At 58.6% G+C, this 42,356-nt stretch carries 43 protein-coding genes, 1 tRNA gene and 2 pseudogenes (1 of these 46 cut by a window edge); 20 read left to right on the top strand and 26 right to left on the bottom strand.

Annotated elements, in window-relative coordinates:
* From BSG20_RS05120 to BSG20_RS05130, 3 genes are all read left to right on the top strand, one after another.
* Positions 1 to 1,752 carry the 3' portion of a glucan ABC transporter ATP-binding protein/ permease gene (locus BSG20_RS05120; protein WP_072369734.1) on the top strand. 12 nt of this gene lie to the left of the window's left edge, so only the last 1,752 of its 1,764 coding nucleotides appear in the window; the start codon falls outside the window, past its left edge; the stop codon is at positions 1,750 to 1,752.
* 112 nt (positions 1,753 to 1,864) lie between these two features.
* Complete coding sequence (locus BSG20_RS05125; protein WP_072369737.1) at positions 1,865 to 2,218, top strand: VOC family protein; 354 nt, start codon at positions 1,865 to 1,867, stop codon at positions 2,216 to 2,218.
* Positions 2,219 to 2,440: 222 nt separating this feature from the next.
* The gene (locus BSG20_RS05130; protein ID WP_072369740.1) at positions 2,441 to 4,327 is read left to right on the top strand and encodes an MFS transporter; all 1,887 of its coding nucleotides are present in this window, start codon (positions 2,441 to 2,443) and stop codon (positions 4,325 to 4,327) included.
* Positions 4,328 to 4,399: 72 nt separating this feature from the next.
* Here BSG20_RS05130 and BSG20_RS05135 read toward each other — a convergent pair whose 3' ends face one another.
* Positions 4,400 to 5,158: a phosphatase PAP2 family protein gene (locus BSG20_RS05135; protein WP_072369743.1), complete on the bottom strand. Its 759-nt coding sequence runs from the start codon at positions 5,156 to 5,158 to the stop codon at positions 4,400 to 4,402.
* Positions 5,159 to 5,276: 118 nt separating this feature from the next.
* Entirely contained in the window at positions 5,277 to 6,389 is a 1,113-nt protein-coding gene (gene leuB / locus BSG20_RS05140) for a 3-isopropylmalate dehydrogenase (protein ID WP_072369746.1), read from the bottom strand.
* Positions 6,390 to 6,569: 180 nt separating this feature from the next.
* Between leuB and BSG20_RS05145 the strand changes: the two genes are divergently transcribed.
* The gene (locus BSG20_RS05145) at positions 6,570 to 7,502 is read left to right on the top strand and encodes a pyridoxal-phosphate dependent enzyme (protein ID WP_072369749.1); all 933 of its coding nucleotides are present in this window, start codon (positions 6,570 to 6,572) and stop codon (positions 7,500 to 7,502) included.
* 57 nt (positions 7,503 to 7,559) lie between these two features.
* Here the strand turns inward: BSG20_RS05145 and leuD are convergent, their stop codons facing one another.
* The 3 genes from leuD to BSG20_RS05160 all read right to left on the bottom strand — a co-directional run bounded on the left by leuD (position 7,560) and on the right by BSG20_RS05160 (position 9,093).
* Positions 7,560 to 8,168 (bottom strand): 3-isopropylmalate dehydratase small subunit, encoded by a 609-nt coding sequence (gene leuD, locus BSG20_RS05150; protein WP_037116583.1) that lies wholly within the window; start codon positions 8,166 to 8,168, stop codon positions 7,560 to 7,562.
* Positions 8,169 to 8,306: 138 nt separating this feature from the next.
* Positions 8,307 to 8,735, bottom strand: coding sequence for a VOC family protein (locus BSG20_RS05155; protein WP_072369752.1), 429 nt, complete (start codon positions 8,733 to 8,735; stop codon positions 8,307 to 8,309).
* A 115-nt stretch (positions 8,736 to 8,850) separates the two neighbouring features.
* Entirely contained in the window at positions 8,851 to 9,093 is a 243-nt protein-coding gene (locus tag BSG20_RS05160; RefSeq protein WP_072369755.1) for a hypothetical protein, read from the bottom strand.
* 113 nt (positions 9,094 to 9,206) lie between these two features.
* Between BSG20_RS05160 and BSG20_RS05165 the strand changes: the two genes are divergently transcribed.
* A complete protein-coding gene (locus tag BSG20_RS05165; RefSeq protein ID WP_072369758.1) occupies positions 9,207 to 10,115 on the top strand; it encodes an HpcH/HpaI aldolase/citrate lyase family protein in 909 nt (302 codons plus the stop codon).
* Between the two features lie 12 nt (positions 10,116 to 10,127).
* Positions 10,128 to 10,334, top strand: a complete 207-nt coding sequence (locus BSG20_RS05170; protein WP_018855932.1) for a DUF1737 domain-containing protein — start codon at positions 10,128 to 10,130, stop codon at positions 10,332 to 10,334.
* Positions 10,335 to 10,349: 15 nt separating this feature from the next.
* Here the strand turns inward: BSG20_RS05170 and BSG20_RS05175 are convergent, their stop codons facing one another.
* Positions 10,350 to 10,787, bottom strand: coding sequence for a metallopeptidase family protein (locus tag BSG20_RS05175; RefSeq protein WP_018855933.1), 438 nt, complete (start codon positions 10,785 to 10,787; stop codon positions 10,350 to 10,352).
* A gap of 161 nt (positions 10,788 to 10,948) precedes the next feature.
* Here BSG20_RS05175 and BSG20_RS37220 point away from each other — a divergent pair, with 161 nt between their 5' ends.
* From BSG20_RS37220 to bfr, 5 genes are all read left to right on the top strand, one after another.
* Complete coding sequence (locus tag BSG20_RS37220) at positions 10,949 to 11,896, top strand: ImuA family protein (RefSeq protein ID WP_244541249.1); 948 nt, start codon at positions 10,949 to 10,951, stop codon at positions 11,894 to 11,896.
* Between the two features lie 10 nt (positions 11,897 to 11,906).
* Complete coding sequence (locus tag BSG20_RS05180) at positions 11,907 to 13,352, top strand: Y-family DNA polymerase (RefSeq protein ID WP_280142164.1); 1,446 nt, start codon at positions 11,907 to 11,909, stop codon at positions 13,350 to 13,352.
* A complete protein-coding gene (locus tag BSG20_RS05185) occupies positions 13,352 to 16,780 on the top strand; it encodes an error-prone DNA polymerase (protein ID WP_072369764.1) in 3,429 nt (1,142 codons plus the stop codon). Before BSG20_RS05180 ends, BSG20_RS05185 begins: the two co-directional genes overlap by 1 nt.
* 107 nt (positions 16,781 to 16,887) lie before the next feature.
* Entirely contained in the window at positions 16,888 to 17,262 is a 375-nt protein-coding gene (locus BSG20_RS37225; RefSeq protein WP_072369767.1) for a (2Fe-2S)-binding protein, read from the top strand.
* Positions 17,228 to 17,713 carry a bacterioferritin gene (gene bfr / locus BSG20_RS05195; RefSeq protein WP_072369770.1) on the top strand — a complete coding sequence of 162 codons (486 nt, stop codon included), beginning with the start codon at positions 17,228 to 17,230 and terminating at the stop codon, positions 17,711 to 17,713. The genes BSG20_RS37225 and bfr overlap by 35 nt, the downstream gene beginning before the upstream one ends.
* Before the next feature lie 36 nt (positions 17,714 to 17,749).
* Here the strand turns inward: bfr and BSG20_RS05200 are convergent, their stop codons facing one another.
* From BSG20_RS05200 to rsfS, 6 genes are all read right to left on the bottom strand, one after another.
* Positions 17,750 to 18,283 (bottom strand): RNA pyrophosphohydrolase, encoded by a 534-nt coding sequence (locus tag BSG20_RS05200; RefSeq protein WP_072369773.1) that lies wholly within the window; start codon positions 18,281 to 18,283, stop codon positions 17,750 to 17,752.
* Positions 18,284 to 18,296: 13 nt separating this feature from the next.
* Positions 18,297 to 19,502, bottom strand: coding sequence for a divergent polysaccharide deacetylase family protein (locus tag BSG20_RS05205; protein WP_072369776.1), 1,206 nt, complete (start codon positions 19,500 to 19,502; stop codon positions 18,297 to 18,299).
* 81 nt (positions 19,503 to 19,583) lie between these two features.
* Positions 19,584 to 20,906 carry a S41 family peptidase gene (locus tag BSG20_RS05210; protein ID WP_072369779.1) on the bottom strand — a complete coding sequence of 441 codons (1,323 nt, stop codon included), beginning with the start codon at positions 20,904 to 20,906 and terminating at the stop codon, positions 19,584 to 19,586.
* Entirely contained in the window at positions 20,896 to 22,359 is a 1,464-nt protein-coding gene (locus tag BSG20_RS05215; protein WP_072370188.1) for a murein hydrolase activator EnvC family protein, read from the bottom strand. Before BSG20_RS05215 ends, BSG20_RS05210 begins: the two co-directional genes overlap by 11 nt.
* 92 nt (positions 22,360 to 22,451) lie before the next feature.
* Positions 22,452 to 22,934, bottom strand: a complete 483-nt coding sequence (gene rlmH, locus BSG20_RS05220; RefSeq protein ID WP_072369782.1) for a 23S rRNA (pseudouridine(1915)-N(3))-methyltransferase RlmH — start codon at positions 22,932 to 22,934, stop codon at positions 22,452 to 22,454.
* 115 nt (positions 22,935 to 23,049) lie between these two features.
* Positions 23,050 to 23,493, bottom strand: a complete 444-nt coding sequence (rsfS, locus tag BSG20_RS05225; RefSeq protein WP_007791018.1) for a ribosome silencing factor — start codon at positions 23,491 to 23,493, stop codon at positions 23,050 to 23,052.
* Positions 23,494 to 23,697: 204 nt separating this feature from the next.
* Between rsfS and BSG20_RS05230 the strand changes: the two genes are divergently transcribed.
* Positions 23,698 to 24,057 carry a winged helix-turn-helix domain-containing protein gene (locus BSG20_RS05230; RefSeq protein WP_072369785.1) on the top strand — a complete coding sequence of 120 codons (360 nt, stop codon included), beginning with the start codon at positions 23,698 to 23,700 and terminating at the stop codon, positions 24,055 to 24,057.
* Here the strand turns inward: BSG20_RS05230 and modC are convergent, their stop codons facing one another.
* The 7 genes from modC to obgE all read right to left on the bottom strand — a co-directional run bounded on the left by modC (position 24,058) and on the right by obgE (position 31,315).
* Positions 24,058 to 25,125 (bottom strand): molybdenum ABC transporter ATP-binding protein, encoded by a 1,068-nt coding sequence (gene modC / locus BSG20_RS05235; protein WP_072369788.1) that lies wholly within the window; start codon positions 25,123 to 25,125, stop codon positions 24,058 to 24,060.
* Positions 25,122 to 25,823, bottom strand: a complete 702-nt coding sequence (gene modB, locus BSG20_RS05240; RefSeq protein ID WP_072369791.1) for a molybdate ABC transporter permease subunit — start codon at positions 25,821 to 25,823, stop codon at positions 25,122 to 25,124. The genes modC and modB overlap by 4 nt, the downstream gene beginning before the upstream one ends.
* A gap of 74 nt (positions 25,824 to 25,897) precedes the next feature.
* Entirely contained in the window at positions 25,898 to 26,683 is a 786-nt protein-coding gene (gene modA, locus BSG20_RS05245) for a molybdate ABC transporter substrate-binding protein (protein ID WP_072369793.1), read from the bottom strand.
* A gap of 486 nt (positions 26,684 to 27,169) precedes the next feature.
* Positions 27,170 to 27,763, bottom strand: coding sequence for a nicotinate-nucleotide adenylyltransferase (locus tag BSG20_RS05250; protein ID WP_244541250.1), 594 nt, complete (start codon positions 27,761 to 27,763; stop codon positions 27,170 to 27,172).
* A gap of 37 nt (positions 27,764 to 27,800) precedes the next feature.
* Positions 27,801 to 29,084 carry a glutamate-5-semialdehyde dehydrogenase gene (locus tag BSG20_RS05255; RefSeq protein WP_072369798.1) on the bottom strand — a complete coding sequence of 428 codons (1,284 nt, stop codon included), beginning with the start codon at positions 29,082 to 29,084 and terminating at the stop codon, positions 27,801 to 27,803.
* On the bottom strand, positions 29,077 to 30,246 hold the full coding sequence (gene proB, locus BSG20_RS05260) for a glutamate 5-kinase (protein ID WP_072369801.1): 1,170 nt from the start codon (positions 30,244 to 30,246) through the stop codon (positions 29,077 to 29,079). The genes BSG20_RS05255 and proB overlap by 8 nt, the downstream gene beginning before the upstream one ends.
* Positions 30,233 to 31,315: a GTPase ObgE gene (gene obgE, locus BSG20_RS05265; RefSeq protein ID WP_024313280.1), complete on the bottom strand. Its 1,083-nt coding sequence runs from the start codon at positions 31,313 to 31,315 to the stop codon at positions 30,233 to 30,235. The genes proB and obgE overlap by 14 nt, the downstream gene beginning before the upstream one ends.
* An 84-nt stretch (positions 31,316 to 31,399) precedes the next feature.
* Here obgE and BSG20_RS05270 point away from each other — a divergent pair, with 84 nt between their 5' ends.
* The gene (locus BSG20_RS05270; RefSeq protein ID WP_072369804.1) at positions 31,400 to 32,263 is read left to right on the top strand and encodes an endonuclease/exonuclease/phosphatase family protein; all 864 of its coding nucleotides are present in this window, start codon (positions 31,400 to 31,402) and stop codon (positions 32,261 to 32,263) included.
* A 42-nt stretch (positions 32,264 to 32,305) separates the two neighbouring features.
* On the opposite strand, the gene BSG20_RS05275 is transcribed toward BSG20_RS05270, so the two are convergent.
* From BSG20_RS05275 to rplU, 4 genes are all read right to left on the bottom strand, one after another.
* A complete protein-coding gene (locus BSG20_RS05275) occupies positions 32,306 to 32,893 on the bottom strand; it encodes a GNAT family N-acetyltransferase (RefSeq protein WP_072369807.1) in 588 nt (195 codons plus the stop codon).
* Positions 32,890 to 33,546: a GNAT family N-acetyltransferase gene (locus BSG20_RS05280; RefSeq protein WP_072369810.1), complete on the bottom strand. Its 657-nt coding sequence runs from the start codon at positions 33,544 to 33,546 to the stop codon at positions 32,890 to 32,892. Before BSG20_RS05280 ends, BSG20_RS05275 begins: the two co-directional genes overlap by 4 nt.
* A 126-nt stretch (positions 33,547 to 33,672) precedes the next feature.
* On the bottom strand, positions 33,673 to 33,942 hold the full coding sequence (rpmA, locus tag BSG20_RS05285; protein ID WP_004127267.1) for a 50S ribosomal protein L27: 270 nt from the start codon (positions 33,940 to 33,942) through the stop codon (positions 33,673 to 33,675).
* Positions 33,943 to 33,977: 35 nt separating this feature from the next.
* Complete coding sequence (gene rplU / locus BSG20_RS05290; protein WP_007790977.1) at positions 33,978 to 34,295, bottom strand: 50S ribosomal protein L21; 318 nt, start codon at positions 34,293 to 34,295, stop codon at positions 33,978 to 33,980.
* 305 nt (positions 34,296 to 34,600) lie between these two features.
* Here rplU and BSG20_RS05295 point away from each other — a divergent pair.
* Positions 34,601 to 34,690 (top strand) — tRNA-Ser (locus tag BSG20_RS05295).
* 439 nt (positions 34,691 to 35,129) lie between these two features.
* On the opposite strand, the pseudogene BSG20_RS05300 reads toward BSG20_RS05295, so the two are convergent.
* Together BSG20_RS05300 and BSG20_RS36305 are read right to left on the bottom strand one after the other, a co-directional pair.
* A pseudogene (locus BSG20_RS05300) lies at positions 35,130 to 35,408 on the bottom strand (type II toxin-antitoxin system death-on-curing family toxin); the annotation flags it as partial.
* 117 nt (positions 35,409 to 35,525) lie between these two features.
* Positions 35,526 to 35,669 (bottom strand): hypothetical protein, encoded by a 144-nt coding sequence (locus tag BSG20_RS36305; RefSeq protein WP_167371532.1) that lies wholly within the window; start codon positions 35,667 to 35,669, stop codon positions 35,526 to 35,528.
* Between the two features lie 529 nt (positions 35,670 to 36,198).
* Between BSG20_RS36305 and BSG20_RS05305 the strand changes: the two genes are divergently transcribed.
* The 6 genes and pseudogenes from BSG20_RS05305 to BSG20_RS05330 all read left to right on the top strand — a co-directional run bounded on the left by BSG20_RS05305 (position 36,199) and on the right by BSG20_RS05330 (position 41,010).
* Entirely contained in the window at positions 36,199 to 37,287 is a 1,089-nt protein-coding gene (locus BSG20_RS05305; RefSeq protein WP_072369815.1) for a Fic family protein, read from the top strand.
* 531 nt (positions 37,288 to 37,818) lie between these two features.
* Positions 37,819 to 38,658: a hypothetical protein gene (locus tag BSG20_RS05310; protein ID WP_072369818.1), complete on the top strand. Its 840-nt coding sequence runs from the start codon at positions 37,819 to 37,821 to the stop codon at positions 38,656 to 38,658.
* A gap of 464 nt (positions 38,659 to 39,122) precedes the next feature.
* Positions 39,123 to 39,725, top strand: a pseudogene (locus tag BSG20_RS39165) (tyrosine-type recombinase/integrase).
* Between the two features lie 48 nt (positions 39,726 to 39,773).
* Entirely contained in the window at positions 39,774 to 40,103 is a 330-nt protein-coding gene (locus BSG20_RS05320; protein WP_072369821.1) for an ArsR/SmtB family transcription factor, read from the top strand.
* Complete coding sequence (locus tag BSG20_RS05325; protein WP_072369824.1) at positions 40,100 to 40,579, top strand: SRPBCC family protein; 480 nt, start codon at positions 40,100 to 40,102, stop codon at positions 40,577 to 40,579. The genes BSG20_RS05320 and BSG20_RS05325 overlap by 4 nt, the downstream gene beginning before the upstream one ends.
* 17 nt (positions 40,580 to 40,596) lie before the next feature.
* Positions 40,597 to 41,010: a GFA family protein gene (locus BSG20_RS05330; RefSeq protein ID WP_072369827.1), complete on the top strand. Its 414-nt coding sequence runs from the start codon at positions 40,597 to 40,599 to the stop codon at positions 41,008 to 41,010.
* Positions 41,011 to 41,449: 439 nt separating this feature from the next.
* Here the strand turns inward: BSG20_RS05330 and BSG20_RS05340 are convergent.
* Positions 41,450 to 42,356, bottom strand: a 907-nt coding sequence (locus BSG20_RS05340; RefSeq protein WP_244551807.1) for a HEPN domain-containing protein, incomplete at its 5' end; no start/stop codon positions are given.

The raw sequence follows: 42,356 nt of genomic DNA on the forward strand, positions 1-42,356 counted from the left end.
AAGGTCTATGCAAGAGCTTTGCGCTATCTTGGCGCCTACAAGCTCCGCGTATCCCTGGTCGTTATCGCGAACATCGTGCTTGCCGCGATCACAATTGCCGAACCGATTTTGTTCGGCCGCATCATCGATGCGATCTCCGGCAAGGGCGAAGTCAAACCCATCCTTTTCATGTGGGCCGGCTTTGCCGTATTCAACACGATAGCATTTGTTCTTGTCGCTCGTGAGGCTGACCGGCTGGCGCATGGTCGCCGCGCAACGCTTCTGACTGAAGCCTTCGGCCGTATCATATCGATGCCGCTTTCCTGGCATCACCAGCGCGGCACCTCCAATGCGCTGCACACACTTCTTCGTGCATGTGAAACGTTGTTCGGCCTCTGGCTGGAATTCATGCGCAATCACTTGGCCACCGCCGTTGCGATCGTCATCCTCATCCCGACCGCGATGTCGATGGACCTTCGTCTTTCGGGCGTGCTCGTCGTGCTCGGCGTGGCCTACTGGCTGATCGGTCGTCTTGTCATGAGCCGTACCAAGGATGGCCAGGCGTCGGTCGAAAACCACTACCATTCGGTCTTTTCGCATGTCAGCGACTCGATCAGCAACGTATCGGTCCTGCATAGCTACAACCGCATCGAAGCGGAAACCAAGGCGCTGAAGTCCTTTGCAGAGCGCCTGCTGCAGGCTCAGTATCCAGTTCTCGACTGGTGGGCTCTGGCTGGCGCAATGAACCGCATGGCATCGACCATCGCCATGATGATCATTCTGGTGATCGGCACGCTGATGGTTCAGTCCGGTGAACTCCGCATCGGTGACGTCATTGCCTTCATCGGTTTTGCCAACCTGCTGATCTCGCGTCTCGACCAGATGCGCCAGTTCGCAACGCAGATTTTCGAGGCCCGCTCGAAACTCGTGGACTTCTACTCGCTCGAAGACTCGGTGCGTGAACGCGAGGAGCCGGCCGGCAATTCCGATATCGCCGACGTCAAGGGTGAAGTCGAATTCCGCAACGTGTCGTTCCGCTTCGGCAACACCGCGCAGGGCCTGCACAACGTGTCTTTCACCGCAAAGGCTGGCCAGACGGTTGCGATCGTCGGTCCGACTGGCTCGGGCAAGACCACGATGATCAACCTGCTGCAGCGTGTGTATGACCCGGACAGTGGCCAGATCTTGGTCGATGGCCACGATACGACGAAGATCACCCGCAAGTCGCTTCGCCGCTATATCGCAACCGTGTTCCAGGATGCCGGCCTGCTCAACCGCTCGATCAGCGACAACATTCGCCTCGGCCGGGAAGGGGCTTCTGATGAAGACATGCGTCGCGCCGCAGAAGCCGCTGCTGCCGCCGACTTCATCGAGACACGCGAAGAACAGTATGACACCCATGTCGGTGAGCGCGGCAACAAGCTCTCGGGCGGTGAACGCCAGCGTGTGGCGATTGCCCGCGCCATCCTCAAGGATGCGCCGATCCTGGTACTCGACGAAGCCACAAGCGCGCTCGACGTCGAAACGGAAAACCGCGTGAAGGCCGCAATCGACAATCTACGCCAGAACCGCACGACCTTCATTATCGCCCACCGTCTTTCGACGGTTCGTGAAGCGGACAAGGTCTTGTTCCTGGACGGCGGCCGGGTCGTTGAAGAAGGCAGCTTCGAAGAACTGAGCCATAGCAACGGCCGCTTCGCGGCATTGCTCCGTGCCAGCGGCATTCTCACCGACGAGGAAGTCCGCAAGGCACATACGACTGAAGCCGCCTGACCAAGGCATGCAACCCAATCGATCCAAGCCGGATGGTTCCGCCATCCGGCTTTTTTCTTGCCCGGCAAGAGCCATCTCCTAAAATATCTGAAGCCAAGACGCGGGAGGTCGCATGCAAGTCAGACGAATTGTCGTCAATCTCGAAACTCCCGATCCGGCTGCCGCAAGGGAATTCTATCAGGGTATCCTCGGACTGGAGCTCCTAATGGATCACGGCTGGATCGTGACCTATAGCTCAAGCCAGCAGATGTTGGTACAGGTAAGCTTCGCGAGCGAGGGCGGCTCGGGCACACCGGTTCCGGGCCTTTCGATCGAGGTCGATGATGTCGATGAGGTCTTCGCAGCCATGAGTGCATCGGCCTTCGAAATCGTCTACGGGCCGACCAACGAGCCTTGGGGTGTTCGACGCTTCTATGTGCGCGACCCCTTCGGAACAATCGTAAATATTCTTTCCCACAGGCCGTGAAGCCGGAATCGCCCCGACCAATCGGGCGATATTGCGAGGCCGCCGCCATCCGGCGACAATCCGAGCAGGGGCGTTAGACTAAAGTCATAATCCCAAAGCCGCTCTCTGTCTGGATGAGCTTTTCTGTCACACTCTGGTCAGGCGAACCGCGACCCCGGGGGTATGCTTTGAGGAGAGTATGGGCGCGCGCCGCGTTTCAAATCGTTCTGTGGAGGACAGAAAATGGCAAATATCGCAAGCGTGGACGGCGCCAAGGCCGGTCCGATGACGGGCGAGGAGAAGAAGGTTATCTTCGCCTCATCGCTTGGCACGGTTTTCGAATGGTATGACTTCTATCTTTACGGTTCGCTCGCCACCTATATCGGCGCGACCTACTTCACCCAGTATCCGGAAGCAACGCGAAACATCTTTACGCTTTTGGCCTTTGCCGCCGGCTTCTTGGTGCGCCCGTTTGGCGCGCTCGTCTTCGGCCGCCTCGGCGACCTCGTCGGCCGCAAGTACACGTTCCTGGTGACGATCCTCATCATGGGCCTCTCGACGTTCCTCGTCGGCATTCTTCCCGGTGCGGCGACGATTGGCATCGCAGCGCCGATCATCCTGATCGGGCTTCGCCTGCTGCAGGGTCTTGCACTCGGCGGTGAATATGGCGGTGCGGCAACCTATGTGGCCGAACACGCGCCACATGGGCGGCGCGGCTACTTCACGTCATGGATCCAAACCACTGCAACGCTCGGCCTGTTCCTGTCGCTGATCGTCATCGTCGGTGTTCAGCTCCTCATGGGCAAGGAAGCTTTTGCCGCATGGGGCTGGCGCATTCCGTTCCTGGTCTCCGTCGTGCTTCTCGGCGTCTCCGTCTGGATCCGTCTGAAGATGAACGAGTCACCTGCGTTCCAGAGAATGAAGGCGGAAGGCAAGGGCTCCAAAGCCCCGCTCACCGAAGCCTTCGGCCAGTGGAAGAACGCCAAGATCGCGCTGATCGCGCTTCTCGGCGCCACCATGGGTCAGGCAGTCGTCTGGTACGGCGGCCAGTTCTACGCGCTGTTCTTCTTGCAGAACGTGCTCAAGGTCGAGCTGCAATCGGCAAACATCATGGTGGCCATTGCCCTTATCCTCGGCACGCCCTTCTTCGTCGTCTTCGGCGGCCTCTCCGACAAGATCGGCCGCAAGCCGATCATCATGGCCGGCCTGCTGATTGCAGCGGTGACCTACAACCCGCTGTTCAAGGCCATGACCTGGACGGCCAACCCGGCGCTTGCCGAAGCCCAAGCATCGGTCCGCGCAACCGTGACGGCTGACCCGGCTGACTGCAAATTCCAGTTCAATCCGACAGGAACGTCGAAGTTCACCAGTTCCTGCGACGTGGCGACGGCCTTCCTGACCAAGAACTCGGTGCCTTACGACGTCGTCCCCGGCCCGGCTGGACAGCCGGCAACCGTCAAGATCGGTGATGAAACCATCACCAGCTTCGACGCCATCGCGGCCGGCGACAAGGCAAAGGGCCTGACGTCCGCTTTCGAAAAGAGCATCAATATCGCCCTTCATGACGGCGGCTATCCGCTGAACCGCGGCGCCGTCAAGGTTGCGGATGCCAAACTGGAAGCGTTCATTGGCGCCAATCCCGAGCTTGCGCTAAACGCAGACGCGATCCGCGCCGGCACCAAGGAAACCATGCCTGCCGACAAGCTCGTGGCCGGCAAGCTTCTGACGGCGGATGAGGCAAAGAGCGTCACCGACATGGCGGTCTACAACATTGCCAAGGGCGGCACCTTCGCCATGACGGCCGACCCGGCCCGCGTCAACTGGATCGGCACGATCGCCATTCTGTTCGTGCTCGTTCTCTACGTGACGATGGTCTACGGTCCGATCGCCGCGCTTCTGGTCGAACTCTTCCCGACCCGCATTCGCTACACCGGCATGTCACTGCCGTATCATATCGGCAACGGCTGGTTCGGTGGTCTGTTGCCCGCGACGGCCTTCGCAATGAGTGCCGCAACTGGCGATATCTACTTTGGCCTCTGGTATCCGATTGTCTTCGCAGCGATCACGCTGGTCATCGGTCTCATCTTCCTGCCGGAAACGAAGGACCGCGATATCCACGCCATGGATTGATCCGAGCAATCGAGATCTGAACAATGGCCCGGCGCTCGCATAGCGCCGGGTTTTTTCGTGCCGGGCAATGACCTAAAGAAGGCGGCTGAGCCGCGGTGTCGGCCAACCGTCACGACCGATCGAGAACACCAGTCCGAAGCGCGCGAACAGGATGGATGTTGCGAAAGCCAGCCAAGCCCCCAATGCGAGGCCGGCTGCGACGTCGCTCGGATAATGCACACCGATGATGACGCGCGTTGCGCCCAGCCAGAGGCCAATACCGATGAAACCGAGCCGGAATCGAGGAAAGAGGAGCGCCAGGGCCATGAACAACGCGCCGATATTGGAGGAATGGCCCGACGGAAAGCTCTGGTGCAGGAAGTCCATTGTGAAGGGCGAGAAGCTGAAGATGCCCTCCTGATCATAAAGCAATGGTCGAGCGCGGCCGAGGGCGAACTTCAGCAGATTGGAAATGATGCTGGCAAACAACACCGACAGACCGACATAAGCGGTCATCTGTCCAAAATAGACGAGCCGGAAGCGTCGGCGGACCCTCCATAGTCGCCGGCGGACGACATAGCCCGTAGCCAGGATCGTCGAAAGTCCCACCAGGATCCAGACGAGCCTGCCGATGTCGGTGACATCGCCGGCGATCGATACCAGCGGAGGCGAAAGACTTGTGACCGCCTGCCCCAGCGGCCGGTCGAAGACAAAGAAAGCGATGGCGACCGCGTTGACGGCGAAAAGCGTGAAGCCCTTCCAGGGAACCCGACGATGGATCGAGCGCCGCGCATCGTAGCGCTTTCGCAGATAGCTCCGGCAGTTCGGCTTGCGATCGATGACTTCGTTCATTCTGCTCCCGCTCGTTTCTCAGTGCAGAACGGAAATAGGAACGCCATCAGGCGCCTTCAAGCAAAGGCCTTCCGCAGCAATTGATGCGGAAGGCTCGAGACGTGTTTCACGTGAAATATCAGATAGAAAGCGCCTTGAACTCAGCGAGGATCGCGTCGCCCATCTCCGTCGTGCCGACCTTTTTGCAGCCTTCCGCCATGATGTCGCCGGTGCGGATGCCCTTGTCGAGCACGTTGGCGATCGCCTTTTCCAGATTGTCGGCTTCATTCACGAGGTTGAAGGAATAGCGCAGGCACATGGCGAAAGAAGCAATCATCGCGATCGGATTGGCAATGCTCTTGCCGGCGATATCGGGTGCCGACCCATGCACCGGCTCGTAGAGCGCCTTGCGCTTGCCGGTCTTGGCGTCCGGTGCCCCGAGCGAGGCCGACGGCAACATGCCGAGCGAACCGGTCAGCATGGCGGCAACGTCGGACAGCATATCGCCGAAAAGGTTATCGGTAACAATGACATCGAACTGCTTCGGCTGGCGAACGAGCTGCATGCCGCCGGCATCGGCCAGCATATGCTCAAGCTGGACGTCCGAATACTTGGCCTTGTGCGTTTCCGTCACGACCTGGTTCCAAAGCACACCCGACTTCATGACGTTGCGCTTTTCCATCGAGCAAACGCGGTTCTGGCGGGTGCGCGCCATTTCGAAGGCGACACCGGCGATCCGCTCGATCTCGTAAGTGTCGTAGACCTGTGTATCGATGCCGCGCTTCTGGCCATTGCCAAGATCGATGATCTCCTTCGGCTCGCCGAAATAGACGCCGCCGGTCAGCTCGCGGATGATGAGGATGTCGAGACCTTCAACCAGCTCCGGCTTCAGCGACGAAGCTGATGCAAGTGCCGGGTAGCAGATGGCCGGACGCAGGTTCGCAAACAGCTGCAAATCCTTGCGCAGGCGCAGCAGGCCGGCCTCCGGGCGCACCTCATAGGGAACACTATCCCACGTCGGGCCGCCGACGGCACCGAAGAGAACGGCGTCCGCTGCAAGCGCCTTCTGCATGTCGGCTTCGGAGATCGCGGCACCATGCGCGTCATAGGCGCTGCCGCCGACCAGGCCTTCGTCCGTGACGAAGCCGGCATTCATCGCCTCGTTCATATAGGCAATGATCTTGCGGACCTCACCCATGGCTTCTGGGCCGATGCCGTCACCCGGCAACAGGAAAAGATTGCGCGTTGTCATGAAACCCTCCGCGGAAAAACAAGTTGCGGCTTCTTAGACCCGCAAAAACGGCATTTCAAGCGAGCGGGAGGCCGATTCGGTACGGTTGCGGAATTACTGCCGACATCTCGCGTTGACCGATCGGCGCATGAGGGTCCACACAAGGAGGACCTGTATCGACACGCTCACCTGGAAACCATCATGCCATCTACGCCCCTGCATCTCGACACTCCGCTTTTGCGCACGTCCGCCGGCTACAGCGCCAGCAACAAGCCGCTATGGCTGAAGCTCGATGCGCTGCAGCCATCTGGAAGTTTCAAGCTCCGCGGTGTCGGCCGGCTTTGTCAGCATGAGATCGGGAACGGCGCCCGCGAGATTTTCTGCGCCTCCGGCGGCAATGCCGGGATCGCCGCCGCTTATGCCGGACGTGCACTCGGCATTCCGGTTACGATCGTCGTGCCTGAGACGACATCGCCAGAAGTGCGCCGATCGATCGAGGCGACCGGCGCGACTGTCCTCGTGCATGGATCAGTGTTCGACGAAGCCAATGCCTATGCAATCGAACGCGCGAATGCCAGGAAGGCAGCCTATGTGCACCCGTTCGACCATCCGCTTCTGTGGGAAGGGCACGGCACATTGATCGACGAGGTTGTCGCAAAGGGCGCCGACTTTGATTGCGTCATCACGAGCGTCGGTGGTGGCGGCTTGCTTGCGGGCATCGTTGCCGGTCTCAAGCGAAACGGCTTGTCGCATGTGCCCGTGATAGCCGTCGAAACCGAAGGAGCCGAGTCGCTTCATGCGAGCCTCGCGGCCAACGAACGCATCATCTTGCCGGCGATCACCTCAATCGCCAGTTCACTCGGTGCGCGCCAGGTGGCGCAGCATGTCTTCGATCTGCCGAAGCACCACGCGATCGAAAGCGTCACGGTGACGGATGCACAGGCGCTCGCCGCTTGCCTGAAGTTCGCCGATGCCTATCGCATTCTGGTTGAGCCCGCCTGCGGGGCTGCGCTGGCAGTCGCCGACGTGCACGCCGACATCCTCGCCGGATTTAACAACCCGCTGATCGAAGTCTGCGGCGGCATCGGCGTCTCGCTGGAGAAGCTGAAAGCCTGGAAAGAACGGCTGCTGTAAGCCAACCAAAGAAAAAGCCGGGCAAAAGCCCGGCTTTGATGCTTGCGTCTTTAAAACTTACGCAGCCCAAGGATGGGATGCCGCGTTCTGCGCCTCGAAGTTGTCGATCGCCTTGCCCTTCTCGAGCGTCAGGCCGATATCATCGAGGCCGTTCAGCAGGCAGTGGCGCTTGAACTCGTCGAGATCAAACTTGATCGAACCGCCGTCCGGGCCGGTGATCTCAAGATTTTCCAGGTCGATCGTCAGGATCGCGTTGGAACCGCGCGAGGCGTCGTCCATCAGCTTGTCGAGGTTTTCCTGGCTGACCATGATCGGCAAAATGCCGTTCTTGAAACAGTTGTTGTAGAAAATGTCGGCGAAGCTGGTCGAGATGACGCAACGGATGCCGAAGTCGAGAAGCGCCCACGGCGCATGCTCGCGTGAGGAGCCGCAGCCGAAATTGTCGCCGGCAACGAGGATCTTCGCATTCTGGTAGGCCGGCTTGTTCAGCACGAAATCCGGGTTCGGGGAACCGTCCTCATTGTAGCGGGCTTCGGCGAAAAGGCCCTTGCCAAGACCGGTGCGCTTGATCGTCTTCAGGTAATCCTTCGGAATGATCATGTCGGTATCGATGTTGACAACCGGCAGAGGGGCAGCGACGCCCGTCAGCTTTACGAATTTGTCCATGGCCTGGCTCCAATGTCAGCAGACGTAGTTTTGTTGATCAGCGTTTAGTCCAGATTTCGACCGAAATGAAGGAAAATTTGCATCGTAGGAGAGGCCGCGCGCGGATTCGACGCGCAGCCAGCCATGGTCATTGTGAGATCAATTTGCATTCGCTGGCGCATTCATCGCCCAGAGAACCCCGAACGGGTCGCGAAGCTGACCATATCGATCACCCCAGAACATCAATTGGACCGGCAAGATCACCTCGGCGCCGGCAGCGACCGCACGGTCCCACCAGAAATCGATGTCGTCGACGACCAACTGAAGGGTGAAGCCCTGATGCTTCTCGAAGGGATGACCATGTTCGGGATAGGCATCGCACAACATCAACGAGCTTCCGTTGATGTAAAGATGGACATGCATCGTCCGTCCGTTTTGGTCCACGGGGACCACAAACGCCTCTTCGGCGCCGAAAGCACGCTTGTAAAAATCCGCGGCCTTCAACGCACCATCGACGGTGATATATGGCAGCAAGCCATTCTTGTCCGGCGGCATCTTCATTGTGCCGGTTTCCGTTGTGCTATCCATGCTGTCCTCCATTGCTTGATTTGGTTCGGGCAGAAGCCCTGGCCTTTCAAAGACGCAGGAAGATCAGACGGGCCGACAGCGATGCCGAAAATTTTTCTGGAGAACTATCCGCCGGTCAGAGATCGATGATCGTGCCGCGGCCGTCATTCCAGATGCGCATGTTCTCGCCGGAATGAGGCTTGGTCTTGTGAGTAGCGCGGACCGGGGCAGGTTTCATCTTCAGTGAAAGCGCGCGGCCGGCCATAAGCACCGTCAGAATGCCGCCGACGGCAAGCGTCACCGAAAAGGTGAGGACTGCCAGCGCGACGAAGGCGGTGATGCCTGCGAGCAGGAGGAAGATGGAACGGATGCTTTGCATGAGCTTTAGACCTTTCTTCGGAAAGGAATGTGGTCCTTCACTTTCTTCTCTGCAAGATAAGCATGGCTTTTTGTTGTCTTGCTACTTGCCGCAAAGCTTGGCACAGATGCGTGATGAGCTCAAATTCCATGCCCCGCTCCGTCAGCCTGCGTCGTTCGGTGTTGAGTGTCCCCACCATCAATAGCCGTGCCTTGGAGAAGACCCATGGACTGGATTGCGATGCGATCATCTTCGACCTGGAGGATTCCGTCGCTCCCGAGAAAAAGGCGGAAGCGCGCGAGAAGCTGAGGGCTTTCTTTTCCGGCAAACCGCTCGCAAACAAAGAGCGGATCATCCGAATCAACACACTCTCTTCGACCTTTGGCCATGCCGACATGGAACTGGTGCGAACCTTGGAACCTGATGCCGTTCTTTTGCCGAAAGTGAACGAGCCGCAGGACGTGATGTCGGTCGGCGATCTTCTCGCTGATGCAGATGCGCCGGAGAGCCTGCGCATCTGGGCAATGATCGAAACGCCGCGCGGCATTCTGAATGCTGCCGCCATCGCCGAGGCGGGGCGCACTCAGGGTTCAAGGCTCGATTGCTTTGTCCTCGGCCTCAACGATCTTCGCAAGGAAACGGGGGTCCTGCCGCAGCCAGGCCGCACCTATCTCGTGCCCTGGCTGATGCAGGTCGTCCTTGCGGTCCGTGCCTATGGCCTCGACGCAATCGACAGTGTCTTCAATGATTTCAGGGACGCCGATGCCTTCGATGCCGAATGCGCGCATGCCCGGGCGATGGGCTTCGATGGCAAGATGCTGATCCATCCGGCCCAGATCGAAGCGGCAAATCGGCATTTTGGCCCGGACGAGTCGGCAATTGCCGAGGCGGAGGCGATCATCGCCGCCTTTGCCGACCCCGCTGCCGAAGGCCTCAACGTCATCAATGTCAATGGCCGGATGATCGAGCGACTGCATCTTGTCCAGGCGGAAGGTCTGGTTCATAAAGCCCGGCTGATTGCAGAACGCCAAACGGCGAAGTGAAAGACGACCTTAATGAAGCTTTATCGCCTTCTGACCGGCCAGGATGATGCCGCTTTCTGCCACCGCGTGACCGACGCCCTCAACAAGGGTTGGTCGTTGAACGGCTCGCCGTCGCTGACCTTCAATACCCAGACCGGCCAGGTGATGTGCGCTCAGGCGATCGTCAAGGAAGTCGAAGGCAAGGACTACCACCCGGACATGAAGCTGTCCGAACAATAAACGCCAGCGAGGAGCTTAGCGCTCTGCCGCCTCTTCGGCGCTCGCCTCAATCCGCTCCATGTCGTCGTCGCTGAGACCGAAATGGTGGCCGATCTCATGGATGAGGACATGGGTGATGATATCACCTAACGTCTCGTCGTTCTCGGCCCAATAGTCGAGGATCGGCCGCCGGTAGAGGCGGATGCGGTTCGGCAGTTCGCCGGTTTCCATTGTGAAACGCTCCGAGATGCCCCGGCCTTCAAAGAGGCCGAGAAGGTCGAACGGCGTTTCCAACGCCATGTCCTCGAACACGTCGTCGTCTGGGAAATCCTCGATCTCAATCGTCAGATTGGTGGTCAGCGAGCGGAATTCTTCCGGCAGGTGGCTATACGCCTCCATCGCCAACGACTCGAAAGTGCTGATCGTCGGCGCGTGGCGATCCCGCCAATCCTCGCTCTGGTCTATGCGGGCCATAAATATTCCTTCCTTTGCGGCCCATATAGAACCTTTGCGCACGATTTTCGAGAGCGGAATCAAAGGCAGGAATAAATTCACATCAAATGCCTGTTGACTCTTTCACCTGCCTCTGGAATCCATAAGAACATAACAGGAACATTAAAGAGTTGGAGAACGTCATGGCACAGCCGGCCGTGGCGCGCGAGCGGCTTTTTGCACTCCGCGAAACCATTGCAAAGCTTGAAGGAAAGCCTGCGCCAGCTCTGGCTGCAGCAGAAAGCCAGGCCTTGGCTGAAAGCGGTCTCGTCGCGAAAAACGAAGGTGTCTTACGTCTTCCCCTTGGAATCCCCGCACTCGACGAGGCGATTGATGGCGGCTTGCCTCTCGATGGAATTACCGAGGTTCGCTCCGACCTCTTGCGGGAGGCCGGTGCCGGCAGCGGCTTTGTATTGGCGCTTGCCGCCGCGCTGCAGCGTCAGGACGAAGAGAACCCAAATGCCTCGCTACCGATCCTCTGGATCGCCGACCCGGTGTCCACGATGGAAGCGGGAGAGCCCTACGCCGTGGGCCTGCGGGATTTTGGCCTGAAGCCGGATCTGTTCTTCTATGCCAGTCCGCGCAAGCTTGAGGACGCCCTCTGGCTTGCGGAAGCGGCAGTCGAAAGCGGCGTCTTTGTCGCGACGATTCTGGAGGTCCGGGGCAACCCGAAGTTCTTCGGCCTGACGGAGAGCCGTCGTTTGAGTTTGCGGGCAAAGACATCCAAACGCCCGCTTTTCCTGTTGCGGCAGGCTGGAGAGGAAGAAGCCAGCAGCGCTTGTTTCCGCTTCCTTGCCGTACCCGCGCCGGCACAGGCGCGCCCCTTGCCGGATGGCACGATGCTGGGCGGTAGCATCGGCAATCCGGCTTTTCGCCTCACCCTGGAGAAGAGCCGCAATCCGGCTCTCCTCTCCTTTCTACTGGAGTGGAACCCCCATGACCGCCGTTTTTTTGCCGTCTCCCAATCAGCCGACCCTCGCCTTCCAGACGAACGCGCAGCGCATTCTGGCGCTCCATTTTCCACATCTCCCGACCGACCGGATCGCAAGAAAGAAATGGGGGCTCTCCTGGCGTTCGCGCGGACGTCCTGAGGCGCCACCAATCGTCTGTTCCAGTCGCCTCAACAATACGATGCGGCTGACGGCGCTCGATGAGGCGGCAGAAGCCCTCAATCTGAGAAAGAGTATGGGCGTCGCCGAGGCCCGCGCCATCTACCCCAAGCTCGATGTGATTGAGGACGACCCGGCCGCCAACCGACGCTTTCTGGAAGCGATCGCCGACTGGTGTGATCGCTATACCCCGCTTGTCGCTCTCGACGGGTTTGACGGCCTGTTTCTCGACATCACCGGCTGTGCCCATCTGTTCAGCGGCGAGACGGCACTTCTCAAGGATATTCTCGCCAGACTTTTCCAGATGGGGATTGACGCACGCGGCGCCGCCTCTTCGTCGCCGGGATTGTCCTGGGCTATCAGCCGTTTCGGTCCAGGCGGGATCATCGAACACCGGGAAGCCGAGCAGGCTCTAGCCCCTTTGCCGGTCGCAGCCCTCCGCCTCCAAGAAGAAACCGTGGGCGCCCTGAATAAAATGGGGCTCAAATATGTGGGCGATTTGCTGGACGCACCACGCGCCCCGCTTGCCCGCCGCTTCGGAGGAGCCTTGCTCTTGAGGCTCGATCAGGCGCTTGGGACAGATGAAGAGCCGGTATCTCCGCGGCTGCCAGTCGCGAGCCTCTCGGTCGAACGTCGCCTGATCGAACCGATCGGAGCCGAAGACGATATTCTCGCGCTCACCGCTCAGGTCGCTGTCTCCCTGAAGCCCTCGCTGGAAGCCCGTGGCGTCGGAGGTCGTATCTTCGAACTGGTCCTGTTCCGCGTCGATGGAAAGGTATTCCGTATTTCCGCAGGGACGGCCCAGCCCCTCAGAGAGCCCAAGCGTATCGCCGCTCTCTTTGCTGAGCGCCTGCAGGCAATCCGCGATGATTTCGATGCCGGCTACGGATTCGAGATCCTTCGTCTCAACGTGCTCCTTCACGAAGATTTCGTGACGTCGCAAGGCGACTTCGAAGCCCGCCAGCAAAAGGATGCATCGCTTGCTGCCTTCGTGGATCGGGTTTCCGCCCGCCTTGGGGAAGACTGCCTGCAGACCTTTCAATTGCGGGAAAGCCACGTGCCGGAAAGAGCTGTCATTGCCGTACCCGTAATCGATCACCTATCCGCTCCAGAGATCAGGGAAGGACATCCTCCACCGGTCAGGAGCGAGCGGCCCATCCGATTGCTGCGCAAGCCGGAACGAATGGACGCCTTTGCCGTCGAAGTCCCCGATGGTGCACCCGCCAGCTTTTGCTGGCGACGCATGCAGCATCGGGTCCTGAAGAGCGAAGGGCCTGAACGGCTGGCAATGGAATGGTGGCTCGATGGGTCGGATGCGCGCGATAGGGATTATTTCCGTATCGAAGACGATCAGGGACGCCGCTTCTGGATCTATCGCCATGGTCACTATGAGCGTGACGCAACACAGAGCTGGTACATGCATGGAGTTATTGCCTGATGCCCGGGTTCTTCGAGATCGGCGCCAAGAGCAATTTTTCTTTTCTGGAAGGTGCATCCAAGCCCGAAGAAATGATCGTCCAGGCTGCAGTTCTGAAGCTTGGAGGACTTGGAATTGCCGACCGCAACTCGGTTGCAGGCGTTGTCAGGGCACATGCCCAGTCAAAGGCGATCCAAAAGAAATTCGAGCGAATGAAAGCCGGGCTTCTGGAGGAGCATGAAAAGAAGGACGTCATTCTCGATCCGATCCGTTTTCAGCCGGGCGCCCGCCTGGTCTTTGCGGATGGAACGCCGGAGATCCTTGCCTATCCGCAGGATCGCAAAGGCTGGGCAAATCTCTGCCGATTGCTGAGCGCTGGCAACCTAAGAGCCGAAAAGGGAAAGTGCATCCTGACGGAAGCGGATCTGATGGAATGGGGCGACAACATGATGCTCGCGCTCCTTCCCGATCCGTCCATTGCCGAAGATGGCAATCACGCGGCGTTCGAAGCTTGCTTGGAACGCTTCCGAAAGCGTTTCCGAAAAAAACTCCACATGGCGCTCGCCCCCGCCTACGACGGCCGCGACAAGCGCATGTTCGCGACCATCTCCATGTTGGCCGATCGCAAACGCATCCCGCTGATCGCCACCAACCAGCCGCTCTACCACGACCCCACCCGTCGCCCCCTCGCCGACATCGTAACATCGATCCGAGAGCACGTTCCGATTCCCCAGGCAGGCTTTCATCTCGCGCCGAATGCCGAGCGCTATCTCAAGGAGGGGGGCGAAATCCTGCGGCTCTTCAGAGACTATTCGCATGCCGTAACGAACACGGCGAGGTTCTTTGGCAGCCTTTCGTTTTCACTTGACGAACTGGAACACAACTATCCCCCCGAGAATGACGAGGGGGAGACGCCTTATGAAACCCTGGAGCGCCTTACCAAAACCGGCGCGGCAAAACGCTTCCCCGGCGGCATACCGGAGAAAGTCCAGCAGAACATCGAATACGAACTGAGCCTCGTTCGCCAGAAGCAATATGAACCATACTTCCTGACGGTCCACCGGATCATCCAACACGCGCGCCACGAGAAAAAGATCCTCTGCCAGGGTCGCGGCTCTGCGGCAAACTCGGTCATTTGCTATTGCCTTGAAATTACGGAGGTCAATCCGGAGAAGAGCACGCTGCTCTTCGACAGATTTCTGTCGATGGACCGTGACGAGCCGCCGGATATCGATGTCGATTTTGAACACGAGAGGCGCGAAGAGGTCATCCAGCATATCTACGAGAAATACGGCAAGGAACATGCCGGCCTGACGGCAGGGGTGACGACCTACCGCACCCGGTCCGCCGGACGCGAAGTCTCGAAAGCCTTTGGCCTTTCGGAGGACGTCCAGTCCGCAATTGGCAGCCTGGTCTGGGGTTGGTCGGAGGAGAAACTATCCGAGCGGGAGGCAAAGGCCGCCGGGCTCGACATTTTCGACCCCATGACTAAGAACGTGCTGAAATACGCATCGGAACTTCTTGGCTTTCCCCGCCACCTCACCCAGCATGTCGGAGGCTTCGTCATTACCAGGGACAGGCTGGATGAAGTCGTTCCAATCATGAAGACGGCAATGCCGGGGCGCTACATGGTCGAGTGGGACAAGGACGACCTCGACAATCTGAAGATCCTTAAGGTCGACATTCTGGCGCTTGGAATGCTGACCGCACTGAAGCGGGCATTCGATCTGCTTCTCCTGCATTACGACGTCAAGAAGACGCTTGCCGATCTCGGCAACGACAAGCATGAAGACGAAGAGCCCGTCTACGAGATGATATGCCGGGCCGATACGCTTGGCGTCTTCCAGATCGAGAGCCGGGCGCAGATGAGTATGCTACCGCGCCTGAAGCCCAAAAAATTCTACGACCTCGTCATCGAGGTCGCCATCGTTCGGCCCGGCCCCATCCAGGGCGACATGGTCCACCCATACCTGAAACGCAGAGAAGAAAAGGCGCGTGGTATCCCAATAGCGTATCCAAGCAAGGAGTTGGAAAGTGTCCTGGAGCGAACGCTTGGCGTACCACTCTTTCAGGAACAGGCGATGCAAATCGCGATTACAGCGGCTGATTTCATGCCGGCCGAAGCCGATCAGCTGAGGCGGGCCATGGCGACCTTCAAACGGACGGGCACCATCGGCAATTTCGAGAAGCGATTCATTGAGGGCATGGCTAAGAAACAATACTCGCGCGATTTCGCCCAGCAATGCTTCAATCAGATAAAGGGTTTTGGCGAATACGGTTTCCCGGAAAGCCACGCCGCCTCTTTCGCCCTACTCGTCTACGCCTCGTCCTGGGCAAAGGCCTACTATCCCGACGTCTTCTGCGCCGCGATGCTGAATTCGCAGCCGATGGGCTTTTATGCTCCCGCCCAGCTCGTCAGGGATGCCCGGGAACATGGCGTTGAGATCAGGCCGGTCGATATCAACGAGTCGAACTGGGATTGTCTGCTGGAAGAGGCCGAATTCGACAAAGGCGCAATTGATTTCCGGCATGCCGCGATGCAAGAGGTCATCCAGACAAAGCGAGCGGTTCGGCTTGGGTTTCGGCAGATAAAAGGGCTGTCGGAAGCGAACATGCAGCAGTTGGTCGCCAACAGAGGCAAGGGCTATTCCTCGATCCGCGATCTCTGGCTGCGTTCGGGCCTGCAAAAGGCAGACATTGAGCGACTTGCCGATGCAGATACCTTTCAATCCGTCGGACTGTCGCGGCGAAAGGCACTCTGGGCCGTGCGGGCGCTCGATGCGAAGAGTGCTGCCGAAAAGCTCCCCCTGTTCGACCAGGTGAGCCACATCGACCTGCAGGTCGAGCCTGAAACACAGCTGCCGGAAATGCTGCCAGGCGAACAGGTCATTGAGGACTACCGTTATCTCTCGCTCTCCTTGAAGGGCCACCCCGTCTCATTCCTTCGCGATGAATTCCGCAAAGCCGGGGTCGTTCGCAATGTCGATCTTCTCACCGTCCCGAACGGCACAAGGGTGACGATCGCCGGCCTGGTCTTGGTGCGTCAGCGACCGGGATCGGCCAAGGGCGTCATCTTCATGACATTGGAAGACGAGACGGGCGTTGCCAACGCCATTGTCTGGAAGAAGGCATTCGAAAGATACCGCGCGATCGTTATGGGGGCACGGCTCGTGAAGATTCATGGCAAGCTTCAGAGCCAGAGCGGCGTGATCCACACTGTCGTTGACCATATCGAGGATATGACACATGCGCTTGGTATCCTGCAGAAGGAAGCCCATCGGTTCGGCGTTAGCGATCGTTCGGATCAAGCGCTGAATCCGACAATGGATCCTCGCCAAAGGAAACTTGCAAACTCACTTGAAAAGGCAGTCATGGAGAAGAGGCTGATTTCAAGCAGCCATTCTGGAGAAACAACTCAAGTCATGCCGAAAGGCCGCAATTTTCATTGAGGGCAGCTCATCGAGCTGCGACCTACTGGATTGCATTATACCTGAAGAGCTTCCTCTTCATTTTCACATGATGCGACGAATGGCCTAGTCCACCGTTCGATTTTTTCTTGACACTTGCCGTCTTCTTTTGCAGAAAAGACGATAGTGAATGTCATGTTTGGAATGACGCCGTGCTTGTCTGCAGCTGCAACTACATAACTGATCACGAAATCCGGGAAGTCATCAACGAACTTCTCGAGCAGGACTGTTGGCAGCTCATCGTGCCTGCAAAGGTATACCACGCCATGGAAAAACGAGGCCGCTGCTGTGGCTGCTTCCCGAATGTGGTCGATATTATCATCCAGACAACCGAGGAATATCACGCCCGTCACCACTCGACGGAAGACGAAATATTTGATTTCATGTCCCGCCTGAGAAAATTCCATGAAGAAAACAGGAGAGTGGACATTGAAAGGCGACAAAAAAGTCATCGAGCGGCTTAACGAGGCCCTCTTTCTTGAACTCGGCGCCGTAAACCAATACTGGGTTCATTACCGACTTCTTGAAGATTGGGGCTATACCAAGCTTGCCAAGAAGGAACGGGTGGAATCCATCGAGGAAATGCATCACGCCGACCGCCTGGTCGCACGCATCATCTTCCTCGAAGGTCATCCCAATCTCCAGACCCTTGCACCGCTTCGCATCGGCCAGAACGTCAAGGAAGTTCTGGAAGCCGATCTTGCCGGCGAATACGATGCGCGTACCGCCTACAAGAAATCACGCGACATCTGTCATGAGGCCGGCGACTATGTCTCGATGAAGCTGTTCGAGGAGCTTCTGGCCGACGAGGAAGGTCACATCGACTTCCTCGAAACGCAGCTCGATCTGCTCGGCAAGATCGGCGAATCGAAGTACGGCCAGCTCAACGCCGACTCCGCCAACGAGGCCGAATAAGATCGCCAATGACCGGCAGCCTTGGCCGCCGGTCGTTCACTCTGCGGCACTCAGATCAGCTAGGTGCCTGAACTCATCGACGACCTGCTCGTAGACAGCCCGTTTGAAGGGCACGATGAGACCGGGCAGGCTTTCCATCGGCTTCCAATCCCAGGCATCGAATTCAGCGGCATGGCCGCCAGGTGGCGGATTGATCGCGATCTCGCTCTCGTCTCCATCGAAACGGAACGCGAACCAGCGCTGCGTTTGGCCGCGGAACTTTCCCTTAAGCCCGATGCCGACCAATTGCGGCGGCAAATCGTAGTTGATCCAGTTCTTGGCTTCCGCGAGCAGCGTCACAGTGCGAATTCCTGTTTCCTCGTAAAGTTCGCGGTAGGCGGCCTGGAGCGGATCCTCGCCCTTGTCCATGCCGCCCTGCGGCATCTGCCAACGCTGCGGCGACCCATCATACTCGGAATTCTCTTCCGGAATCCTTCGCCCCGTCCATACGAGGCCCTGGGGGTTGAGGATCATAACGCCGACGCAGGGGCGATACGGAAGGTCCTCGGCTTTAGCGATCGGCTTGCTCATCGGCTCTCTCTATTCAAGGTCTTTTGGGATCATTGGTCAGCGCGGCAACACCGACAATCTCAATTCCTCGCATGGCGGCTTCCTGCGTCCATTGCGCGATGGCATCAATGCTCTCATCAAAGGCGGCGGCAACGCCGATTGCCTGACCATTGCGCTTTGCGACGCGTTCAAGTTCGTCCAGCTTCCCGATGATGGCGTTCACGTCAAGCTGCTTGTCCAGCTGTACATCGGCAAAGGCATAGGGCATTTCCGTCCCCTTTGCGATCACCGCGGTCTTGGTCTGGGCCGAGGTTCCGTCGTCAAGAAACAGCAGCCCGCGCTTTCCGATATCTCGCATGACCGGCTCCATGGCGTTTGGGTCGGCAAGGAAGCGGCCACCCTGATAGTTCATGATGCCCGTATAATTGGTGATCTCGCCCATCGCACGGTGCAGGCTTTCCATATTCTTCGCAACGGACTTCGACGTCAAAAGCGTGTCGGGTCCGGGATCGTTCGCCGGATAATCAAAAGGCTCAAATGGAACCTGCAGCAGGATCTCGTGGCCACTGCGGCGCGCTTCCTGCATCCAGCGCTGCAAACTGTTGCCGCTGGCAGCGAACGCGAACGTGACCTCCTCCGGCAATTGCTGGATGGCCCGCTGTGTACCGGTCTGGCTAAGTCCGAGGCCACTGACGACGATAGCGATGCGTGTTCCGTGCGCACCGGACCACGGTCGCGCATACTGGTCCATCGGGCGACGCCCGTCCGGCCCGACGATCGGCAGCCGTCCCAACGGCGTCTCTTGCAGAAGTGTGTCATTCGGTATCGCCGCCATCCGTGGATCCTGCCCGACCTGCGAGGCATCGATCAACACCGGGCCATTTGCGTCGCGTTGTCTCGGAGAGTACTTCGTAACGACAGATCCGTCGCCTGTGACCATCTGCTCTACATTCGCACCCGATCTTGGATTGGAGGACACCATGCCATTGGGAACAGCAGCGGATGGAGATTGCGGCGGCACCTGGTTCTGAACGGTGTCTGAAGGAGGCGCGGCCGTCTGGTCTTGCGCCGACGGCGCCTCCCGCTTCAACCCGTCACCGCGAAACGCTGTATAGAGAGACGAAGCCCCGATCAGGACGAGGCAAATCCCGGCGACAACACGACCCGTACGCAAAATGCCGGGCCGCTGGCGCCTGGCCTTGCGGTTCTGTCCCAGAGGTGCGTGCAAATCGGTATTCAAACTTCTTTTCCGCTTCAGAATCAGGACAGCAAAAAGGCGTCAGGCCGGATACACCATCCGACTTGACGCCTAAAATTGCAATTACTTGGCGCTGACGGCCTTGTCCGGATTGGGCGGGAAGGACGGATCGGTCTTCTTGCCGCGAAGCAGGTCAAGTGCGTAGTTGAGCTGGACGTCGTCCTTCGGATCCGGTGGAACATAGGCAACGGAACCGGAGCCCTCGTCCGTCTCGCTCTTGCCCTTGATGTGCCCGCGCAGGCTGGACTCGCCTTCCGTGACCATCTTGCCCTTGAGGTCGTCCGGAAGGGGTTCCTCAACCTTGATATCAGGCGTGATGCCTGTGCCTTGGATCGAGCGGCCCGATGGCGTGTAGTAGAGCGCCGTCGTCAGTCGCAGCGCTCCGTTTTCGCCGAGTGGGATGATCGTCTGAACCGATCCCTTGCCGAACGAGCGCGTACCGAGAACGGTGGCGCGGCGCAGATCCTGCAACGCACCGGCAACGATTTCCGAAGCAGATGCCGAACCGCCGTTGATAAGCACGATCACCGGCTTTCCATCGGTCAGGTCGCCCGGCCCGGCGTTGAAGCGGCGGGTCTCATCCGCATTGCGGCCACGGGTGGAAACCACTTCGCCACGCTGCAGCAGCGCATCCGATACCTGGATTGCCTGATCGAGCAGACCGCCAGGGTTCAGACGCAGGTCGAGGACGTAGCCCTTCAGCTTGTCGGCTGGAACCGTCTTCTTGATCTTCTCGATCGCTTTTTCGAGATCGGGGTAGGTCTTTTCCGTAAACGAGATGACGCGCAGGTAGCCGACATCATCCTCGACGCGCGACTTGACGGCCTGAACCGCGACGACGTCGCGAACGATCGTCAACTGGATCGGTTTATCGGCACCCTTGCGGATCAGAGTGAGCTTGATCGGCGTGTTGACCGGGCCACGCATCTTTTCGACTGCATCTTCCAGCTTCAGGCCGCGGACCGACTGACCATCGATCTCGGAGATATAATCACCAGCAAGCACGCCGGCCTTGGCTGCGGGCGTGTCGTCGATCGGGGTGATGACCTTGACAAGCTCGTCTTCCATAGTGACTTCGATGCCGAGGCCGCCGAATTCGCCCTTCGTCTGGGTCTGCATGTCGGCTGCATCCTTGGCATTCATGTAGCTCGAATGCGGATCCAGCGAAGAAAGCATGCCGTTGATGGCATTTTCGATGAGTTTGTCTTCGGCCGGCGGTGTCACATACTGCGCGCGCACGCGCTCAAAGACGTCACCAAAAACGGAAAGCTCCTTGTAAGTGGAGGCTCCAGCCGCTTCCGCAGGAACACCCGCCGAATAGATAACGCTCATCGCGGTCGCACCCATCAATGCGCCGACCAGAACAAGAGAAGCCCTACGAATCATTGCGTGCCTTTCCAGTGTCTTTAGCGGTCCACCAAGGCCGGGAATCGACCGGTTTTCCATCTTTTCGAAATTCAATGTAAAGCGTTGGACGGTTGGTTTCCAGCGCCAATGCTGTTGCGCTCGCCACTCTTTTTGCGCCCATGGCAGCAAGCGGCTCGCCGGAGAAAACGAACTTGCCCTGGCGCGTGCTGATCGTCTCCATTCCGGAGAGGACGAGGTGGTAGCCGTCGCCGGTGTCGAGGATGATCATTTGGCCGTAGCTGCGGAATGCGCCCGCATAGACAACAAGCCCGTCAGCGGGAGCGGTAACCACCGTTTCCGGATTGGTGGCAAGCGTCATTCCCATCGCCTCATGGCCGGTTCCGTCGGCATCGCCGAACTGGCGGAGGATATCGCCTGCCACAGGCAATTCCAGCTTCGCCTTCAACTCTCCGAAGGGATATGCGGGCGCAATGCGGTTTTTATCAGGCACACCGCTCTCTGCGAGCGCCTTGGCTTGGGCGCGCTGCTCGTCGGTCAAGAGCTTGCGGTTCTCCTCGGCCTGGCGGGCTGCAGCGGCGGCTTCACGAACCGATGCGATCTCGGTTTCCATCGATGCGACCAGATCCTCCAGGCTTGTCGCCTTGCTGGCAAGATCTTCCGAGCGTTTCCTCTCCGCATCCAGTTCCGCGGCGCTGCTGCGGCTCAGCTTTTCGTTCTCGGCGAGAAGCAGGTCCATGCGGCGCTCCTCCTCGATGCTGTTCGTCATCGTTGCGGTGAGGCTGGACTTCTCAGCAGCGCTTGCGGCCTGCAACGAAGAAAGGTTGGCGAGATCGGCGGCGAGCTTGTCGGTCTCCTTTCGGATGCCGGGAACAACCGCGCCAAGCAGGATTGCGCTCCGCACCGAGGCGAGCGCGTCATCAGGCGTGACAAGTAGCGCCGGCGGCGGATTACGCCCCATTCGCTGCAAGGCACCCAGCACCTCGGCCAGCAAGCCGCGCCGCTCATGCAGCGACCCCCGAACCGCGTCTTCCTTTACGCCCAGATTGGCAAGCTTCTTTTCGCTCTCCAGGATCTGTTTCTCGAGCGACTTACGCCGCGTCGCCGAATCGATCAGCGCCTGACGAACACTGCTGGTGTTCTTGTCCAAATCGGCGATGCTCTTTTGAAGCTCGGCAACCTTATCGGACGAGAGGCCAATCGTCTTCGACAAGGCTTCAAGCTGAGCCCTTGTCTCGTCCCGTTTCTTCGCCAGATCGGCCGCCGGATCGGCGGGCGGTTGTGCCACCGCGGTCGTCGTCGCAGCAGCCGCCCCGGATGCTGTCGAGGCCGGCGGTCCGATATCTCTCGACGCGTCCTGCGCGAAGGCGCTGACGGTGAAGGGTCGGTTCGCAATTGCCGTCACAGAGACGCTCAAGCCTGCGGCCAAGGCCGACAGAATGACGTATTTTTGCTTGAACGCACGTGTCGGCATACGAGCTGCGAGATCCTTTAAAATCGCGCGGAGATTAAGCTGATTTGGCATGCTTTGCCAGATCGATTGATGATTCGCGCATACCGCACCGGCTAGGCGCGATGATATGGATGGCCCGAAAGGATCGTAACGGCTCGGTACAACTGTTCTGCGATCAGCGTGCGAACCAACTGATGCGGCCAGGTCATCTTGCCGAGACAAAGGGTGGCATCGGCAAGGTCGTATAGCGACGGATCGAGACCGTCGGCACCGCCGATAGCAATCGTCAGGTCGCGCTTTCCCTGATCGCGATAGTTTCGAAGGAGGCTGGCAAATCCTTCGCTATCCAAGGCCTTGCCCCGCTCGTCCAACAGAACGAGAACGCTCCCATCGGCCAGCGACTTTTGCAGCATCGCCGCTTCGTCACGCTTACGGGTATCGGCATTCGAAGCGCGACTTTCGGCAACTTCGGCCACGCGGGAGAATTCGAGGCCAACCGCAGGGCCGGCCTTGGCAAAGCGATCGAAATAGCGGGCCGCAAGATCTTTCTCCGGGCCGGACTTCAGCCGCCCCACTGCAAAAAGACCAACACGCATCATCCGCTCCCGCAGTTCGGCATAAGGCGACACACACGTGCCGCTGGCCGGGTTCGATCATCCGGCCAATAAAATGCCGTCTATCAGGAGCCGGACGCAGCGTCCAGGCAGCCTGTTAGTGCACCGTTTCCTCGTCCATATCAGGCGCGGCCCACATCTTTTCGATGTTGTAGAACTCGCGTATCTCAGGACGGAAGACATGGACGATGACATCGCCGGTGTCGATCAGGATCCAATCGCCGCCTTCCTGACCTTCGACACGGGCGCTTCCAAGGCCCTCGTCTTTGAGATCAGTCAGCAGGTGGTCAGAGATCGCCATGACATGCCGGTTCGAGCGCCCGGAGACGACGACCATGAAGTCTCCCAGTGCTGATTTTCCAGCGATGTCGATGGTGACGATATCTTCAGCCTTAGAGTCCTCGAGGCTTGTGAGGACGGCGTGCAGGGCGCGGGCGGCAGCATCGGCGCCACGTTCCGGGCTCTTTGGGACAACGGCAAGCGTTTTTCCCTTGGCGTGTACTGTCGTCAGTGCTTTCCCTTTCTCGGAATGACAAAACATGCACATCACTGATTTGGTGACCAAATCATAGTTAAGATAGGCACCAAACCATTAACGTTTCAAGACGCGCACAATCACAAAGCGTGAATGTCCGTCTTAGTAACAAACCTTTGTTGAATGGAGGACTGCATGTTGCCGGCTGTGTACAGCCCCTATGACCGCACGTAAAGTAAGTTCCGTTTCCGACTACAAAAGACCCGTCCGATGAAAAGCCCCGCCGCAGACACACTCACTCCGATTCTTCGCATCAGCTTCCCCCATCAAGACAGGCTCGGGCGCGGCAAGATGGAGCTGCTTGAACATATCAGGGACACGGGATCGATTTCCGCCGCCGGCAGAGCGATGGACATGTCCTATCGTCGCGCCTGGTTGCTTGTCAGCGACATGAACAGGATGTTCCGGGACCCCGTAGTCGAATCGCAGCGCGGTGGGCAGAAGGGAGGGGGTGCGGCTCTAACGCCGTTTGGCGATGAACTCCTTGCCCGCTTTCGAAAGATGGAGCGGGTGATGAAGTCCACGCTTGCGGAGGATCTGGCATGGTTGGAGGACAACAGTAGTCGCTGATCATTGTTCCAGGGCGACAGTCTTTATGACGGCGAAGACCGGCGCCCCGATGCACACGCCGAGCCGCTCCGCCGAGAAGCTTGTAATCCGGGAAAGAATGATATCCCCGCCACAATCGATCAGAACATCGACCGTCGCGTCATCAGCCTGCGTCATGTTCTGAACAGTGCCCTTCAGAATGTTCAACGCGCTGAGTGCTTCGGGCTCTCTCATCGCGAGCATGACATCACGAGAGGGGATCCGGACGCGAACGGCCTTGCCAAGTGTGAGCATCGCTCCCGGGACACGAAGCTGGGCCGATTTTAAGGCAATCGTCGCAATGCAATGCCGTGCGTCGACGCTTTCCACTTTACCTTCGAGGAGAGCACCAGCGTCACGCCGTTCGAAAGAGGCGGGCGGATGGCTCAGCACATCCAAGGCTGAACCGACCGCCTCCACCTTGCCATCCTGCATGACCACGACCTGATTGGCGAGGCGCGCTACCTCGGTGATCGAATGGCTGACATAGACGATCGGAATATCCATCTCGTCGCGCAGCCGCTCGAGATAGGGCATGACCTCGGCCTTTCGGGCATCATCCAAAGCCGCCAGCGGCTCGTCCATCAGTAGCAGACGCGGAGCCGAGAGCAACGCCCGGCCAATTGCCACGCGTTGCTTCTCGCCACCGGAGAGCTTTTCGGGCCTGCGCTCGAGCAAGTTTTCGATGCCGAGCAATGCAACAATTCGATCCAGGCTCTCCGCCGGACCGGCGGCTTTGGCAAACCACCGACCATAGGACAGGTTGTGACGGACGCTGAGATGCGGAAACAGCCGCGCCTCCTGGAAGACATAACCGAACTTGCGGCGATGCTTCGCAACAAAGATTCGCCTGTCGGTATCCGTGACGACCTCGCCGTCGAGGATCACCTGTCCATCGTCGGGCCGCGCCAAACCGGCAATGATACGGATCATCGACGTCTTGCCGGAACCGGAACGACCGAAAAGCGCTGTGATACCGCACTCCGACGTAAAGGCGGCATCAAGCGCGAAGGCACCAAGCCGCTGCTTTGCTTTCACGACGAGCGTCATTCCGGATCGATCCTCCGACCGGCGATGCGGGAGAGGAATTCCGAGGCAAGCAACGCGACCATTGAGATGGCGATGGCGACGAGGGTCAATCGCAAAGCGCCGGCATCACCGCCCGGCACCTGCGTGAAGGAATAGATCGCGGACGAAAGCGTCTGCGTCTCGCCCGGAATGTTGGAGACGAACGTAATCGTCGCCCCGAACTCTCCCATCGCTTTGGCAAAGGAAAGGATCATGCCGGCAATGATCCCAGGGAGCGTCAGGGGTAGCGTGATCGTCAGAAAGACCAGAATTGGGCTGGCTCCCAGCGTGCCGGCTGCCTCCTCCAATTTTCGATCAACCGCTTCGATCGAAAGCCGGATGCTGCGCACCATCAAGGGAAAGGCCATGACCCCGCAGGCAAGTGCTGCACCTGTCCAGCGGAAAGATAGTACGATACCGAAATACTGATCGAGAAAACTGCCGATCGGCCCGCGCCGCCCGAAAAGGATCAATAAAATGAAGCCCGTGACGACAGGGGGCAGGATCAGCGGCAGGTGAACGACACCGTTGAGAACCGACTTACCCCAAAACCGCCCGCGCGCGAGCAGAAGGGCGACCCCGATGCCGAACGGGAGACTCGCCAGCATCGCCACCACTGACACGCGCAGGCTGAGCAAGATCGCCGTCCATTCATCATTGCTCAGGCCGAGCGCATCCAAGCTGTTTTCTCCAAAAATGGGAGGCCCGGTCGGACGGGCCTTCTCACGCTATGTCTTCATGCGAAAATTCGCAATCATTTCAAGATGGTGAAGCCTTGCTCGGTAAAAAAATGAGCCGCCTTTTCCGATTTCAGAAATTCCAGGTAAGCCCTAGCATCCGGGTTCTTGCTCTCGGAGAGAATGGCAATCGGATAAATGATCGGCGGATGCGAGTCCGCTGGGAACGTGCCGACGACAGCAACGCCCGTATCCGCGGCGGCGTCGGTCTGGTACACGATGCCATAAGGCGCCTCGCCGCGCGAGACCAGGGCGAGCGCGGCACGAACGCTCTCGGCACCGGCGACCTTGGCCTCAACCGAGGGCCACACGCCAAGCGCTTCGAGTGCAGCCTTGCCATACTTGCCGGCCGGCACAGACTTCACCTCGCCCATGGCGAGTTTACCGTCACCGAGCAGAGCAGCGAGGTCAAAACCCTTCTTGATCTCGACCGGCTTGGCGTGATCCTTGGTTGCGACAAGTACGATCCGGTTACCCAACAGATTTGACCGGCCGTCGACCCTGATCAGGCTCTTCTTCGCAAGATAGTCCATCCAGTCCAGGTCGGCGGAGATGAAGATGTCGGCAGGCGCGCCGCCTTCGATCTGCTTTGCAAGCGCCGAGCTCGCAGCATAGGAGGCAACGGCTTCCTTACCGCCGTCCTTTCCCCAGGCGGCGTTCGCTTCATCGAGCGCGTTCTTCAGGCTGGCCGCCGCAAAAACAGTGACCTTTTCCGCAGCTGCTGCAGGCGTTGCGGCAACACCCAAGAAGACTGCCGAAATGGCAGCAGCGGCAAATTTGATCCATTGGCGGCGACTGCGCATGATCTCTCCCGAACCTCGAAGTATCCGGAGAAATATAACGTTGCCAGCGACTTGGCCAGCGTTATATTTTCGTAAGCATAACCATCTGGTCGCTCGCCAACCCCGCACTTCACGCATTCGTGAAGTGCATGGCTGAGCAATGCCACTCCTTGAAACCGCGAAAACGACGCTTAAATTCTAGGGGAATGCTTGCAGAGAGCGTGAGGCTTCGGCAGAAATCGTTGAGAATGCAAAAGAAATGAGCAAACTGGAAACGGTTTCCAGTTAGAGCCATGCTCATGACGCATTGCTGCAATGCAATGGACTCGCTTCAAAAATCCGAGGACTATGATACAACACACTCATCGAACGGCGATCTCCTCCTCCCAAAGCCGTTGGATATGGATCGGCAACACTCCTCCTCCCAGTTGTCGATCAAGTTTATAAAGCCCGACGGATCTCCTCCCCCGTCGGGCTTTTCATTTGCGCTCTCCCGGAAAATCGAACTTATTTCACCGCACTGTTCGTGGCGCGGATGGCGGTCGAGCTAAGGCCGGATCGAGGACCGTGTATGAACGTCCAGGCTGGTGCCCGCCGCTTCCAGAGCGCGCGGGAATCGTCCTCATCGATGCGAGCGAAATCAAATGTCCTCGCCATCTTCGACGACAGAAACGACAGCGTGGAGCCCGGCCGGTCGATAACGGCAATCGGAAATGTGTTGACGATGTCCTGCCAGCGTTGCCACAGATGGAAAGTCTTCAGGCTGTCCGCCCCCATGATCCAGATGAAATGGACATGCGGGTTGCGCGCTTTGACGCGCGCCAACGTGTTCGCCGTGAAGCTCGTCGCGAAATCACGCTCGAACGCCGTGATTTTGATCGAGGGATGTCGGGTAAGCCGCTCGCTCAAAACGATGCGTTCGGCAAGCGGCAGTAGATGCCGCCGATCCTTCAGCGGATTGCCGGGAGTGACCATCCACCACAACTGGTCGAGGCCGAGGCGCTTGATTGCGATTTCGGCGACCAGCGCGTGTCCCTCATGCGGCGGATTGAACGAACCGCCGAAAAGACCGACCACCATGCCCCGTTCGCTATGCGGCATGCGAAAACAACGTCGGTCGATCTCGTCGTTGATCACGTCAGGGCCGGGTCTGTCCGGTGCCGTGCACGCGGTATTTGAAGGATGTCAGCTGCTCGACGCCCACAGGGCCGCGAGCGTGCATCTTGCCGGTCGCAATGCCGATCTCGGCACCCATTCCGAACTCGCCGCCATCGGCAAATTGCGTCGATGCGTTGTGCAGCAGGATCGCCGAATCAACCTCGGTGAAGAACCTCTCCACCACGGTTGGATCGTCGGCAATCACGGCCTCGGTGTGATTGGAGGAGTAGGTCTGGATATGCTGGATCGCACCGGAAATGCCATCGACGACGGCGACCGAAACGATGGCATCCAGATACTCTGTCGACCAGTCTTCCTCCGTGGCGGGCTTCACGCCAGGCATTGCCTGAACAACGGCAGCTGAACCGCGGATCTCGCAACCGGCTCCCGCCAGGGCTTCCAGCAGCGGACGAAGATGTGTATCGGCTGCAGCACTATCGACGAGAATGGTCTCCACTGCACCGCAGATACCCGTGCGCCGCATCTTCGCATTGACGACGATCTCCTTCGCCATACGGAGATCGGCGGACGCGTCCACATAAATGTGGCAAAGCCCCTCGAGGTGCGCGAAGACGGGCACTCGGGCCTCGTTCTGAACGCGCGCCACAAGACTCTTGCCGCCACGCGGAACGATAACGTCGATTGCACCATCCAGTCCGCGCAACATCGCGCCGACGGCGGCCCTATCGGCCACCGGCACGAGCTGAATGGCATGTTCTGGAAGTCCGGCGGCGTTCAAGCCCTGTACGAGGCAGGCATGGATTGCCTGCGAAGAACGCCGAGAGTCCGAACCACAACGCAGAATGACCGCATTGCCGGCCTTCAGGCAAAGCGCACCCGCATCCGCCGTCACGTTCGGACGGCTCTCGAAAATCACCCCGATGACGCCGAGCGGTGTGCGAACGCGCTCGATCTTCAAGCCATTCGGCCGCTCCCAGGCTGCGACCACCTCGCCGACCGGATCCTTGAGGGCGGCAATCGCACGGATACCTTCGGCCATGTCGGCAATACGCTTTTCGGTCAAAGTCAAACGATCGACGAAGGACTCGAGCATATCAGTGCCGGCGACATCCTTAAGATCCTTGGCATTCTCCGAGAGGATGTGATCCTTGCCGGCGAGGATCGCATCTGCCATGGCATTCAACGCCCTGTTCTTCGCCTCGGTGGATGCAAAGCCCAAAGGTCGCGCCGCGGCCTTGGCCTTGCGGCCGATGTCGTTCATCAGCACGTCAATGTCAGGGCTCTGCGCAACGGTATCAAGCATAGCTTGCGTCCTTCTTCTGCCTTTCTGATTTTGATTTGATCTGCGAGGTCATCACCATGTCGTCGCGATGGATCATCGCCGCGCGTCCCGCGTATCCGAGAATCGCCTCGATCTCCGCAGACTTGCGGCCGGTGATCTGGCGTGCCTCTTCGGCATCGTAGCCGACAAGCCCTCGCGCGATCTCGCGGCCGTGGGGGCCGACGATCGCCACCGTATCGCCGCGGCTGAACAGCCCGACAACCTTGCGCACGCCTGCGGGAAGCAAGCTCTTGCCGGCACCGAGCGCAGCAACGGCGCCCTCGTCAACGTGAAGTTCACCCGCCGGCTGCAGCTGGCCCGCAATCCAGGTCTTTCTCGCTGTGACCGGCGTGCCTGACGGCGCAAACCACGAGGAACGCGCCCCACTCTCGATTGCAGAGAGCGGACTGTCCGATTTACCGGAGGCAATGATCATTGCGCAGCCAGCCGTCGTGGCGATTTTTCCGGCATCGATCTTGGTGCGCATGCCGCCACGCGACAGCTCGGACGCAGCGCCACCCGCCATGGCTTCGATCTCAGGCGTGATCTCAGCGATCGTGGCGAGAAACTCCGCCTGGGGATCGAGATGCGGCGGCGCCGTATAGAGACCATCGATGTCGGATAGCAGAATCAGCAGATCGGCGCCGGTCATCGTCGCGACACGCGCAGCCAGACGATCATTGTCACCGTAGCGAATTTCGCTGGTGGCAACGGTGTCGTTCTCGTTGATGATCGGCACGGCACCGATCTTTAAAAGCTGATTGATGGTGGCGCGCGCGTTCAGATAGCGGCGGCGCTCTTCGGTGTCGCCGAGCGTCAGGAGAATTTGGCCGGCAACGATCTCGTCCCTCGACAGGCTTTCTGACCAGGCACGCGCCAGGGCGATCTGGCCGACGGCCGCCGACGCCTGGCTTTCCTCCAGCTTCAGCGCGCCCGAAGGCAGGTCGAGGACCGACCGGCCGAGCGCGATCGCGCCCGAGGAAACAACGAGGATGTCAACGCCCTTGGCTTTCAGCGCCGCAATATCGCGGCACATCGCGTCCAGCCATGCCTTCTTCAGACCCGTCTTGCGATCGACGAGGAGTGCCGAGCCAATCTTGATGACGACGCGCCGATAGCGCTGCAGCGACTTACGCGTCGTCATTCGCCTCGCCTTCATCATCCGACACCATGTCGCGGTGGCGAAGCTTTGGTGCCTTGGCAAGCTTTTCCGCCGCACCGGCATTCGCCTCGACGATGATATCACGCAGGGCACGCAACACTTCGGTCATGCCCTTGCCAGTCGCAGCCGAAATCTGGAACGGTGTCCTGCCGCAAGCCTTGGCAAGTTCCTTCGTTTTCTTCTTCAGTGTTGCATCGTCCAGTACGTCGATCTGCGAAAGCGCAACGATCTCGGCTTTGTCGGTCAGGTCGTTGCCATAGGCTTCGAGCTCCGTCTTGACCGTCGTATAAGCCTTGCCGACTTTTTCCTCCTGCGCAGACACGAGATGCAGCAGCACGCGCGTGCGCTCGACGTGTCCGAGGAAGCGATCGCCAATGCCCACGCCTTCATGCGCGCCTTCGATCAACCCGGGAATATCAGCGAGAATAAACTCCTGCCCGTCGATAGTGGCCACGCCGAGGTTTGGGTGAAGCGTCGTGAAGGGATAGTTGGCGATCTTCGGTCGGGCACGCGTTACAGCTGCAAGAAAGGTCGACTTACCGGCATTTGGCAAACCCACGAGGCCGGCATCGGCAATCAGCTTCAGATGCAGCCAGACCGTCTTTTCTTCGCCGGGCAGACCCGGATTTGCCCAATCCGGCGCCTGGTTGACCGACGACTTGAAATGCGCGTTGCCGAAACCGCCATTGCCGCCCGTCGCGATCCGGAACCGTTGCCCCTCTCTCGTCAGGTCGCAGATCAATGTTTCCTGGTCCTCTTCGAGAACCTGCGTGCCGACCGGAACCTTGAGTGTAACGTCATCGCCGTTGGCGCCGGTGCGGTTTCTACCCATACCGTGCGTGCCGATTTTAGCCTTGAAGTGCTGCTGGTAGCGGAAGTCGATCAGCGTGTTGAGACCATTGACCGCCTCGACCCACACATCGCCGCCGCGTCCGCCGTCACCGCCGTCGGGGCCGCCGAACTCGATGAACTTCTCGCGCCGGAAGGAGACACTGCCCCCGCCGCCGTCTCCGGACTTGATATAGACCTTTGCTTCGTCGAGAAATTTCATTTTACTTCCATTGTCCAGTGGCAGCTCATCGCCCCTCTTGCCGCTTTCGATATAGGCGGTTCAATCGGAGGTCAAAGGGTTATCGTGAAGTTTGCGAGCTATAACATACAGTACGGCTTCGGTCTTGATGGCATCTACGACCTCGACCGAATCGCTGCGAGCCTCGAGGGCGGCGACATCATCGCGCTCCAGGAGGTGACCCGAGGCTTCGTTCGCAACGATTATGCCGACATGGTTGCGGACCTTGCCGCGCTTTTTCCCAACCATTTCTGGGCCTATGGACCGGCATGTGATCTGCATGTCGAGGAGGCTTCCGACGGTTGGCCGCCGCGCGGAACCCGTTTCCAGTTCGGAAACATGGTGCTCTCGCGCTGGCCGATCCTGTCGACCCGAACATTGCTTCTGCCACGCAGCCGAACGATCTCCAAGATTAATCTCCAGCGTGGGGCGACTGAGGCCGTTATCGGGACGCCTGCCGGCGCGCTGCGTGTTTATTCGGTGCATCTTGATCATGTCTCCATCGACGAGCGCGGCCGGCAGCTTTCCCACCTGAACGAGCGCATCAATGCCTTTGTTACCGAGGGCGGGTCGCTCACGGGTTCCGCAGAATTCGATATTAGCGATCCGCCGCTGCCCGAGGACTATATCGTCATGGGAGACTTCAACATGACGCCGGAATCGCCGGAATATTGCATTTTCGCCGGCGCCTGCGACGGCTATTACGGCCGCGTCCCGCGTATTGGCACGCCCATCGACGCACTTGCGGCCCTGAAGCCCTACACGCCCGGCAGCTATAGCTGGATGGATCCGAAGGATCACGGCAAACGTATGCATCTTGATTACTGCTTTGTCAGCTGCGGCGTTGCTGGCCGCCTGAAATCGGCAAAGATCGATACGAATTCGGTCGGCTCCGATCACTTTCCCGTCTGGGTCGAGATCGAGGCGTAGGGGTCGAGGCGTCCCGATGTATCGGGACGCCTCCTTTTCATCTCAAGCGATCCTGGCCTGTTGCAGGGCACCTGGCTTCAGCATCGTCTCGACATGCGTCACCATAGTGTTGCGCGCGAAGCTGTAGATTTCGCTGCAACCGGTCATCCGGAAGCCAAGCTTTTCCTGCAGCTTCAGCGACGCCGGGTTGTCGGCGAAGACACCGGAATGGACCGCTATCTCAGGCATGCGGCGCGAAAAGCGCCCCAACACAGCCGATACCGCCTCGCTCATGTAGCCCCGCCGCCAGTAGTAGCGATTCAGCCAATAGCCAAGGTGCCAAAGTCCATGGCGGAGCTCGACCGAGACGACGCCGATATGAGCATCGTCGCCGGCCGTGATGGCAAACTGCCAATCGGGCATGCCGCCGGCCGTCACCGGCACCAGCCAGTCGAGCGCGTCCTGCCTGTCGTAGGGAGCAGGAACGCGCGCGAGCATCCGGGTGACGGCGAAATCGGACAACGTGTCTGCGATAGCATCCGCGTCACTCAGCCTGTGCGGGCGCAACACCAGCCGATCCGTTGTGATGACCGACAGCGAACCGGGCGTCATCGACTGGCTCCTGGGTCTTTGAAGACTGATCGCGTTCATAAGACGCTCCCCCAGCTTCTCAACGACATCCAGGTCTTGCGATCGAGCCTGTACCACTCGACCGGCACGTTGCTGCCAAGCGCCAGTGATGCCGCCAGCCCCGATCCCTGGAACTGGAAACCGCACTTCTGGATGACCCGCCGCGAAGCGACGTTCATGACCCGGCAACGGGCATCGATCTGATCGACATCCTGCCTTGTACGGAAGACCATATCGACCAGAGCATGGCATGCCTCGGTCATAAAGCCTTGATTCCAGTACGGTTCTCCAAGCCAGTAACCAATCTCGACAGTCCGCCCGTCGAGATGCGGTTCGACCCCGCAGCAACCCACGAATGCGCCGTTCTCCGCCTTGGTAATCGCATAGACGCACTTGCCGATCTCGCCGTTTTTCGTGCGACGCACGAAGTCGGCGGCATCATTGGCCGTGTACGGGTGCGGCATACGCGACACCATGGTGGCGACTTTGGCGTTGTTGGCAAGATGGGCAAGGGCGTCGATGTCTTCTTCGTGCGGCGCGCGCATGACGAGCCGTTCCGACAATAAGACAGGGCAATCGGTCCTTAACCGTTCCGGCCTCAGCCGATCCTTGGGAGACCGCTGGTCTTCCCGGGGAGACCGCGATTGGCCTTCCCTCAACAATTCGCCTTGCATGTTCAGTCCTCCTTCGTTGGACAAGAAAAAAGGGGAGATGGCGCCCCATCTCCCCTGTTTTCTGGACTGAACCTGATACGCTCAGCCGGGTCGATGAGACGCCGGCTGTTTTAGAGCGCTACCGGCTTATTCCGCTGCTTCCGCTTTCGGCATTACAGACACGTATACGCGACCGTTGGCCTTCGTTCGGTAGTTCACATTGCCGGCGGTGAGAGCAAAGATCGTGTGATCCTTGCCGAGGCCGACGTTGGAACCCGGATGCCACTGCGTACCGCGCTGACGCACGATAATGTTGCCTGCGATGACGGCTTCGCCGCCGAACTTCTTCACGCCAAGGCGCTTGGATTCGGAATCACGACCGTTGCGCGATGAACCGCCAGCTTTTTTGTGTGCCATTGGAGTTCTCCTTTAAACCTTAAAGTCCCGTGATCTTACTTAGCAGCCACGATGTCCGTAATACGGACAACGGTGTGATGCTGGCGATGGCCGCGCGTACGCTTCGAGTTCTGACGACGGCGCTTCTTGAAGGCGATGACCTTCTTGCCGCGGTTGTGCTCGACCACTTCGGCCTTGACGGAAGCGCCCTTGACGAAGGGAGCACCAATCGCAGCGTCGGCGCCTTCGCCGATTACGAGGACTTCGGTGAATTCAATTGCGTCGCCAGCGGTTGCTTCAAGCTTCTCGATGGTCAGCACGTCGTTTGCTGCCACACGGTACTGCTTACCGCCGGTCTTGATGACTGCGAACATTTTTTATCCTTTCATGTTCGTTCCGGCTCATACCCGCAACAAGCAGGTGGCCGTCTTTTTATCAGTCGAGGTTAAGCAGGGATTTCAGAGGCTTTCGCCCAGAACTCTCGCTGCCGGTGATCCGCCCCGCGCGAACGCGAGACTGGCAAGGCGCGGACTTATCCACACCTATTGCGAAGCCGAGATACGCGAGGCCAAAAACACTGTCAAGGCAAAAGGATGAAAACCTTTGAGATTTCGTCTTGCCAGCCCGTCATTCTCTCGCTAAGAGAACGCCCGCGCCGAACAAGCGCCGACCAGACCGCGGAGAGGTGGCAGAGTGGTCGAATGCACCGCACTCGAAATGCGGCATACCTGCAAGGGTATCGTGGGTTCAAATCCCACCCTCTCCGCCATTTGGGCTTGGGTTGCCAGCATCTTCCCGACCATTCTCATACTAATTCGGTTTGGCTGCTGTCGCGGGTATCCGTTTGGGCCACACTGTCGGCACGACCTGCCTATTTTGCTACCATGATTGATGGCATTTCGGTCTTTGAACGGGCTAGCGCTGCTGCCTTGCCATGCACACCCTATCTTCATCGGGATCTAGGCTGCTTCCGTAAATCCTAGAGCCGCTGAAGCAACTCCATCTTGGCCGGGCTATTTGCGGTCGAGGTAGCCACCCTTAAATCTAACTCAGCGTAATTGTTCGCTCGTGTCCTTCGCTGCTCGTCTCCTATGATTAAAGTCAAAATCGAACTTGGAGAGCGGCAGGTGTCTCAGACAGCGAAAAGGTCCAGCGTCTCACCCGGCGGCTTGGAGCAGCAGGTGGCGGCGGAGGGTATCAGGAGAGAGCTACTCGTAGAGGGGAACGACGTAGTCGGCCAGGTAGGCCTCGAAGTCCGCCGTCGTTCGAATCCGGTCGATCACCTCGAGGAAGGCGACGGCCATTAGTTCCGTGTCGGCTTCCGGAACGATATCGTAGCCATTCGTTCTCAGGAAGATGAAGCCACCGTCGAAGCCGGTGCGTTTATTGCCCTGTTCAAACGGATGCGCCCTTGCGATTGCTTCCATATAGGAGACCGCAAGCGTGAGGGCGTCGACGCCAGGCTCGTATTCCCAAAGATTCTTGGGGCGCGCGCCAGCGCGCCGTCCAGCTTTTCAGGAAACAGGAGAGCGTGATTCTCACCTGTTTCCGTGATATTGGCGATGTTGATGTCGATGATGACCTGCGTGGGCAGCCAGTAGGGTTCACTTGGCAAGGATTGCATGAACCTTCGGGAAGCGCTTCATCGCCAGAGCGATCAGCGCGGCATGATCGACGGTAGCCTGCGCAGGGCGCGGCTCAAACGTCTTCCGAGGCTGATTTGCGGTGATAGCTTTTACTGCGCACATGATCCTTACCCACTTTCTAGGGTTTCTCTGTGTAACACCGCATACGAGCGCGCGCAATTGCTATTGCAACGGCGCCACTTACTTTACGGAGTCAAAATTAACGAGCCTACAAACCAATGGTTCCGTAGGCGCATTTTCTTAGAATATATCTAATATAGTGACATTGAATACGTGACGCCACCGCACATGTGGAATCGCCGGAGGTCTCTGATGGCCGAAACACCATGCGCCGACGCGGCACCTTGGCGACCTGGCCTACAGCCTGCTTTACCCGCCGGCCTGAAGATAGCCGCGGCAAGGCGCGTTCCACGGTTTTCCCGCAGCCTCTGGTTTTCGTCAAGCTTGGATCTCGTCGCCCAAATTTGGCTAGGGCCACATTCTCGGCACGACCAAGTATTTGCCCCGCATTCCAATACTCAGGATCTACCGGCTGGCGATGTCTGGCCGCATGTAAGCGAATGTTCGCTAGTTTAACATGAGGCTCAGACGTGTTAAGAAAATGCGTTTTTTTTAACTCATTGAGTCGCACATGTTAAAGCCGACCTACTCCTTGCCAGATCTTTCTAAACTCTACGACTTGGAGACCATTGAGGTATTGAAAGCACTCGCCTCCGCGAACAGATCGCTCGCTGAGCTGAAAGGGCGAGCGGCTGCGATACCGAACCAAGGTATCCTGATCGATACCCTGGCACTACAAGAAGCGAAGGCCAGCTCAGAAATCGAAAATATCGTCACGACGCAGGATGAACTCTTTCAAGCGGAGCTATTTCCGGAAGGTCCAGAGTCTCCAGCAGCAAAAGAGGTCTCCCTATATCGCGATGCGCTTAAGTATGGCTTCGATAAACTCACCCAGTCTGAGGGTCTGCTGCCCAATTCAACAATCGTCGGCATGTTCCGTCTCCTCAAGCAGCGGGACGATGGTTTCAGGCAAACTCCAGGCACTGCGCTGAGGAACGATCGGACTGGCGAGATTGTCTATATCCCGCCACAAGATCAGCGAGAGATTGCTTTCGCTATGGATGCCTTAGAGCGGTTCATCAATGACGATCGGTTGTCACCGCTTGACCCGCTCATCAAGATGGCGCTGGTGCATCACCAATTTGAGAGCATACATCCGTTCCCGGATGGAAACGGCCGCATAGGGCGTATTTTGAATGTGCTCTATCTGACACGCGCCAATCTGCTCGAAACCCCTATTCTCTATCTTAGCCGGGCAATCAATAACTCGAAGGGCGAGTATTATCGGCTGCTTCAACATGTGCGCGACACCGCCGAGTGGGAAGGTTGGCTGGTTTACATGCTCAAAGCTGTTGATGAGACAGCAAAGACGACTCTCGATCTCATCGAAAACATTCGCGAGCAGATATCGACAACCAAGCGAAGACTTCGGGAAGAGTTCCCGAAGCTATATTCGCAGGATCTTTTGAATAACCTATTCAGGCATCCTTACACGCGGATCGACTATGTGCAGCAAGAGTTAAATGTCACTCGACAGACTGCTGCTCGCTACCTTGATACGTTGGCGGACGCAGGTTTTGTTAGCAAACATCAAAGCGGCAGAAACAATTACTATATAAACGATCGGCTGGTCGCCCTCTTTTTGAAAGTCTCCGAGTAATAGAACACACTCAAGACAGCGGCTTCGGCGAGACATTGATGCCGTTTTGGTGCGGGGAACGAGAAGGGCAGTGATGTCGAAGCTCCGGCCCCGGGTGCCGGGAGAACAATCCGGAGCGACCCTTCATGGCCCTCTGCCGGCACGAAGCCTCTCGGCCGGCCATCGAAGGGCTTTCGCCGCGTGTTCAATCGAAACAATTGAATTTACTATGGTGTATTTATTTACTTTGATTAGTGCGCGTGTTATTGCTTAATGTATCATTTGAAGTTCTTGCCGTTTCTTCGATTGCGGAGAATTTTTGGCAAAGTGACTGCAGTTTTACTGCGCTTTCAGCAATCATCGCAATGCCACCGATCTAATCACACTGCCCTCTGAACAGCGTTCCGGAGAGAGACGCCAGATCGTATCCGGAGGGCAGCTTATGACGGCAAAGCTCCACGTTAATGACGGAACGGCCCCGAACTGGTGGGATAGCCAGGCAATTTGGGTTGTTCCTGGAAATGATCCACTATTGGAGAGGGCCACGACATCATGACCGATACAGCAGAATTTGAGATCTCGGTTCGAGATGACGCAACTCAGGCAGATCGGGAGAATGCGGAACGTTCGGTTGCGGCACTTGTAGCTCGTTCAGTATCGGCAGTGGCACAGGAACGTGCCGCCGAAGCGGACCTGGCGGAGTTGACCGACCCACTACGCAGGCCATTTATGAAGTTGATCCAGGAAGCCCCCCCTTCCCCCGAGACCCTCGAGAAGCTCCGCACCCACCAACTCATGCAAGCCTACAAGATGGACGCGCTTGAGCAGGCCCCATTTACCGGGACATACGACGCTTTGGTGCCGCAAGATGTTTTAAGCAACACGCGATCTTTGGGGTTTGTCCCACCGTATGACTTCAGCTGGGCCTGGCATGACGGCAGCGGACACCCCCCGTTCAACCAGGTTCTCGACCGACCTAGCGGTAGCGTCGGTCTGGACGCCCGATCAGGGTCACTTCCTGGCGGCGCATCTGGATTTATCAACGCCCATGTGGGTTTTGGAGTGTTCCTCAGGTCCGATACGACAGGGCAGCGGTTCCCGCATGCAGTCCTCAATCCCGGTCGGTTCAGTTTCGCGGCGAGAGCGGTCGGAGTCGGGAGTAACGCCACGACCGAGGGCGGTTTTGAGCTCACCGTATTCGAGGACGGGCAGTTCTTGACCGGCGCCAGCCGCCGATTGTGGCGCGCCAGAGTCAGTGGCTCAGTCTTTGACCCGGACGAATCCACGTCCGGATCGCAGGGGCCGCAGGTGATGGCCGGGCCTGAGCTCGCGTTCACCATAAAAGCACGGTCATGGGTATACATTCAACGCGGGCATTTGGGTGTTCAGTGATCGATCAATCGGCATCGGTGCGGGAGCGGTGCAGTCTCTGTTACAGGGCGTTGTGACCAGAATGTGGGTCTTTGGCTGAGCTCCGCAGCTGGCTGGCGAAGGTCTGCATAGGGCTTGCCTGTCGACATCTGCGGGGAGGTCTCCAGGGGGGCGGGTGCCGAACTCTGCCCGCCTTCGCCCGGATGCCGGGTCTCGTTTCGGAGTTCTTCATTGACCTATCCGCGGTCGCGCCACATCAGGTCTGTCGTCCGCTACCCGCACGACCACCTCAGGCGCGAGAGCCTCCGGCGCAGGCACATCCGTTCGCTGCGCGTGCGCCAGGACGATGCGACTCAGCGTCCTTCGTTTCGAGACCTGTTGGCAACGCCGAAGTGATAGGTAGATGTTCGTTATGCGCCGGGGTAGTCCTTGGCTTCCTCCCAGGGGCATCCTACGGGTGATCTTCAGCACCGATGGGAGATCACATGGCGACGATCCGCAAACTTAGAGGACGCTGGCAGGCACAGGTTCGCCGGCGCGGCATGAAACCCCGCTGCAAGTCCTTTGATACGAAGCTGGAAGCGGAGAAGTGGGCGCGTGACCTGGAGGCCCAGGTCGATCGCTTCGGTGCCGCGCCCGACACCCGGATCTTGGAGAGCACAACGCTCGGTGAGCTCCTGGAGCGCTACCAGCGCGAGGTCTCGCCGACGAAGCGAGGCGCTCAGTGCAGGAGATCCAGCGGATCGACGTCCTGCGGCGCCATGAGCTTGCTTACCGGACGATGATCGGATTGAGCCAACAAGACATCGCCTCGTTCCGCGATGAGCGTCTCCGCACCGTAGCTCCATCTACCACTGTTCGCGAGCTCGCTCGAACAAGCCTGGCGACGTCTCCTTGCGCGATCGAACGTCAAGGTTCTGCGCTTCCACGATCTCCGCCCCGAGGGCGTAAGTCGTCTTTTCGAGCGCGGTCTCAACGTGATCGAGGTTTCTACGATCAGCGGGCACAATGAACTGCGAATGCTCCGGAGATACGCACACCTCAGGGCGGCGAGAGCTTTTCCCTTGGTGGATTGGCGCACAGGTTAATTTCAAATAGCATTGACTAATTGATTAGTGTTGGCTATTTGATTGCTCATGACCGAGGCCGAAACCATAACTGCTGTCATGCGCGCCCTTGCTGATCCCACGCGGCGGGCCGTGTTCGAGCGCATCGTCAATTCCGACGAGATCACCGTCGTTGAGTTGACCCGCGGCAGCAGTGTGACGCAGGGCGCTATCTCGCAACATCTCAAGTCCTTGAAACAGGCCGGCCTTGTTTGCGAGCGCCCCGAGGGGCGCAATGTCTATTATCGTGCCCAGCCCGACGGTCTGGAGCCGCTAGCCGACTGGATGAGCGACTATGGCGTATTCTGGCGCGAACGCTTCGCCAATCTGAGAAACCTACTGAAGGAAATTGACCCATGAACCACGCCGTGAATCCGGACACGCAGGCCATTGTGGTCGACGACGTCTTCCCGCACGCGCCCGCAGTCATCTGGAAAGCCTTGACGAGCGGCGAGCTCATCGGCCGTTGGCTGATGGCGCCGACAGGCTTCGAGCCTGCGGTCGGCAGCCATTTCACCTTTCAAACCAAGCCGGCAGGCGAATGGGACGGCACCATTCATTGCGAGGTGCTGGAGGTCGTGCCGAATGAGCGTCTGTCCTATGCGTGGAAGGGCGGCCATGAGGGCAATGACGGCTATGGCTCGAAACTGGAGACCGTGGTCACCTTCACCCTCTCCACGGCCGAGACGGGCACGCGCCTGCGCCTCACCCATTCCGGCTTCGTGCTTCCGAAGAACGACACCGCCTACCGCAACATGAGCGAAGGCTGGAAAAAAGTGGTCAAGAATCTCGACAGAGTGGTCGCCGAAGAGGCGTCTTCGCAAAGGCTGCATTGAAGCAACAGGAGAACGACATGAACACGCCCTATACCGGTGGTTGCGCCTGCGGCGAAATCCGCTACGAGATATCAGGCGAACCGGCCGTCATGGTTGACTGTCAGTGCCGGCAATGTCAGCGCGACAGCGGCACCGGACATCAATCGCACCTGACTTTTGTTGCGGCTGAGGTGAAGGTCGAGGGAGAAGCATCGCATTGGCAGACCGTCGGCGATGGCGGAACCGTCAAGCGACGTGCCTTCTGCCCGACATGCGGTTCGTCCGTGCACATGACATTTCCCGACATGCCGGATGTGTTCATCGTCACGCCGGCAAGCCTCGACGACCCAAGCCGCTATAAGCCACAGCTGGTGTCCTGGACCGCGGCCGGACATGCCTGGGATCACCTCGATCCGGCACTGCCGAAATTCGACAAGATGCCGACGACGTGAAACATCGAGGTTGCCATCCGCGATTGGGGGCTGCCGCTTAGCCGCATTGTGGTGAAGCTCGTCCGCCGTCCGGCAATCCGAAACGAGCGCAGCCGGCGCCTGACCGGTGACGAGGAGCAAGGTCTGCTCGATGGCTGCGACGCCGGACAGATCCCATCCTCAAGACGATCGTCATTCTCGCCATCACGAAGGAAGGTCTTTATGATATCCCGCGATGGTGCAGTGATCTCGTTGCGCCTCAAACACGTTGATGTCGATTACAAGCAGGTGTTTCGTAAGCGGCAAGGCAAAGCGGTGGTTATGGGGATTTGGTGGCACTTGGTACGTCTTCAGGCTGATAAAAGCGAACCACGAACCTGCTTGGCGAGCATTATGCCGCGAAAGGTGAATTCGGGACTCCGCGTCCTGTCTCATTCAAGGCGGACCTTCTCCCAGAGCCCTACAAGGAAAGCCGTTCGCGACAAATAGCTTCTACGAGATCCTGCAGGGTCTTAACGCGCTCAGCGAGCCATGTGAGTTCCTCGGCAGTGATTGCGTATTTTGACGAATATCGTGCCTCGACATAAGCCCGTGATAGCAATTCGAAACACCGGCGAGAAAACCGGCTGTCGCGCGGCCACGCGGCGATTAGTCGACTATCTATTCCTTCGGCTTGGGAGCGAAGGATCTTCATTCGATGTGACTTGGGGCTATAGAGTGTCAGCGTCAAAAGGACACTGTGATAAAGACGCTCGGTCGTTTGATGAAGCAGGAACGCCGCCTCATTGGGAAAGTCTTTCTTTAGTGCTTCCTGGGCTAGATGGAGCATGCGTGAAGCGCCATCGAACCACTGTTCAAAAAAGGTCCTGGCTTCGTGCCGCTCCTCGTCCGCCGTCAGTGGTTTCGGCTCCGCCAGGGGATGGCCAGGCTGTTCGTAGAGGACGATGCCGTCTCTGGCGATGTCAGCGAAAAAGGGCCGACCGCGGGCGAGTTGATCGTTGACGTCGTGTAGCGTGTGGACGATCGGAACGACCGGCGTTTCGATGCGATGGCCGATCTGCTCCTTCAACAGCTGCTCGTCGATGCCTTGCCAGAGGTCATGCTCGTCGGCAAAGGCCTTGGTGTTGACGACGATCAACAGGTCGTAGTCGGAGCGGTAGCCGCTGAGGCGATCCTCGACCCAGTCACCCCTGGCGTAGGATCCATACAGGATGACCTTCAGGATCCTGCCGGCGCTTTTCTTCCCCGACAGCTTGCTTGCTTGAAACCCCTCGACCTCGGCAAATAGGATCTCGATGATGCGCGCCAACTCGCGCCGCTTCCTGTCCGGCAGGTGCTCAATGTGATCGGTCAGGGTCAAAGCAGCG

It is taken from the genome of Rhizobium tibeticum, assembly GCF_900110205.1.
GTDB classification, from domain to species: Bacteria; Pseudomonadota; Alphaproteobacteria; order Rhizobiales; family Rhizobiaceae; genus Rhizobium; species Rhizobium tibeticum.

Bases quoted from the DNA above. Each gene is read 5' to 3' on its own strand.
- BSG20_RS05125 (WP_072369737.1), top strand. From the start codon at position 1,865: ATGCAAGTCAGACGAATTGTCGTCAATCTCGAAACTCCCGATCCGGCT.
- BSG20_RS05130 (WP_072369740.1), top strand. From the start codon at position 2,441: ATGGCAAATATCGCAAGCGTGGACGGCGCCAAGGCCGGTCCGATGACG.
- BSG20_RS05135 (WP_072369743.1), bottom strand. From the start codon at position 5,158: ATGAACGAAGTCATCGATCGCAAGCCGAACTGCCGGAGCTATCTGCGA.
- leuB (WP_072369746.1), bottom strand. From the start codon at position 6,389: ATGACAACGCGCAATCTTTTCCTGTTGCCGGGTGACGGCATCGGCCCA.
- BSG20_RS05145 (WP_072369749.1), top strand. From the start codon at position 6,570: ATGCCATCTACGCCCCTGCATCTCGACACTCCGCTTTTGCGCACGTCC.
- leuD (WP_037116583.1), bottom strand. From the start codon at position 8,168: ATGGACAAATTCGTAAAGCTGACGGGCGTCGCTGCCCCTCTGCCGGTT.
- BSG20_RS05155 (WP_072369752.1), bottom strand. From the start codon at position 8,735: ATGGATAGCACAACGGAAACCGGCACAATGAAGATGCCGCCGGACAAG.
- BSG20_RS05160 (WP_072369755.1), bottom strand. From the start codon at position 9,093: ATGCAAAGCATCCGTTCCATCTTCCTCCTGCTCGCAGGCATCACCGCC.
- BSG20_RS05165 (WP_072369758.1), top strand. From the start codon at position 9,207: ATGAGCTCAAATTCCATGCCCCGCTCCGTCAGCCTGCGTCGTTCGGTG.
- BSG20_RS05170 (WP_018855932.1), top strand. From the start codon at position 10,128: ATGAAGCTTTATCGCCTTCTGACCGGCCAGGATGATGCCGCTTTCTGC.
- BSG20_RS05175 (WP_018855933.1), bottom strand. From the start codon at position 10,787: ATGGCCCGCATAGACCAGAGCGAGGATTGGCGGGATCGCCACGCGCCG.
- BSG20_RS37220 (WP_244541249.1), top strand. From the start codon at position 10,949: ATGGCACAGCCGGCCGTGGCGCGCGAGCGGCTTTTTGCACTCCGCGAA.
- BSG20_RS05185 (WP_072369764.1), top strand. From the start codon at position 13,352: ATGCCCGGGTTCTTCGAGATCGGCGCCAAGAGCAATTTTTCTTTTCTG.
- BSG20_RS05200 (WP_072369773.1), bottom strand. From the start codon at position 18,283: ATGAGCAAGCCGATCGCTAAAGCCGAGGACCTTCCGTATCGCCCCTGC.
- BSG20_RS05210 (WP_072369779.1), bottom strand. From the start codon at position 20,906: ATGATTCGTAGGGCTTCTCTTGTTCTGGTCGGCGCATTGATGGGTGCG.
- BSG20_RS05215 (WP_072370188.1), bottom strand. From the start codon at position 22,359: ATGCCGACACGTGCGTTCAAGCAAAAATACGTCATTCTGTCGGCCTTG.
- rlmH (WP_072369782.1), bottom strand. From the start codon at position 22,934: ATGCGTGTTGGTCTTTTTGCAGTGGGGCGGCTGAAGTCCGGCCCGGAG.
- rsfS (WP_007791018.1), bottom strand. From the start codon at position 23,493: ATGTTTTGTCATTCCGAGAAAGGGAAAGCACTGACGACAGTACACGCC.
- BSG20_RS05230 (WP_072369785.1), top strand. From the start codon at position 23,698: ATGAAAAGCCCCGCCGCAGACACACTCACTCCGATTCTTCGCATCAGC.
- modC (WP_072369788.1), bottom strand. From the start codon at position 25,125: ATGACGCTCGTCGTGAAAGCAAAGCAGCGGCTTGGTGCCTTCGCGCTT.
- modA (WP_072369793.1), bottom strand. From the start codon at position 26,683: ATGCGCAGTCGCCGCCAATGGATCAAATTTGCCGCTGCTGCCATTTCG.
- BSG20_RS05250 (WP_244541250.1), bottom strand. From the start codon at position 27,763: ATGCCGCATAGCGAACGGGGCATGGTGGTCGGTCTTTTCGGCGGTTCG.
- BSG20_RS05255 (WP_072369798.1), bottom strand. From the start codon at position 29,084: ATGCTTGATACCGTTGCGCAGAGCCCTGACATTGACGTGCTGATGAAC.
- proB (WP_072369801.1), bottom strand. From the start codon at position 30,246: ATGACGACGCGTAAGTCGCTGCAGCGCTATCGGCGCGTCGTCATCAAG.
- obgE (WP_024313280.1), bottom strand. From the start codon at position 31,315: ATGAAATTTCTCGACGAAGCAAAGGTCTATATCAAGTCCGGAGACGGC.
- BSG20_RS05275 (WP_072369807.1), bottom strand. From the start codon at position 32,893: ATGAACGCGATCAGTCTTCAAAGACCCAGGAGCCAGTCGATGACGCCC.
- BSG20_RS05280 (WP_072369810.1), bottom strand. From the start codon at position 33,546: ATGCAAGGCGAATTGTTGAGGGAAGGCCAATCGCGGTCTCCCCGGGAA.
- rpmA (WP_004127267.1), bottom strand. From the start codon at position 33,942: ATGGCACACAAAAAAGCTGGCGGTTCATCGCGCAACGGTCGTGATTCC.
- rplU (WP_007790977.1), bottom strand. From the start codon at position 34,295: ATGTTCGCAGTCATCAAGACCGGCGGTAAGCAGTACCGTGTGGCAGCA.
- BSG20_RS36305 (WP_167371532.1), bottom strand. From the start codon at position 35,669: ATGTGCGCAGTAAAAGCTATCACCGCAAATCAGCCTCGGAAGACGTTT.
- BSG20_RS05305 (WP_072369815.1), top strand. From the start codon at position 36,199: ATGTTAAAGCCGACCTACTCCTTGCCAGATCTTTCTAAACTCTACGAC.
- BSG20_RS05310 (WP_072369818.1), top strand. From the start codon at position 37,819: ATGACCGATACAGCAGAATTTGAGATCTCGGTTCGAGATGACGCAACT.
- BSG20_RS05320 (WP_072369821.1), top strand. From the start codon at position 39,774: ATGACCGAGGCCGAAACCATAACTGCTGTCATGCGCGCCCTTGCTGAT.
- BSG20_RS05325 (WP_072369824.1), top strand. From the start codon at position 40,100: ATGAACCACGCCGTGAATCCGGACACGCAGGCCATTGTGGTCGACGAC.
- BSG20_RS05330 (WP_072369827.1), top strand. From the start codon at position 40,597: ATGAACACGCCCTATACCGGTGGTTGCGCCTGCGGCGAAATCCGCTAC.